Source organism: Cupriavidus gilardii, from assembly GCF_013347325.1.
Classification (GTDB): domain Bacteria; phylum Pseudomonadota; class Gammaproteobacteria; order Burkholderiales; family Burkholderiaceae; genus Cupriavidus; species Cupriavidus gilardii.
The window spans coordinates 1,796,074-1,853,744 of sequence record NZ_CP054624.1; the positions used below are offsets into that span (position 1 = coordinate 1,796,074).

The 57,671-nt window shown below is 67.6% G+C and carries 48 protein-coding genes and 1 pseudogene (2 of these 49 only partly in view); 23 read left to right on the top strand and 26 right to left on the bottom strand.

The genetic code is table 11. From position 1 onward, the window contains the following. A protein-coding gene (locus FOB47_RS08120; RefSeq protein WP_174780551.1) for a non-ribosomal peptide synthetase crosses the window boundary here: on the top strand, positions 1-1,377 show its end. The gene continues 12,087 nt to the left of window position 1, outside the view; only the last 1,377 of its 13,464 coding nucleotides appear in the window; its start codon lies beyond the left edge, outside the window; its stop codon occupies positions 1,375-1,377. On the opposite strand, the gene FOB47_RS08125 is transcribed toward FOB47_RS08120, so the two are convergent. Beyond that, entirely contained in the window at positions 1,328-1,573 is a 246-nt protein-coding gene (locus FOB47_RS08125; RefSeq protein ID WP_174780552.1) for a hypothetical protein, read from the bottom strand. The genes FOB47_RS08120 and FOB47_RS08125 overlap by 50 nt on opposite strands. Then, positions 1,570-2,778, bottom strand: coding sequence for a PepSY-associated TM helix domain-containing protein (locus tag FOB47_RS08130; protein WP_174780553.1), 1,209 nt, complete (start codon positions 2,776-2,778; stop codon positions 1,570-1,572). The genes FOB47_RS08125 and FOB47_RS08130 overlap by 4 nt, the downstream gene beginning before the upstream one ends. Positions 2,779-3,036: 258 nt before the next feature. Here FOB47_RS08130 and FOB47_RS08135 point away from each other — a divergent pair, with 258 nt between their 5' ends. Next, positions 3,037-4,125, top strand: coding sequence for a GNAT family N-acetyltransferase (locus tag FOB47_RS08135; protein WP_174780554.1), 1,089 nt, complete (start codon positions 3,037-3,039; stop codon positions 4,123-4,125). A 134-nt stretch (positions 4,126-4,259) separates the two neighbouring features. On the opposite strand, the gene FOB47_RS08140 is transcribed toward FOB47_RS08135, so the two are convergent. Then, the gene (locus tag FOB47_RS08140) at positions 4,260-5,615 is read right to left on the bottom strand and encodes a lysine N(6)-hydroxylase/L-ornithine N(5)-oxygenase family protein (protein WP_174780555.1); all 1,356 of its coding nucleotides are present in this window, start codon (positions 5,613-5,615) and stop codon (positions 4,260-4,262) included. A gap of 242 nt (positions 5,616-5,857) precedes the next feature. Between FOB47_RS08140 and FOB47_RS08145 the strand changes: the two genes are divergently transcribed. From FOB47_RS08145 to FOB47_RS08160, 4 genes are all read left to right on the top strand, one after another. Next, complete coding sequence (locus FOB47_RS08145) at positions 5,858-6,082, top strand: MbtH family protein (protein WP_053823541.1); 225 nt, start codon at positions 5,858-5,860, stop codon at positions 6,080-6,082. Further along, positions 6,079-6,846, top strand: a complete 768-nt coding sequence (locus FOB47_RS08150; RefSeq protein ID WP_053823540.1) for a thioesterase II family protein — start codon at positions 6,079-6,081, stop codon at positions 6,844-6,846. The genes FOB47_RS08145 and FOB47_RS08150 overlap by 4 nt, the downstream gene beginning before the upstream one ends. Before the next feature lie 62 nt (positions 6,847-6,908). Further along, positions 6,909-7,679, top strand: a complete 771-nt coding sequence (locus tag FOB47_RS08155) for a 4'-phosphopantetheinyl transferase family protein (protein ID WP_174780556.1) — start codon at positions 6,909-6,911, stop codon at positions 7,677-7,679. Further along, entirely contained in the window at positions 7,676-8,668 is a 993-nt protein-coding gene (locus tag FOB47_RS08160) for a TauD/TfdA family dioxygenase (protein WP_174780557.1), read from the top strand. The genes FOB47_RS08155 and FOB47_RS08160 overlap by 4 nt, the downstream gene beginning before the upstream one ends. A 164-nt stretch (positions 8,669-8,832) precedes the next feature. Here FOB47_RS08160 and FOB47_RS08165 read toward each other — a convergent pair whose 3' ends face one another. The 5 genes from FOB47_RS08165 to FOB47_RS08185 all read right to left on the bottom strand — a co-directional run bounded on the left by FOB47_RS08165 (position 8,833) and on the right by FOB47_RS08185 (position 15,922). After that, positions 8,833-10,914, bottom strand: a complete 2,082-nt coding sequence (locus FOB47_RS08165) for a 3-hydroxyacyl-CoA dehydrogenase NAD-binding domain-containing protein (protein WP_174780558.1) — start codon at positions 10,912-10,914, stop codon at positions 8,833-8,835. Positions 10,915-11,023: 109 nt separating this feature from the next. Continuing rightward, positions 11,024-12,781 carry a long-chain-fatty-acid--CoA ligase gene (locus FOB47_RS08170; protein WP_174780559.1) on the bottom strand — a complete coding sequence of 586 codons (1,758 nt, stop codon included), beginning with the start codon at positions 12,779-12,781 and terminating at the stop codon, positions 11,024-11,026. A 134-nt stretch (positions 12,782-12,915) separates the two neighbouring features. Beyond that, the gene (locus FOB47_RS08175) at positions 12,916-14,250 is read right to left on the bottom strand and encodes an MFS transporter (protein WP_174780560.1); all 1,335 of its coding nucleotides are present in this window, start codon (positions 14,248-14,250) and stop codon (positions 12,916-12,918) included. After that, positions 14,247-14,978, bottom strand: a complete 732-nt coding sequence (locus FOB47_RS08180; RefSeq protein ID WP_244959202.1) for an alpha/beta fold hydrolase — start codon at positions 14,976-14,978, stop codon at positions 14,247-14,249. Before FOB47_RS08180 ends, FOB47_RS08175 begins: the two co-directional genes overlap by 4 nt. A gap of 8 nt (positions 14,979-14,986) precedes the next feature. Beyond that, positions 14,987-15,922, bottom strand: a complete 936-nt coding sequence (locus FOB47_RS08185; protein ID WP_174780561.1) for an alpha/beta fold hydrolase — start codon at positions 15,920-15,922, stop codon at positions 14,987-14,989. 314 nt (positions 15,923-16,236) lie between these two features. On the opposite strand from FOB47_RS08185, the gene FOB47_RS08190 reads away from it, so the two are divergent. The 7 genes from FOB47_RS08190 (at position 16,237) to FOB47_RS08220 (ending at position 24,866) form a co-directional block, all read left to right on the top strand. Beyond that, the gene (locus FOB47_RS08190; RefSeq protein ID WP_174780562.1) at positions 16,237-17,421 is read left to right on the top strand and encodes an acyl-CoA dehydrogenase family protein; all 1,185 of its coding nucleotides are present in this window, start codon (positions 16,237-16,239) and stop codon (positions 17,419-17,421) included. Between the two features lie 73 nt (positions 17,422-17,494). Next, a complete protein-coding gene (locus FOB47_RS08195; RefSeq protein ID WP_174780563.1) occupies positions 17,495-18,649 on the top strand; it encodes an acyl-CoA dehydrogenase family protein in 1,155 nt (384 codons plus the stop codon). Positions 18,650-18,961: 312 nt separating this feature from the next. Continuing rightward, entirely contained in the window at positions 18,962-19,918 is a 957-nt protein-coding gene (locus tag FOB47_RS08200) for an ABC transporter permease (RefSeq protein WP_174780564.1), read from the top strand. Further along, positions 19,918-20,892 (top strand): ABC transporter permease, encoded by a 975-nt coding sequence (locus FOB47_RS08205; RefSeq protein ID WP_244959203.1) that lies wholly within the window; start codon positions 19,918-19,920, stop codon positions 20,890-20,892. The genes FOB47_RS08200 and FOB47_RS08205 overlap by 1 nt, the downstream gene beginning before the upstream one ends. Before the next feature lie 107 nt (positions 20,893-20,999). Continuing rightward, the gene (locus FOB47_RS08210) at positions 21,000-22,718 is read left to right on the top strand and encodes an ABC transporter substrate-binding protein (protein WP_174780565.1); all 1,719 of its coding nucleotides are present in this window, start codon (positions 21,000-21,002) and stop codon (positions 22,716-22,718) included. 73 nt (positions 22,719-22,791) lie between these two features. Then, positions 22,792-23,784, top strand: coding sequence for an ABC transporter ATP-binding protein (locus tag FOB47_RS08215; protein WP_174780566.1), 993 nt, complete (start codon positions 22,792-22,794; stop codon positions 23,782-23,784). A gap of 59 nt (positions 23,785-23,843) precedes the next feature. Continuing rightward, complete coding sequence (locus FOB47_RS08220) at positions 23,844-24,866, top strand: ABC transporter ATP-binding protein (RefSeq protein WP_174780956.1); 1,023 nt, start codon at positions 23,844-23,846, stop codon at positions 24,864-24,866. A gap of 105 nt (positions 24,867-24,971) precedes the next feature. On the opposite strand, the gene FOB47_RS08225 is transcribed toward FOB47_RS08220, so the two are convergent. The 4 genes from FOB47_RS08225 to FOB47_RS08240 all read right to left on the bottom strand — a co-directional run bounded on the left by FOB47_RS08225 (position 24,972) and on the right by FOB47_RS08240 (position 29,433). Beyond that, entirely contained in the window at positions 24,972-26,210 is a 1,239-nt protein-coding gene (locus FOB47_RS08225; protein ID WP_174780567.1) for a TetR/AcrR family transcriptional regulator, read from the bottom strand. Positions 26,211-26,276: 66 nt separating this feature from the next. Beyond that, positions 26,277-27,839: a class I adenylate-forming enzyme family protein gene (locus FOB47_RS08230; protein WP_174780568.1), complete on the bottom strand. Its 1,563-nt coding sequence runs from the start codon at positions 27,837-27,839 to the stop codon at positions 26,277-26,279. Positions 27,840-28,042: 203 nt separating this feature from the next. Then, on the bottom strand, positions 28,043-28,666 hold the full coding sequence (locus FOB47_RS08235; protein WP_244959204.1) for an NADPH-dependent F420 reductase: 624 nt from the start codon (positions 28,664-28,666) through the stop codon (positions 28,043-28,045). Positions 28,667-28,680: 14 nt separating this feature from the next. Further along, the gene (locus FOB47_RS08240; RefSeq protein WP_174780569.1) at positions 28,681-29,433 is read right to left on the bottom strand and encodes an SDR family oxidoreductase; all 753 of its coding nucleotides are present in this window, start codon (positions 29,431-29,433) and stop codon (positions 28,681-28,683) included. 117 nt (positions 29,434-29,550) lie between these two features. Here FOB47_RS08240 and FOB47_RS08245 point away from each other — a divergent pair, with 117 nt between their 5' ends. Then, a complete protein-coding gene (locus FOB47_RS08245; protein ID WP_053824549.1) occupies positions 29,551-30,525 on the top strand; it encodes a LysR family transcriptional regulator in 975 nt (324 codons plus the stop codon). Here FOB47_RS08245 and FOB47_RS08250 read toward each other — a convergent pair. The 7 genes from FOB47_RS08250 to cyoA form a co-directional block, all read right to left on the bottom strand. Continuing rightward, positions 30,518-31,033, bottom strand: coding sequence for a response regulator transcription factor (locus tag FOB47_RS08250; RefSeq protein ID WP_043440636.1), 516 nt, complete (start codon positions 31,031-31,033; stop codon positions 30,518-30,520). The genes FOB47_RS08245 and FOB47_RS08250 overlap by 8 nt on opposite strands. A gap of 67 nt (positions 31,034-31,100) precedes the next feature. Further along, a complete protein-coding gene (locus tag FOB47_RS08255) occupies positions 31,101-32,480 on the bottom strand; it encodes an ATP-binding protein (protein WP_174780570.1) in 1,380 nt (459 codons plus the stop codon). Positions 32,481-32,580: 100 nt separating this feature from the next. Next, positions 32,581-33,378, bottom strand: coding sequence for an SURF1 family protein (locus tag FOB47_RS08260; RefSeq protein ID WP_390884880.1), 798 nt, complete (start codon positions 33,376-33,378; stop codon positions 32,581-32,583). Then, positions 33,375-33,812, bottom strand: coding sequence for a cytochrome o ubiquinol oxidase subunit IV (gene cyoD / locus FOB47_RS08265; protein WP_174780571.1), 438 nt, complete (start codon positions 33,810-33,812; stop codon positions 33,375-33,377). The genes FOB47_RS08260 and cyoD overlap by 4 nt, the downstream gene beginning before the upstream one ends. Next, entirely contained in the window at positions 33,809-34,465 is a 657-nt protein-coding gene (cyoC, locus tag FOB47_RS08270) for a cytochrome o ubiquinol oxidase subunit III (RefSeq protein WP_006577860.1), read from the bottom strand. The genes cyoD and cyoC overlap by 4 nt, the downstream gene beginning before the upstream one ends. Then, positions 34,458-36,461 carry a cytochrome o ubiquinol oxidase subunit I gene (gene cyoB, locus FOB47_RS08275; protein WP_053823527.1) on the bottom strand — a complete coding sequence of 668 codons (2,004 nt, stop codon included), beginning with the start codon at positions 36,459-36,461 and terminating at the stop codon, positions 34,458-34,460. Before cyoB ends, cyoC begins: the two co-directional genes overlap by 8 nt. Further along, on the bottom strand, positions 36,454-37,611 hold the full coding sequence (gene cyoA, locus FOB47_RS08280) for a ubiquinol oxidase subunit II (RefSeq protein WP_174780572.1): 1,158 nt from the start codon (positions 37,609-37,611) through the stop codon (positions 36,454-36,456). Before cyoA ends, cyoB begins: the two co-directional genes overlap by 8 nt. 202 nt (positions 37,612-37,813) lie before the next feature. On the opposite strand from cyoA, the gene FOB47_RS08285 reads away from it, so the two are divergent. Both FOB47_RS08285 and FOB47_RS08290 read left to right on the top strand, forming a co-directional pair. Beyond that, positions 37,814-39,139, top strand: coding sequence for an MFS transporter (locus FOB47_RS08285; RefSeq protein ID WP_053823526.1), 1,326 nt, complete (start codon positions 37,814-37,816; stop codon positions 39,137-39,139). A 244-nt stretch (positions 39,140-39,383) separates the two neighbouring features. Then, the gene (locus FOB47_RS08290; protein ID WP_174780573.1) at positions 39,384-41,951 is read left to right on the top strand and encodes a hybrid sensor histidine kinase/response regulator; all 2,568 of its coding nucleotides are present in this window, start codon (positions 39,384-39,386) and stop codon (positions 41,949-41,951) included. Between the two features lie 65 nt (positions 41,952-42,016). Here the strand turns inward: FOB47_RS08290 and FOB47_RS08295 are convergent, their stop codons facing one another. Further along, complete coding sequence (locus FOB47_RS08295) at positions 42,017-42,265, bottom strand: hypothetical protein (protein ID WP_174780574.1); 249 nt, start codon at positions 42,263-42,265, stop codon at positions 42,017-42,019. Between the two features lie 424 nt (positions 42,266-42,689). On the opposite strand from FOB47_RS08295, the gene FOB47_RS08300 reads away from it, so the two are divergent. Both FOB47_RS08300 and aqpZ read left to right on the top strand, forming a co-directional pair. After that, the gene (locus FOB47_RS08300; RefSeq protein WP_174780575.1) at positions 42,690-43,013 is read left to right on the top strand and encodes a hypothetical protein; all 324 of its coding nucleotides are present in this window, start codon (positions 42,690-42,692) and stop codon (positions 43,011-43,013) included. A 260-nt stretch (positions 43,014-43,273) separates the two neighbouring features. After that, positions 43,274-43,972, top strand: a complete 699-nt coding sequence (gene aqpZ / locus FOB47_RS08305) for an aquaporin Z (protein WP_053823523.1) — start codon at positions 43,274-43,276, stop codon at positions 43,970-43,972. Positions 43,973-44,088: 116 nt separating this feature from the next. Here aqpZ and FOB47_RS08310 read toward each other — a convergent pair whose 3' ends face one another. After that, positions 44,089-44,814 (bottom strand): glutathione S-transferase family protein, encoded by a 726-nt coding sequence (locus tag FOB47_RS08310; protein WP_174780576.1) that lies wholly within the window; start codon positions 44,812-44,814, stop codon positions 44,089-44,091. Between the two features lie 134 nt (positions 44,815-44,948). On the opposite strand from FOB47_RS08310, the gene FOB47_RS08315 reads away from it, so the two are divergent. Beyond that, positions 44,949-45,839: a LysR substrate-binding domain-containing protein gene (locus FOB47_RS08315; protein ID WP_053823521.1), complete on the top strand. Its 891-nt coding sequence runs from the start codon at positions 44,949-44,951 to the stop codon at positions 45,837-45,839. A gap of 21 nt (positions 45,840-45,860) precedes the next feature. Here FOB47_RS08315 and FOB47_RS08320 read toward each other — a convergent pair whose 3' ends face one another. Further along, a complete protein-coding gene (locus FOB47_RS08320; RefSeq protein ID WP_053823520.1) occupies positions 45,861-46,769 on the bottom strand; it encodes a LysR family transcriptional regulator in 909 nt (302 codons plus the stop codon). 121 nt (positions 46,770-46,890) lie between these two features. On the opposite strand from FOB47_RS08320, the gene FOB47_RS08325 reads away from it, so the two are divergent. The 3 genes and pseudogenes from FOB47_RS08325 to FOB47_RS08335 all read left to right on the top strand — a co-directional run. Then, positions 46,891-48,015 (top strand): muconate/chloromuconate family cycloisomerase, encoded by a 1,125-nt coding sequence (locus FOB47_RS08325; RefSeq protein ID WP_053823519.1) that lies wholly within the window; start codon positions 46,891-46,893, stop codon positions 48,013-48,015. A 56-nt stretch (positions 48,016-48,071) separates the two neighbouring features. Then, positions 48,072-49,061, top strand: a complete 990-nt coding sequence (locus tag FOB47_RS08330) for a tripartite tricarboxylate transporter substrate binding protein (protein WP_174780577.1) — start codon at positions 48,072-48,074, stop codon at positions 49,059-49,061. Positions 49,062-49,246: 185 nt separating this feature from the next. After that, a pseudogene (locus FOB47_RS08335) lies at positions 49,247-50,419 on the top strand (methyl-accepting chemotaxis protein); the annotation flags it as partial. Positions 50,420-50,507: 88 nt separating this feature from the next. On the opposite strand, the gene FOB47_RS08340 reads toward FOB47_RS08335, so the two are convergent. Then, positions 50,508-53,375: an autotransporter family protein gene (locus tag FOB47_RS08340; RefSeq protein WP_174780578.1), complete on the bottom strand. Its 2,868-nt coding sequence runs from the start codon at positions 53,373-53,375 to the stop codon at positions 50,508-50,510. 677 nt (positions 53,376-54,052) lie between these two features. On the opposite strand from FOB47_RS08340, the gene FOB47_RS08345 reads away from it, so the two are divergent. Beyond that, a complete protein-coding gene (locus FOB47_RS08345) occupies positions 54,053-54,532 on the top strand; it encodes a DUF3597 domain-containing protein (RefSeq protein ID WP_174780579.1) in 480 nt (159 codons plus the stop codon). A 92-nt stretch (positions 54,533-54,624) separates the two neighbouring features. Here FOB47_RS08345 and FOB47_RS08350 read toward each other — a convergent pair whose 3' ends face one another. The 3 genes from FOB47_RS08350 to FOB47_RS08360 all read right to left on the bottom strand — a co-directional run. Next, the gene (locus FOB47_RS08350; RefSeq protein WP_174780580.1) at positions 54,625-56,103 is read right to left on the bottom strand and encodes a M81 family metallopeptidase; all 1,479 of its coding nucleotides are present in this window, start codon (positions 56,101-56,103) and stop codon (positions 54,625-54,627) included. A 72-nt stretch (positions 56,104-56,175) separates the two neighbouring features. After that, positions 56,176-57,462 (bottom strand): Zn-dependent hydrolase, encoded by a 1,287-nt coding sequence (locus FOB47_RS08355; protein WP_174780581.1) that lies wholly within the window; start codon positions 57,460-57,462, stop codon positions 56,176-56,178. 33 nt (positions 57,463-57,495) lie between these two features. Next, positions 57,496-57,671 carry the end of an ABC transporter ATP-binding protein gene (locus FOB47_RS08360; protein WP_174780959.1) on the bottom strand. 526 nt of this gene lie beyond the right edge of the window, so 176 of the gene's 702 nt are visible here — the last part of the coding sequence; its start codon lies beyond the right edge, outside the window; the stop codon is at positions 57,496-57,498.

The window sequence follows — 57,671 nt, forward strand, 5'->3', positions numbered from 1 at the left end:
CAAGGCCGAATCGAATACCTCGGCCGCCAGGACGAACAGGTCAAGATCCGCGGCTACCGTGTCGAGCTCGGCGAGATTGCCCATCTGCTGCGCTCGCAGCCGGGCGTCAAGGATGCCGCCGTGATCGTTCATGAGGAGCGGTTGGTGGCCTACTGCGTGCCGCAGGGCACAGACACCACGGCGCTGAAAGCCGAGCTCAAGGCGCAACTGCCCGATCACATGGTCCCGGCCCAGCTGATCGCGCTCGACCGGCTGCCGGTCACGCCCAACGGCAAGCTCGATCGCCGCGCGCTACCCGCTCCCGTCTGGGAAACGCAAGGCTACGTCGCCCCGCGCAACGAGATCGAGGCGCTGCTCGCACAAGTCTGGCAGCAAGTGCTTGGCGTCGAACAGGTCGGCATCCACGACAACTTCTTCGAGCTCGGCGGCCATTCGTTGCTCTGCCTGCAAGTGCTGACGCGGTTGCGCGCCGCGACCGGCGCGGGCCTGGCGATCGAGTTGCGCCATCTGATGGAACACCAGACCATCGCGTCGCTGTGCCAGGTGCTCGGCGGCGCCGACCCTGCGCGGCATCGGCCCGTGCCATTGAATCGCCCTTCCGGCGATGCACCGCCGCTGTTCTGCGTGCACGCGTCATTCGGCAATGTGTTCGACTACACGCCGCTGGCCCGATCGCTGGAGGGCGTCGGCACGGTCTACGGGCTGGCCTGCCCGCCGCTGGACACGTTCGGCTCCCTTGAACATCTTGCCCACCTGCACGTGATGGCGATCCGGGCGGTGCAGCCGACGGGACCCTATCGGTTGCTGGGATGGTCGCTCGGCGGCGCGCTGGGCGCGCGAATGGCGGCGATCCTGGAAGACGCCGGCGAAACGGTGGCGTTCCTTGGGCTGGTGGACACCTTGGTGCCACGCCAGGGCATAGCCACGGTCCGTCAACGCGGCTCGATCGACGAGCTTCACCAGTATCTGCTGCAACTGTTCCCGCAGTTGGCGGACAGCGCCTTCGCGGACGAACTGGCCCAGGCGCGAGCCGAGCTGCAAGGGGCAGCGCTGGTCGAGCATCTGATCCGGCGGGCCTTTGCGCTGGCCGGCGGCGTCGAGCATGCGGAGCCGGACGAGTTGTCACGGATGTTTGCCACCGCCGAACGGTTGCGTGAACTCAGCCACGACATGTCGCTGCAGCCGCTGCGGGTAGCACCAACCTGCTGGTGGGCCGGCGACCGCGGCGACGACGATATCGAACGGCTGGTGACCATGCTGGAACGACAGCCGGCGTATTCGCAGCGAGTCGCCGCGACCCATCTTGGAATCGTGCGGGCGCCCGCCTTTATCGACGCGCTGCGCGATCGGCTGGAGGCCGTGCCAGCGAACGGCTGACGCGGCGCTCGGCGGGCGAGGCGGCCGGAATCAAGGCGTACCAGAGTCCGGCCGCCGTCATCGCACCCAGCGCCAGCCACGAGACCCAGTCCCAAACCCCATCCGCGAACAGTGCGGCGGCCAGACCGACGCAACCGGCGATGGCCAGCACGATCGGCATGCCGTAGATCCAGAGAAACGTCCCGGGGGTTTTCATCGGCTGGCTCCGGTCTCGGTCATGGCGGCGACGGCGGGAGCGGCGCGATCGGCGGTGCGCTGTTCGTCTTCCATCTTCCGCAGGCGCGCATCGGTGGTACGCGTGCGGCCGACCCACAGGTAGATGCCGCTGCCGAGCAACACGATCGTGATGACATCGAGCACGGCCCACAGGATCTTCAGCGGCATCGCGCCGTAGTCGCCGAAATGCAGCGGGCCGGAGATCCGCAGCGCCGCGACGTACCAGGGCATGTCCCGCTTGGCCGCGAAGGCGCCGGTCTGCGCGTCGATCAGCACCGGCTTGATCAGCCGCGAGGTGATATGCGCGTCGCCGCGCATGAACACCGCGTAGTGATGGTTGCCGGCCAGCGGCGTCCCGGGAAAGGCGACGAAGGCGGTCGTCATGTCCGGTTCCTCGGCCTTGGCCAGCGCGATCGCGGCATCGAGCGAGGCCAGCTTCTCCGGCGGCGCGGCCACGGCGGTCGACGAGCCAGCCTTGGCCGCGAACGGCGCGACCATCGCCTTCAGTTCGGTGGCCTGCCAGAAGCTGTACGTCGGCTTGGCCAGCGTCAGCAGCACGCCTGTCAGCCCGACCACGAAGGCCCACGACAGCGTGACCATGCCCAGCACGTTATGCAAGTCCAGCCATTTGAGCCGCGTCGACCGTTCGCGGCGCACGGTGCCGAACGGCAGCTTCTTCATCAGCGGGCCATAGACGACGATGCCCGAGACGATCGAAATCACGAACAGCAGGCCCATGAAGCCAAGGAACAGCGTGCCGGCCAGACCTGCGAACAGGTCGGTATGCAGCTTCACCATGATCAGCATGAAACCGGACCGCAGCGGCGTGTCGCGCAGCAGGTCGCCGGTGCGGGCGTCGTAGGTCAGCAGTGCGCCGCCCTGGCGCGGCGCCTCGCGGGAGGACAGCGAGACGAACCAGACCGGCTCCTCGTCGTCGGCCGTGACGAAACGGACCGCCGTGCCCGGGCGCCGCTCCAGTGCGTCGGCAACGATGCGATCGACCGGGACCCGCCCCGCATCGGGCGGCAATTCCGGCGCCTCTACCCCATTGCCAAGCCAGTGGTCGATCTCATGCCCGAAGATCAGCGGCAGGCCGGTCAGGCACAGCAGCAGCAGGAAGACGGTGCAGATCAGGCTGGTCCATTTGTGGACCAGGTACCAGATGCGGAACGTGCGGATGTGCATGGTGGCTGGCGCCCGGCGGCGGTCTTTCCCTATTTGCGAATGATTCGCATTCTATATGGGTCCGCTGCAAGGAGATAGCCCGGCCACCTTGTCGTCCCTGCGCATACGGCGACCCGGCGACTTCGGCGCGCTTGCAAAGGCGCTGGGCCCCTACCTTCGCGGGGGCGACAACTCGCGCCACCGTAAATTTCCGGCCTCCCCCACCGTCTCTCCAGCACCGGTCGAACGCCTTTGCCGGCCATCACCATGGAGAACATCATGCCGATCGAACAGACGGGCAGCGAGACGGGCAGCGCGGCCCCGTTCCACGGATTCCGCTCCTTCGAGGCGCGCGGCGGCGCGCTGGAATCGTCGTGGCAAGCCGGGCGTCTGGAGGTACGCGACGCCCGCCGCAATGAACCGCTTGCCGCTTTCGCCGTCACGCACGGCCCCCGCCCGGTGCTGCGCCTCGCGGAGTCGTATGTCGAGACGGAAGCGTGCGCCGATGCCGCCATCGCCGCGCTCGAAGCAATCACGACGCAGTGGGGCGCGACTGCGGTCGACATCCATATCGAACACCAGCCGACGCGGGCGTTGCTGCATCGGCGCGGCGTGGTGCGTCCGCACGCAGATGGCGATCGTTGCGAGGCCGCGATGCTGTGGCAATACGCGCCGCTATGGCTGGGCGGCCCCCTCGAGGCGCCCTATCCGCTGCGCCATGCGATGACCGGCGAGAAACGCCATCCGGTGCGTCCGCCCAAGCCGGCGGGCACCGTCTACGCACGTTATATCCCGTGGCTGCGGCGCACCTTCACGCTGCACGTCGCCACCGTCGAGCACGACCTTGCCAGCCTGCACCGCTGGATGAACGATCCCGATGTCGCGCACTTCTGGCAGGAGCAAGGCGACGAGGAAAAGCATCGGCGCTATCTGCAAGGACTGATCGACGATCCGCACATGCTGCCGCTGATCGCGTCGATCGATGGCACGCCGTTCGGCTACTTCGAGGTCTATTGGGCCAAGGAGAACCGCATCGCGCCGTTCTACGACGCCAACGACTACGACCGCGGCTGGCATGTGCTGATCGGCGAGCCGGCATTTCGTGGCAAGGCCTTCCTGACCGCATGGTTCCCGGCAATCCAGCATTTCCAGTTCCTCGACGATCCGCGCACGCAGCGCATCGTCGGCGAACCGCGCTCCGACCATCACCGCCAGATCGCCAATCTGGACCGGGCTGGCTTCTCGAAGGTCAAGCTGTTCGACTTCCCGCACAAGCAAGCCATGCTGGTGATGCTGCTGCGCGAACGCTTCTTTGGCGAGCATCTGTACCTGCCCGCGGACCGGGACGGCCTGGAAATGGCGTCCTGATGTGTCGATCCCGCGAACGCCGATATGGGTGGTTGCCGCCACCGCAGAGGCGGGGTCCAGCGTGTTGAGAGAGCGTTGATGTCACTGGGTCCCCGCGTACGCGGGGACGACAACATAAGTCAGCGATATGCGGCCTACGCCGTGCCGACCAGCGGCCGGGACTCGATCGTCTCCGGCGCCAGCGGCACCGCCTCACGGCCCGCTTGCGTCTCGTTTGCCAACACTGCCTCGGCGATCTCGTGCGAGCGCACCGCCAGTACCGACAGCAGCGTATCGCTGAGGCCGTGGCTGTCCTCGCAGCATCCTTGCAGGAAGATCTGCGGCAGGCAGCGCGTCGAGGTCCGCAGCCGATAGTGGCGGTCGACGCGGAAGCCCTCGCCGATCAGCGAGGCCAGCGGCGCAAGCATGCGCTGGTGGGCCTGGCGCCGATAGCCGGTGGCCAGCACCACCAGATCGAACTGCTGGCGCTGCACGGCGCCATGGGTACGGTCGCGCAGCACGCAGGCAATGCCGTCCGGCTGCGGCGCAGCTGCCTCGATCTCCTTGCCGGGCAGCAGCTGGTGCTGCGGGTTGCCGACCACTCTCTGCTGATAGAGCAGCTGATAGATGCGCTCGATCAGGTCGAGGTCGACCACCGAGTAATTGGTATTGCGGTATTCCTGCAGCATCTGTTGCCGGCGCTCGCCCGGTTGCCGATAGATGAAGTCGGTGAAGCCTGGGCTGAAGATCTCGTTGACGAACGGGCTGTCGTCCGACGGCTTCAGCGCGCCGCCGCGCATCACCATCGCCACCTCGGCGGCTGGGAAGCGCTTGACCAGGTCCATGAAGACCTCGGCCGCGCTCTGCCCGCCGCCGACCACCGCAATCCGCCGCGGCGCCGTATCGTCACGGTACTCGGCGATCCTGTCCAGATAGCCGGACGAATGCACCACGCGCGCATCGTGCCAGCCGCGGAAGGCCGCGGGCACCTGCGGCTCGCCGCCCACGCCCATCACCAGGTTGCGCGTCAGCCGTTCATGGATGCGCCCGTCCACGCCGCGGGAGCGGACACGCAGGCGTTGCACCACGCCGTCGGCCGGTTCCGGCAACACGTCGATCACTTCCTCGCCATAGTGGCAGCGCTCGCCGAAGTGCGAGGCGACCCATGCCAGGTAGTCGTTGAACTCGATCCGGCTCGGGAAGAAGGTCTTCAGGTTGATGAACGCCTCGAGCCGTCCACGGCTGTGCAGATAGTTGATGAAGGTATAAGGGCTGCGCGGATTGCGCAGGGTGGCCAGATCCTTCAGGAAGGAGATCTGCATATCGGTGCCGTCCAGCAGCATGCCGCCGTGCCAGACGAAATCGGGCTTGCGTTCGATGAAGGCATAGCGCGGCGGAGGCGCGGCACGGGCGGCGGCCGCGGCACGCTCTTCCATCGCAATGGCCAGCGCCAGATTCGACGGCCCGAAGCCGATGCCGAGTAGATCGTATTCCAAAGCACTGCTTGTCATCTGATGCCCCTTGCGGTGGGAATTCGGCGACCGACGCAGCGGCCGACCCCGCGTCTCGTGCGGGGATATCCGATGTGACGATCCGCGGCCGGCGATATTTAGGTTTTCAGATCCGATCCGGCTATCCCGAACACCAGCCGGCCAGGCCCACTAAATCCGCGGCGTCCCGGTCCGTCTTGTTGTCACAGGCGTTCGCATCTGCGCCGCCAATGCCACGCATCCAGTCAGACGAGGGACACACCATGAGCTTCGACAGCGACACCCTGCTCTTCCAGGTCGTCATCAATCCGGAGGAGCAGTATTCGATCTGGCCCGATTACCGTCCGATCCCGGCGGGCTGGCGGGCCGTCGGCTTCAGCGGCCAGCGGCAGCAATGCCTGGAGTACATCGAGACCCACTGGACCGATATGCGTCCGGCGAGCCTGCGCGCCGCGATGGAAGCGCAGGGCGAGCCCGCGGCGCGATGAGCACCCTGGGGCCGGTGACGCTGTGGTGCCTGCCCAATGCGGGCGCTGGCGCGGCGGCCTATGCCGAATGGCGCCGCGCGGCGCCGGCCGGGCTGACGATCCGGCCCGTCGAACTGCCCGGCCGCGGCACCAGGATCGGGCAGCCGCTGTGCGAATCGTTCGATGCGCTGTGCGACCGGCTGGAACACGAACTGCGCCAGCAACGGCTGCTGGCTGAGTCGGCACGTCGCCGCCACGCCTTGTTCGGCCACAGCATGGGCGCCCTGCTCGCCTACGAGCTGGCGCACCGCTGGCAGGCCGAGGGCGAGCCCGCTTGCGCGCTGCTGGTCTCCGGTTGCCCCGCCCCGCGCCTGCGCGATCCCGACCGTTTCGCCGGACCGCTGGACGATGCCGCCCTGATGGATCATCTGCGCGAGCTCGACGGCACGCCGCGGGAGCTGCTCGAACACGAGGAAATGATGGCGCTGACATTGCCCGTGCTGCGCGCCGATTTCCGTGTCTGCGCGAGCTATCGGCATCGCGAGCGGCCGTTGCTGCGCTGTCCGCTGCATGCCTTCGGCGGGCGCGACGATCGCAGCGTCGGCGGGGCGGTCGCCGGCTGGGGGCACGAAACGGAGGGCGTCTTCACGCTGGACTGGTACGACGGCGGCCACTTCTTCCTGCGCGAGCACACCGGCTCGATGCTTGCGCGGATCGGCGCGCAGCTTGGCGTGCCGGTTCCAGCGGCCGCAGCGAGCGATACCGTGGAGGTCAGCGCATGCTAGCGCCGGCGCCCGTGCCCGTACCTGTGCCTGTATCCCTTCCCGCGCCGCTCGCTCGCTACGAGATGCGTGTCTGGCGGCTGGACATCGACATCCGGGCCGAGCCGGCACCCGGGGACCTCGTGGTCCTGTCGCCGCCGGAAGCGGCACGGCTGCGCGCCTATCGCCGCATCGCCGATCGGGCCCGCTTTGCCGCGGTACGCGGTGCGCTGCGGCGCTTGCTCGGCGCGTTTCTCGATCTGGCCCCGTGCGAACTGCCGCTGGAGGCAGACCCGCAGGGCAAACCGATATTGCCGCCGTCGATTCACGACGCGCCGATGTTCAACGTCTCGCACAGCGGCCGCGTCGGCTTGATCGCCATCGCAAGCGATCCTGCGATCGCGGCGGTCGGCATCGACGTCGAGCAATGCCGCCCGGTGGAGCCGCTCGCGTTGGCCGCGTCCGCCTTCTCGCCGGACGAGCAAACCATGCTGCACGGCTGTCATCCCGCGCTGCGGCTCGATCGCTTCTATGCGCTGTGGACCGCGCGGGAAGCCTTGACCAAGGCGGCCGGCACCGGGATCGGCGACGCTCGCTGGCTGCAGGTTGCGCTGCAGGGGTCGGGCGATGGCCGCTGGCGGGCGCATGGACCGCACGCAGAATTGCCGATGGCGATGGGGGCGTGGCACCCGGCAGAGGCCAGCCACGTTGTCTCGCTGCCATGCCCGGTGAACTGTGCTGACCTGCCATATCGCGCCGCCGTGGCGCTGCTCGCTCGACCGCTCTCTGCTCCCCTCTCCCGCCATGCGGGAGAGGGGAGAAACTCTGCCGAAGCTATCCCGATGAGGACCGCATGACCGATCTGTCCACGCCTGCGCTCGAGTCGCTGACCGCCGCGTCGTTGCCGCGCACGGCGGCGCTGCCCTTCACCATCGAGGCCGCCAGCCCGGGGGAACCGCTGATCGAAGCGTTGCCACGGCTGCGCGCCCGGATCGAGGAACACCTGTACACGACCGGCGGCGTGCTGTTCCGCTCGTTCGCCGTCGATGGCGCCGAGGGCTTCCGCACCTTTGCCGCCGCCTTCGGCCACCCGCTGCTCAGCTACGAGTTCGGCTCCACACCGCGCAGCAAGGTGACTGGCGGCGTCTACACGTCCACCGAATACCCCGCGCACCAGTCGATCCCGCTGCATAACGAGCAGGCCTATACGCGCGAATGGCCGATGAAGATCTGGTTCTATTGCGAACGGGCGGCGCCGCAGGGCGGCGAAACGCCGATCGCCGACAGCCGCGCGATCTACAGCGCGGTCGATGCGGGCACACGGGAGCGTTTTGCTACGCGCGGGCTCTGCTATGTGCGCAATTTCGGCAACGGCATGGATGTGCCGTGGCAGCAGGTGTTCAACACCGAAGACCGCGCCCAGGTCGAGACCTATTGCGCGCGGCATGGCATCGTCTGCGAATGGAAGGACGACGGCGAATTGCGGACGCGACAGCGGGTACAGGGGATCGCCCATCATCCGCATACCGGCGATCCGGTCTGGTTCAACCAGGCGCACCTGTTCCATCTGTCGGCGCTGGCGCCCGAGATGCGCGAGGTGCTGCTCGATACGGTCGGTGAAGAGGACCTGCCGCGCAACGTCTATTACGGCGACGGCACGCCGATTCCGGACGCCGAACTGGACGCGGTCCGCGCGGTGCTGGACGTGCACAAGGTCGTGTTCCCGTGGCGCGAGGGCGATGTGCTGATGCTGGACAATATGCTGACCGCGCACGCCCGCGAGCCGTTCAGCGGACCGCGCAAGGTCGTGGTGGCGATGGCCGAGCCGCACGGCGCGCCGGCCTAGGACGACCGCGGCCGCAGCGCCCATGGGGTCATTCGGCCAATCGCCAATGCTGGACCCGGCGCCATACGAGCCGCCGGGTCCCCGGGACGTTGCCAGGACTTCGCCGGGACGTGGCCGGGACGTGGCCGGGACCACGGCATTGCGGCCCGGACTGGCAACCACCCCTACTTCAGGTCACCGAACTTGCGCCCCTGCGCCACCAGCTCCTCGAGCAGCCGGGCCGGCTTGAAGTCGGCACCGAAGCTTTCCTCGTAGCGCCGCAGCGTCTCCAGCACCTTGTCCAGCCCGATCGTGTCCGCGTAGAACATCGGACCGCCGCGGTAGACCGGCCAGCCATAGCCGTTGACCCAGATCACGTCGATGTCCGACGCGCGGATCGCCTTGCCTTCCTCCAGGATCTTCGCGCCCTCGTTGATCATCGGATAGATGCAGCGCTCCAGGATCTCCTGCTCCGACACCACACGGCTGGTCCGCCCCTGCTTCGCCGCGAAATCGCGGATCACCTGCTCGACCACCGGTGACGGCCTGGCGTTGCGTTTCTCGTCATAGTCGTAGTACCCCGCGCCGGTCTTCTGGCCGCGCCGGTCCATTTCGCAGAGGATTTCGCGCAGCGTCGAGCTGCTCGATTTCTCCCGGACCCAGCCGAGGTCGAGGCCAGCCAGATCGCTCATCGCGAACGGTCCCATCGGGAAACCAAAGTCGTACAGCACCCGATCGACGTTCCACGGCAGCGCGCCTTCCAGCACGAGTTTCTGCGCCTCGCGCTGGCGTTGCGCCAGCATCCGGTTGCCGACGAAGCCCGGGCAGACGCCGACCAGCGCGGCGATCTTGCCGATCTTGCGGGCCAGTTCCATCGACGTCCGGATCACCGGCTTGGCGGTCTTCGCGCCGCGCACCACCTCCAGCAGCTTCATCACATTGGCCGGCGAGAAGAAATGCAGGCCGATGACCGCCTCCGGCCGCGACGTGGCGGCGGCGATCTCGTCGACGTCCAGCGCCGAGGTATTGGTCGCGAGGATCGCGCCCGGCTTGGCGATGCGGTCGAGCCGGCCGAACACGTCCTTCTTGACGTCCATGTTCTCGAACACGGCTTCGATCACCAGATCGGCGTCGGCCAGCTTTTCCATCTCCAGCGTCGGCGTCAGCAGCGCCATGCGGCGCTCGATGTCGGTGGCGGTGATGCGGCCCTTCTTGGCAGTGTTCTCATAGTTGGTCCGGATCGTGCGGACGCCGCGGTCCAGCGCCTGCTGCGAGGTCTCGACGATGGTGACCGGATAGCCGGCGTTCAGGAAGTTCATCGCGATGCCGCCGCCCATCGTGCCGGCACCGATGATGCCGACCTGCTTGACCGGCAGCAGCGGCGTATCGGCGCCGATATCGGGCAATTGCCAGACATGGCGCGAGGCGAAGAAGTAGTAGCGCTGCGCCGCCGACTGCTTGCCGTTCAGCAGCTCGACGAACATCGCGCGCTCGCGCTGGAGCCCTTCGTCGAACGGCAGTTCGACCGCCGCCTCGATGCAGCGGATGTTGTATTCCGGCGCGTCGAAGCCGCGAAAGCGCCGGGCGTTGGCCCGGCGGAACTCGGCGAAGATCTCCGGCTTGCCGCGCGCGGCGGCGATCTTGTCGTCGAGATCGCGCACCTTGCGCAGCGGCCGCCCCTCGGCCACCACCTGGCGGGCGAATGCGATGGCATCCGCGCGCAGGCTGGCGTCGTCGGCCAGCAGATCGACCAGGCCCATCTCGGCCGCGGCCGGCGCCGGCACGTGGGTGCCCGAGGTCACCATCTCCAGCGCCTTCTGCACGCCGACGATGCGCGGCAGCCGCTGGGTGCCGCCCGCACCGGGCAGCAGGCCGAGATTGACCTCCGGCAGGCCGCATTTGGCCGAGCGCGCCGCGACGCGATAGTGGCAGACCAGCGCCACTTCCAGCCCGCCGCCGAGCGCGGTGCCATGGATCGCGGCGATCACCGGCTTGGGCGCGTCCTCGATCGCTGCCTGCACTTCGGGCAGCGAGGGGCCAGCGGGCGGCTTGCCGAACTCGGTGATGTCCGCGCCCGCGATAAACGTCTTGCCGGCGCAGATCAGCACGACGGCCTTGACCGCGTCGTCGGCGACGGCCTGCTGGACGCCCGCGAGGATGCCGGCGCGAACGTTGGCCGACAGCGCGTTGACCGGCGGCGAATCGATCGTCAGCACGGCGATGCCGGCGTCCACGGTAAGGTCGGTGACCGGGTTGATGGTCGTCATCGATGTGTCTCCATTGGAATTGGATTGAAATCGGAATTGGATTCAGGACCGGCCTCGGGCCTCGGATCGGTTTGGGCACGGGACAAAGGCCGCGCGGCCCACGGCCAACTCAGCCCGCACGATCGCTGACATCGCGCGCGATCGCCAGAAAGCGATCCAGCTCGTCGCGGATGCGCTTCTTGTTGTATTTGCCGACGCTGGTCTTCGGGATGTCGCGCGTGATCGCCACCAGCTTGGGCAACATCCATTTGGTGATGCGGCCGGTGTCGACGCCGTGGGTCTTCAGGAAGTCGATCACCGCGTATTCGTCCGCCTCGAAACCGGTGCGCACGCTGACCAGCGCCATCGGCCGTTCGCCCCAGACCGGATCCGGCACGCCGACCACGGTCGCCTCCTGCACGAAGTCGGCCATCGCGATCAGGTTCTCCAGCAGCACGGTCGGCACCATCTCGGCGCCGCTGCGGATCACGTCCTTGATGCGGTCCGCGATCGTGATATAGCCGTGCGCATCGACCTTGGCCAGGTCGCCGGTATGCAGCCAGCCGCCGCGCCACAACTCGGCGCTTTTCTCCGGATCGCGGAAGTAGCGCTCGGTGGTCCACGGCGCGCGCACGACGATCTCGCCGACGGTCTGGTCGTCTTTGGGCACCGGCCGGCCGTCGTCGTCCACCACCTCGACATCGACGCCAAGGATCGGCAAACCGGCCTTGACCAGCAGCGCATCGGTCTGCTCCCGGTCCAGGTCGACCAGGTCCTTCTTGATGAAGGAGGTGACGATGGTCGGCGCGGTTTCCGTCATGCCGTAGCCCGAACTCATCCGGAACGACGGGATCAGCGCTTCGAGCTTCTTCTTCAGGCCCAGCGGCAGCGCGCCGCCGCCGACGTTGACCCGCACCAGGCTGCTGAGGTCGTATTTGTGCAGGTCCGGATATTCGAGCAGCATCGCGGCAATGGTGGCGACGATACCGACCGAGGTCACCTTCTCGCGCTCGACCAGCTCGCAGAACCCCTGCACGGTGAAGGTGCCGTGCAGCACGATCTTCTGCGCGCTGTAGACCGCGATAAAGGGCGCGCCCCAGGCGTGGATGTGGAACATCGGCGTGTTCAGCAGCGGCACCGCCGATTCGCCGAGCCGCACGCCCAGCCCGTCCTCGATATCGATCGACGGCGTGTTGGCGATCGCCATCTGTGCCATCACGTGCACCGTCATCAGATATAGCTGCCGGTGCGTGAAGGTCGCGCCCTTCGGCTGCCCGGTGGTGCCGGTGGTATAGCACAGCGTCGCGTTGACGTCCTCGTGCAGCGCTGGCCAGTCGAACTGTTCCGGCTGCCGCGCCAGCAGGTCCTCGTAATGGATCAGGCCGGCGATGCGCGTGTCGGGCAGGCCCGGCTTGTCCGACAGATAGACGAAGCGCTGCACCACGTCCTTGATATGGTCGTAGATACCCTCGACCAGCGGCAGCAGCGCGTCGTCGAAGAACAACACGCGGTCTTGCGCATGACGGATCGTGTAGACGATGTGCTCGGGCGACAGGCGGACATTGACCGGGTGCAGCGTCGCGCCGACGCCCGGCACGCCGAAGTACAGCTCCAGATGGCGGTGCGTGTTCAGCGCCATCGTGGCAATGCGGTCGCCCGGTTCGCCTGGCGTGCCAGCCACCACGCCCAGTTCCGATGACAGCGCGTTGGCCAGCTGGCAGACGCGCCGATACCACTGGTTCCAGGTAAAGCGGAAATACTCGCCGCTGAGGTGATTGCGGTAGACGACGCCGATCTGGTCGGGATACATCCGCACCGGCCGCCGCATGATGGTCGTCAACAGCAGCGGATAGTGGGTGCTGAACTCGGGATAGGTTCTCGCTTCCATCTCGTCTCCTGGGTCGTCGTTCTTGTCCTTCTGGTCTTTCCTGTCCGTCTCCCCTCTCCCGCAAGCCGGAGGGGCAGAAAACAATCGCGCAAGCGCAAGCGTCGGCGTCCGCTTTCGCACGCCGCAGCCGCCCGTCACGACGTCATCGGGTCGCCCTGGTTCGGCGGCAACGGGCCGGGCCGCCGTCGCGGGTCCTTCATCGCCAGCGCCATCGCGAAGGCCAGGCACTTGACGCCGATGGCCAGCGCGAACACCAGCCAGAAGCGCACGCCCTGCGCCAGCATGCCGCCGAGCACCGGGCCGATCGCCATCATGGCGTAGGTGCCGGTGCCCGCAACGGCCAGCAGCATCGGCCGGTCCTTGCGTGCGCCGAACTCCATCACCAGGTTGTCGGCCGAAATGAAGAAGCCGCCGAAGCCCGCGCCCAGCCCGCAGAAGGCCAGCACGAACCAGCCCAGCGAGCCGCAGCACAGCAGCAGCGCGGTAGCGGCGATCCATAACGCGATGCTGGCGAGGAACACCAGCCGATAGCCATGGCGGTCGGCCAGCCGGCCCCACAGCAGGTTGCTGGCGGTCTGCGCCAGCAGATAGGCCAGGCTCAGATAACCGAGCGTGGCGCCGGACAGGTCGATATGCTGGCCCGCATAGATCGCATAGAACGGCATCGCCATCATGCCCAGCGCCACCAGCGCGCGGGCGACGAAGAAGCGCACGAAGTCGGGCTGCGCCCGCAGCAGCGCCGGCACTTCGCGAATGCGGCGCCGGAAGCCGACCGGCAGGCGCACATCCTGCAAGGCGGGCTCGCGCATGCCGGCCAGTGCGGAGATGCCGAGGCTGGTCAGCACGAAGGCGGCCAGGAAGGTCGCCGCGTAGCCGTTGCCGAGCACGTCGTTGCCGACCAGATAGCGGCCCCCGAGCCAGGCGACCGCCGCCGCGGTCAGGCCGCCGAAGAAGTTGCGCAGCGCGCTCAGACCGCCGCGGCGATGCAGCGGAATGATCTTCGAGGTCAGGTATTGGAAGGCGACGTTCTGGACGCCGTTCAGCAGGCCGAACAGCAACAGGAAGACGGCCGCGGCCGTCAGCGCCGCCGCGCCCGACAGCCACAGCGCCGACAGCGCGAGCCCCAGCACCTGCAGCCGCACCAGCCAGCCGACGCGGTACAGCATCGGCATCACCTGTTGCCGATGCTCGATCAGCGTCGCGCCCCACAGCGACGATGCGGCCATGCCGGCGTACTGGGCCGACAGCACCAGCCCGACGGTCAGCTTCGAGCCGGACAGCAGATACAGATAGGCCGGCACGAAGGTCGGCGCGGTGACCAGCCGGAAGCCGGTCATCCCGAGCATGCCGTGCGCCAGGAAGGCCATCGCATTGCGGCGGAAATGCCGCGACACATGGTCCAGATAGCCGCGCTCGCCGTCGTCGTCCGCATCGGCGGCCTCGCGCGCCGGCGACAGGGCGGGGCTCATGCCGACTCCAGCCCCGGCCGCGTGCCGGCCGCCGGCACCCTCGCGTACTGCCGCAGCGCCTGGTCCAGCGCGACCGGCTCCAGCGACAGCAGTTCCATCACCGCCGCGAGCCACGGCGGACGTTCGCAACAGCAGACGCAGATCGGTGTGTCGAGGTCGGAATGCTGCGACGCGAGCATCGCGAAGCTCGACGCATAGCTGGGAGGACGGACGTCATTGGCCAGCTCGGCAATGGCAAAGGGATCGGGCGGCGCGGGTTGGCTCAGGTCGGGCACGGGGACATAGGGGCTGCGCGCCGCGCTGCCGCCGCCGGACAGCCCCGGCCCGTCGCGCACGATGGCGCCACGCACCTCGCCGGGGCGTGCGCCTGCCAGCAGCAGCGCGACATAGCCGCCGATACCGCGCCCGGCGACCGTGCAGGGGCCCAGATGCGCGAGCGCGATGTCGGCATCGGCCATCAGGAATTCGCAGCTGTAGCCGCCGCCGCGCGGCAGGTCGGAGTCACCGTGGCCGGTGAAGTCCAGCGCATGGATGGGGCCCGGCCAGCCGGCATATTCGGCCGGCAGCACAGCCGGCGAGCGCTCGCCAAGCCCGTGCAGCAACAGCAGCGGATGCCCGTCGCCATCCTTGAGCCGGTGCAGGGCGAGCCGCAGACGATGGTGGCGCAGGTACTGGGGCTGGGATGGGCGCAGGGATGGGCCCGGGGATTGGCGCTGGGATGAAGTCAAGGACATGGTCATGCCCCGAAGAACTGCAGGATGCGGCGCGCCGTCTCCTGCGGCCGTTCGATATGGATGAAGTGGCCGACGTCCTGCATGCGATGGACCTCGGTGGTCGCCGGGAAGAACGGCATCAGGTCGTCAGCGGTCGCGTCCCAGCCCATCGGTTCCTTCTCGGAGCCGAAAATGGCCAGCATGGGAATCGGGAACCCGGGCAGCCTGTCGGTCATCCAGCGAACACGCATCGGTCCGAAGCCGCCCACGCCGATCGCCGGGTCCAGCTTCCAGCGCCAGCCCTGCTCGTCGCGCCGCGCACCATGCGAGGCGATGTAGCACAGCCATTCGTGGCTCAGGCGGGGGTTCATCCTGGCGCGGCGCTGCGCCAGTTCCTCCAGCGTGCCGGGCCGCCGCTCGAGCTCGCCGCTGCGCCGCCGCGCATCGAGCCAGCGGGTAATGACGGGCCCGGTCAGCGAGGACTTGCGTTCGCGTACCGCGCTGTCGGCATGCGGGCTGCGGAACGGCAGGCCATCGATCGCGGCGAAACGCGTAAAGCGGTGCGGCAGCGCCTGGATCGCCTGCACCAGCAGCGAGCCGCCCTTGCTGTGGCCGACCGCCAGGCAGGGCTCCCGCGTGATCGAGTCCGCCACCGCCAGCATGTCGCGCACATCGGCAATCCAGTTGTAGAGATCGGCGTGATCGGAATCGCCGTGGCCGCGGTGATCGTACGAGACCACGCGGTAGCCCGCGTCCGCGAGCAGCGGCGCAAAGGCATCGAAGGTCCGGGCGAAGTCGAGCGCGCCATGGACCAGCAGCAGCGGCGTGGCGTCCGGCTCGCCCCACTCGTAGACGGCCAGCCGCAGGCCGCTGGCGTCGACCCAGCGGCGCCGGTCAGGCGCCCGCGCGCCCGGGAAGGTCCACACCGCTTCGTCTGTCGAGGGCTCGCTGGTCTGCATGTCTCCACCTTGGGCCGAGCAGGCGCCGTCTTGTGCCGCCAGCCTGTTTCGTGATTTTGGTATGTTTCAGGCGATGCTAGCACAAGGTCGCCGCTCCGCCATATTGCCTTCCTTGCTGCGCCGCGTGCGGCATAGCCGGTATGCGTTGTTTGCATGGTCGATACCATTTTCGTAAATGGCGTATTGACGATGTCCGACACGCGCTTGTATAACGGCCCTGCACGCGCTTCATCGCCGCATTCGGCATGAGGCGGCGCACGGTTCAAGCAAGGACGACGGCCCGCAGAGGCCGCCCACCGCGACAGGAGACCACCGTGGAAGACCTGGAGACGTTCCGGCAGCAGACGCACGCCTGGCTGCAGGACAATTGCCCGCCCGAGATGCGGCAGCCGGTGCAGGACGACGAGGACATCTGCTGGGGCGGACGCAAGTTCCGCTTCCGCTCCGAGGCGCAGCGCCAATGGCTCGAGCGGATGGCCGAGCGCGGCTGGACCGTGCCCGAATGGCCGCGCGAGTACGGTGGCGGCGGCCTGAGCCGCGAACAGGCGAAGATCCTGCGCGAGGAAATGCAGCGGCTGGGCTGCCGCGTGCCGCTGCAAAGCTTCGGCATCTCGATGCTGGGCCCGGCCCTGCTGAAGTACGGCTCCGAGGCACAGAAGCGCGAGCACCTGCCGAAGATCGCGCGCGGCGAGATCCGCTGGTGCCAGGGCTATTCCGAGCCGAACGCCGGCTCCGACCTGGCGGCGCTGCAGACGCGCGCCGAGGACCGCGGCGACCACTTCGTCGTCAACGGCCAGAAGATCTGGACTTCGTATGCGGACAAGGCCGACTGGATCTTCTGCCTGGTGCGCACCGATTTCTCGGCGCAGAAGCACACCGGCATCAGCTTCCTGCTGTTCGACATGGAGACACCCGGGGTAACGACGCGCCCGATCGTGCTGATCTCCGGCAAGTCGCCGTTCTGCGAGACCTTCTTCGACGATGTCGTGGTGCCGCGCGACCAGCTGGTCGGCGAGCTCAACGGCGGCTGGGAGATCGCCAAGTATCTGCTGACCCATGAGCGCGACATGATCAGCGCGATCGGCAGCCGCGGCTTCCGCCAGCCGCTGGGGCGCCATGCCGCCAAGGCGATCGGCACCGATCCGGCCGGCCGGCTCGACGAGCCGATGCTGCGCGCGCAGCTGGCCCGCTTCGAGATCGACGAGGCCGCATTCGGCTTCGCCGGCGAACGGGTGCGCGACCTCGCCAGACAGGGTGAGGGCATTGCCGCGTTTTCGTCGGTGCTGAAGTACTACGGCGCCGAGCTGAACAAGCGGCGCTACGAACTGCTGATGTCGATCGGCGGCAGCGATGCACTCGAATGGGAAAGCGAGCGCAGCCAGCAGGGCGCCACCGCGCGCGCCTGGTTGCGCACCAAGGCCAATTCGATCGAGGGCGGCACCAGCGAGGTCCAGCTGAACATCGTCGCCAAGCGCATCCTCGGCCTGCCCGGCGCCTGACGCCCTTCCCTCCTTCCCCCGTTCCGGCGCCGTGCGATCGCACGGCGCTCCGGCGACCTTCGCGGACATCGACATGGCCATCGTACTGAACGACACCCAGGACATGCTGCGCGACAGCGCGCTGACCTTCCTGCGCGAGAACGCGCCGATCTCCGCGTTGCGCGCGATGCGCGACAGCGGCGACCCGGTCGGCTTCTCGCGCGAGCTGTGGCAACGCTTTGCCGATCTCGGGCTCGCCGGCGTGCTGGTGCCCGAGGCGTACGGCGGCAGCGGGCTCGGCGTGGTGGAAGCCGGCGTCATCATGGAGGCGATCGGCCGCACGCTGGCGCCGTCGCCCTTCCTCTCCACCGCGGTGCTCGGCGCCTCGCTGCTGACCCACTTCGGCAACGACGCACAACGCGACGCGCTGCTGCCCGCGATCGCGGCCGGCCGGCACCTGACCGCGCTGGCGCTCGACGAAGCCGGCAAGCATCGGCCGTTCCGCCTGTCCACCCGCGCGACGGCCGATGCCGGCGGCTATCGGATCGACGGCAGCAAGCAGCTTGTCGTCGACGGCCACGTGGCCGATACGCTGATCGTCGCGGCGCGCACCGCGGACGCCCAGGCGGGACAGAGCGAGGACACACAGGGCATCACGCTGCTGCTGGTACCGCGCACCAGTCGCGGCGTGCGAATCGAACGAGTGGTATTGGCCGACGCCACGCAGGCCGCGCGCATCGTCTTCGAAGGGGTGCAGGTGCCCGCCGATGCGGTACTCGGCGACGTCGATGGCGGTGGTGCGATCCTCGAGCGCGCGCTCGACATCGGCCGTGCGGTGCTGTCGTCCGAGCTGCTCGGCATCGCGGATGAAGCGTTCGCCCGTACGCTGGCGTATCTGAAGGAGCGCCGGCAGTTCGGCAAGATCATCGGCGAGTTCCAGGCGCTGCAGCATCGCGCCGCACATCTGTTCACCGAGCTCGAGCTGACGCGCGCCATCGTGCTGCGCTGCCAGCAACGGCTCGACGAATCGGCGCCGGACGGCCCCGAGGCGCTCGCATCGGCCGCCAAGGCCAAGGCCGGCGAGACCGCGACGCTGGCGGTGCAGGAAGGCGTGCAGATGCACGGCGGCATCGGCATGACCGACGAGTTCGAGATCGGCTTCTTCATGAAGCGCGCACGCACCGCACAGGAGTGGCTGGGCGACGCCAACTTCCACGCCGACCGCTGGGCCCGGATGCGCGGCTACTAGCTGGAGCCGCGAGAGAGCACAGGGCCGCGCGGCGGCCCGCCCCCGGGAAATTCACTAGACCACCGGGGGCGCTTCCGGGTTGTCATCGCTTCGAACGATGAGTATGCTGGGATCGCGATCGGCGCAACGCCGGTCGCTGCATTGCCCCGCACAAAAACTGCATTCCGCGTGCCGAAATACCGCCAAAGGCAATGGCCTGTAGGCGGAAACAGGAGACAGCATGGCCGGAGCATCAGCAGAAATCGTGTTGCCGGTATCCCCGCCGGCATTGGCGCGCGCGGTCAGCCGCGCCGCCCGCCATGCGAGGCGCCCATGAGCGCCTACCTGATGCGCCGGCTGCTGGCGCTGCTGCCCACGCTGCTGTTCGCCAGCATCATCGTGTTCTCGATCGTGCGGCTGGTGCCAGGCGACGTGGTCGACCTGATGCTGAGCCAGAACGACATCAGCGCCGATGTGCGCAGCCGCGAGGAACTGATGCAGCTGCTGGGCCTCGATCGGCCGATGTGGCAGCAATACCTGCACTGGGCCGGCAACATCGTGCTGCACGGCGACCTCGGCGTGTCGCTGTGGCAGGGCGAGCCGGTGCTGAAGATGGTAATGGCGCGCATCCCGGTGACGCTGTCGCTCGGCGTCATCGCGCTGGTGGTGGCGCTGTCGGTGGCGCTGCCGATCGGGGTGCTCTCGGCGATCCGGCAGGACAGCGCAGCCGACTACGTGGCGCGCTCGTTCTCGATCCTGATGCTGGCGGTGCCGAGCTTCTGGCTGGGCACGATGGTGATGGTGTTTCCGTCGGTCTGGTGGGGCTGGTCGCCCGAAGTCCGCTACGTGCCCTTCCGCGAGAACCCGCTGCAGCACCTGCAGCAGATGCTGGTGCCGGCGATCGTGCTCGGCATGGCGCTGTCGGCGATCACGATGCGGATGACGCGCACGATGATGCTGGAGGTACTGCGCCAGGACTATATCCGCACCGCCTGGGCCAAGGGGCTGAACGAACGGATGGTGATCCTGCGGCATGCGCTGCGCAATGCGCTGATTCCGGTGGTGACGCTGGTGGGCCTGCAGGCGCCGCTGCTGATCGGCGGCGCGGTGATCATCGAGCAGATCTTCGCGCTGCCCGGCATGGGCCTGCTGCTGCTCGACGCGGTGCATCAACGCGACTATCCGGTGATCACCGGCGTGTTTCTGGTGGTCGGCGTGGCGGTGATGCTGATCAATCTGCTGGTGGACCTGAGCTACGGATTGTTCGATCCGAAAGTGAGGCATCGCTGATGGCACGTTCCGCGACTCCCCTGACTCCTGTCGCGCCGGTGGCCGCCGACGCCGCCGCAGCCACCGCGGCGGCGACAGCAGCAACGGCAACCCCGGCGACATCGGCAACCGCGACGGCCCGACGCTGGCCCGGCTTCGGCCTGCTGGGCCGCCTGTTCCGAGACAAGCCGCTGGGCGCCGCGGGCGCGGTGATCTGCGCGATCTTCCTGTTCTGCGGCGTCTTCGCCGACGTGCTGGCGCCGTACGGCGTCAACGAGATCAACATGCTGCATCGGCTGCAGCCACCGTCGTGGGCGCATCCGTTCGGCACCGACAACCTCGGCCGCGACATGCTGTCGCGCTGCCTGTACGGCGCGCAGCTGTCGGTGGTGATCGGCCTGTCGGCCGCGACGCTGGCCACCGCCGTGTCGGTGCTGCTCGGCATCCTGACCGGCTATCTCGGCGGCAAGTTCGACCTGGTGGTGCAGCGCTTCGTCGATGCGTGGATGAGTTTTCCCGATCTGGTGATCCTGATCGTCGTGGTGTCGGTGCTCGGCCCGGGCAGCTGGCAGATCGTGGTGACGCTGGGCCTGCTGCTCGGCATCGGCGGCTCGCGCATCGTGCGCAGTGCGGTCGTCTCGGTGCGCGAGAACATGTACGTGCACGCCGCGCAGTCGATGGGCGCGGCGACGCCGCGCATCCTGTGGCGCCACATCCTGCCGAACGTGCTGCCGCCGGTGATCGTGCTGTTCACCACGCGCGTCGGCACCGCGATCCTGGCCGAGTCGGGCCTGTCCTTCCTCGGCCTGGGCGTGCCGCCGCCGGCGCCGACCTGGGGCGGCATGCTGTCCGGCGACGGCCGCACCTTCATGTTCCAGGGCCCGTGGCTGGCGCTGGCGCCCGGCGCCTGCCTGACCGTGGTCGTCTACGCGATCAACGTCTACGGCGATGCGCTGCGCGACCTGCTCGATCCGCGCATGCGGGGCACGCGGTAGCGGCATCGCCCGGGCATGCGCCGGGCGGCAGCACAGCCTCCGGTAGTGCGGCACGTGGCAGCGCGGCACGGACCCATCCCATACAAGAACAGAGACAGGAGACAGCGATGATCGACAACGACAAGGCGGTTCGCCGCCCGGCAAAACGGGGAGCGGCGATCGCCGCCGCTGTCGCGCTGGCCCTGGCGGCCGGCAGCGCGCTCGCGCAGGCCGAGGCGCCGAAGTACGGCGGCACCGTGGAGATCGGCTCGGTCTACCCGACCATCTCCGCGCTGTCGTGGGATCTGGCCGACTGGAACTGGAAGCAGAACTACGACACCGGCCAGGTCTACGAGCAGCTGTTCGTCGCCGACCTGAGCAAGGCCAGGCGCAACGGCGGCAAGTACGCGTTCCAGGCCGATGCCTGGCTGCCGGAGGACGCGATCCGCGGCGAGCTGGCCGAATCGTGGAAATGGACCGATCCGCTGACGCTCGAAGTCAAGCTGCGCAAGGGCGTCAAGTTCCCCGCCAAGCCCGGCGTGATGGATGAGCGCGAGCTGGTCGCCGAGGACGTGGTCTTCAGCTACAGCCGGCAGGAGGCCAGCGCCAAGAAGATCCCCACCTATTTCGATCACCTGAGCAAGGTCGAGGCGCGCGACAAGCACACGGTGCTGTTCCGCTTCAAGGAATTCAACGCCGAATGGGACTACCGCTTCGGCTGGGGCTACTACTCGGGAATCATGCCCAAGGAAGTGGCCACCGCGGGCGCCGCGAACTGGAAGAACGTCAACGGCACGGGGCCCTTCACGCTGACGCAGTTCGTGCAGGGCAACGCCAGCACCTACACGAAGAATCCGCAGTACTGGGACAGCGAGCGCATCGGCAACAAGGACTACAAGCTGCCCTTCGTCGACAAAGTGGTGCTGCGCACGATCAAGGACGAAGCCACGCGCAACACGATGCTGCGTACCGGCAAGATCGACATCATGGAGGGCCTGCGCTGGACCGCCGTCGACGAGCTCAAGCGCAGCGCGCCGCAGCTGCAATGGTCGCGCTGGCTGTCGTACACCGGCCAGTATCTGGCGCTGCGGGTCGACACCAAGCCGTTCAACGATATCCGGGTCCGGCGCGCGCTGAACATGGCGGTCAACAAGCAGGAGATCGTCAAGCAGTACTACGGCGGCAACGCCGAACTGTTCGCCTATCCGCAGCATCCCGACTACGGCGGCTACTACGAGCCGCTCAGCGCGATGCCGGACAACGTCAAGGAGCTGTTCACCTACAACCCCGACAAGGCGCGCAAGCTGCTGGCCGAGGCCGGCTATCCGAAGGGCTTTACCTTCAAGGTGCAGGTCTGCGCCTGCAGCCCCGACCATATGGAGCTGCTGCCGCTGATCGCCGCCTACCTCGAACAGGTGGGCGTGCGGATCCAGATCCAGCCGATGGAGTACGGCGCCTTCCTGTCGGCGATGACGACCAAGACCAATGCGCCCGGCTACATGATGAACAACGGCCATACCAATCCGACCACGACGATTCGCAAGAGCTTCGTCAGCGGCCAGGTGTGGAACGCCTCGCAATGGAACGATCCGAAGTTCGACAAGCGCGTCGAGGAGGCCTTCGAGCTGCGCGACGTCGGCAAGCGGCAGGAGGCGCTGCGCGCGCTGACGCGCGAGATCGTTGCGCAGGCCCCATATATCTGGCTGCCGACGCAGTACGTCTATACGGCCTGGTGGCCGTGGGTCAAGAACTACGGCGGCGAGCTGCGCGCCGGCGCGGTGCGGCCCGGACCGATCTACGCGCGGCTGTGGATCGATCAGGAGATGAAGAAGAAGATGGGCTTCTGAGCCCAAGCCCGCCGACGCTCGCCGGCAGCTTTGCCCGCTGCCGGCGCCAACCTCGCACCACCAGGAGCAAGCGATGACGCAGCCGATCCTGCAGGTCCGCGACCTGACCACGCGGTTTCGTACCGATCGCGGCGTGGTCACCGCGGTCGACCAGGTCTCCTTCGACGTGGCGCCCGGAGAGACGCTCGCCATCGTCGGCGAATCGGGCTCCGGCAAGAGCGTGACCGCGCTGTCGATCCTCGGCCTGATCCCGCGTCCACCCGGTTCGATCGACCGCGGCGAGATCCTGTTCGATGGGCAGGACCTGCTCAAGCTCGATGCCGACGCGATGAGGGCGATCCGCGGCAATCGCATCGCGATGATCTTCCAGGAGCCGATGTCGTCGATGAATCCAGCGCTGACGATCGGCAAGCAGATCGCCGAGCCGATCCAGCTGCATCAGAAGCTGCCATGGAAGACCGCGCTGGGCATGGCCGCCGACCTGCTCGGCCAGGTGCAGATTCCCGAGCCGGCCAGCCGCCTGAACGCCTATCCGCATCAGTTCTCCGGAGGCATGCGGCAGCGCGCGATGATCGCGATGGCGCTGGCCTGCAAGCCGCAGCTGATCATCGCCGACGAGCCGACCACCGCGCTCGACGTCACGGTACAGGCGCAGATCCTCGATCTGCTGAAGGATCTGGCGCAGCGGCTCGGCACCGCGCTGATCCTGATCACGCACGACCTTGGCGTGGTGGCGCGCTACGCCGACCGTGTCGCGGTGATGTACGGCGGGCGCCTGGTCGAGATGGCCTCGGCCGACGATCTGTACCGCGCGCCGCGCCACCCGTACACGCGCGGGCTGATGGCCTGTGTGCCGCGCCTCGATGGCGACACCAACCAGGCGCTGGTGCCGATCGAGGGCCAGCCGCCCGACCTGACCGCCCTCGGTCCCGGCTGCGCCTTCCAGCCGCGCTGCGCGCTGGCCCAGGCGCAATGCCGCGTCACGCGCCCGCTGCTGCGGACTACCGCCGACAGCCGCGGCGTATCCGTTCATCTGAATGCCTGCCATCTGCAGGAGACGCCATGACCGCCACCGCCGCGCTCGATACGCCCGCCACGCAGGACGGCGCCTGGAACACCAGCGACATGCCACCCGCCGCGCCTGCCCCGACGCCCCGCGCTCGCACCATCGGCCGCGAGATCCTGCGCGTGCAGGATCTGAAGGTGCATTTCCCCGTCATGCGCGGCGTGGTGTTCAAGCGTCAGGTCGGCTCGGTCAGGGCCGTCGACGGCGTGTCGTTCACGCTGCGCCAAGGAGAAACGCTGTGCCTGGTCGGCGAGAGCGGCTGCGGCAAGTCGACCACCGGACTGGCGATCCTGAAGATGCTGGCGGCCAGCGGCGGACGCATCGACTACGACGGCACCGATCTCGCGCAGATGACACGCGCGCAGGAGAAGCACTTCCGCCGCAGCGTGCAGATGGTCTACCAGGACCCGTTCGGTTCGTTGAACCCGCGCATGAAGGTGCGCGACATCGTGGCCGAGCCGCTGGAGATCCATGGCATGGCCGGCGATCGCGCGGCCACGCGGGCGCGCGTCGGCGAGCTGCTGGAGATGGTCGGGCTGCTGCCGTACATGGCGGACCGCTATCCGCATGAGTTCTCCGGCGGGCAGCGCCAGCGCATCGGCATCGCGCGGGCGCTGGCACTGAAGCCCGGCGTGATCGTCTGCGACGAGCCAGTGTCGGCGCTGGACGTCTCGATCCAGGCGCAGGTGGTCAACGTCTTCATGGACCTGCAGCGGCGGCTTGGGCTGTCGTACCTGTTCATCGCGCACGACCTGGCGGTGGTGCGCCATATCAGCGACCGCATCGCGGTGATGTATCTGGGCCGCATCGTCGAGATCGCCGATCGGGACGCGCTCTATGCGCAGCCGCGCCATCCGTACACGCAGGCGCTGCTGTCGGCCGTGCCGGTGGCCAATGTCCAGGCGGAGCGGCAGCGCAAGCGCATCGTGCTGCGTGGCGAGGTCCCGAGTCCGATGCATCCGCCGTCGGGCTGCCGCTTCCATACGCGTTGCCCGGTGGCGATGGAACGCTGCAAGTCGCAGGAGCCGGCGCTGCGCGACAGCGGCGACGGGCAGATGGTGGCGTGCCATCTGTATGACTGATCTTGACGGCTGACCTCGGCGGCTGATCTTTACGGCTCGTCTTGACGGCTGGCCGGCTCGGTCGACCGAGCCGGCGGCGCCGATCTCCGCAGCACCGCCACGCCGCTACGCCGGCGACAGTATGCCCATCAGCAGCGGCCGCACGAACAGATCGGCCGCGTTGTCCGCCGAGGCATCGCGCACCCAGCGGCGCAGCTCGACCGCGGCGTTGATCATGCCGTTGATCTGCAGCGCCGCGATCGATTGGTCGAGCGGCCGGATCGAGCCGTCCTGCATGCCCTGCACCAGAAATCGCACGAAGCGCGCCGACAGCCGGTTCATCGTCAGCATCTTCTCCTTGCGCATTTCCTCGGGCAAGGCGCCATAGATGGTCAGCCGCAGCAGCGGCCCCTGGCTGGAGAACTGGTAGTGGACCAGCGCGCGCGTGACCGCGCACAGCTTGTCCCAGCCGGTACCGGGCCCGTTCTCGACCAACGTCTGCGTGCTGCGTATCACGTCGAACATCCGGTCGAAGCAGGCGCCGATCAGGTCGTCCTTGTTCTCGTTGTGGTGGTAGAACGAACCCTTGGTCAGATTGAGCCGGGCGGAGATGCGGTCGGCCGAGGCGCCGCGGTAGCCCTGCTCGTTCAGCAGTTCGGTGGCCGCGCGCAGGAAGGCCTGCTGCGTGGTCTCGGGCTGGTCCAACGACGGCAGCAGCGCGGCGGTATCGAGCGTCGGCTGCCAGCGCGCCGTGCGCGAGCCGATGCCATGCAGCAGCAGATCGATCACCGACTCGGCGACCTTCGGATAGTCCTCGGGTTCGTAGCGCTCGATCCAGACCATCGCCCCGGTCGCCAGCGACAGCAGCAGGTGGGCGCGCGCGCTCAGCACGCTGCGCTCGGCCGCGTCGACCGGCGTGCGCTCGCGCAGCAGCTGGCGGATGCGGCGGAACATGTCGTTGTACGCGCTGAACGCGACCTCGGCATGGCTGTCGGGCAGCGTGCGGATCTCGCGAAAGCTCATCAGCTCCGGACGCTCGCCGGTGGCCGTCAACGCGAGCCGAGCAAAGAACAAACGGATAAACCCTGCCACCCGCTCGCCCGGCGTCGGCAGCGCGCCAGCCTGCGCCGCGATGCCGACCATCTCGTCGATGGTCCGCAACAGGCAGGCGACCACCAGGTCTTCCTTCTTGCGGTAGTAGTAGGTGATGCTGTTGGTGCTCAGGCCGACATCCTGCGCAACGTCCGACAGCGTGGTGCCGCGCACGCCCTTGCGATTGAAGCGCACCGCGGCCGCATCGAGAATGGTCTCGCGCTTCTCGACATAGCGGCGCGTCGGGCGGGCTTCGACAGGATCCTTGAGCATGGAGGAGTGCGTGGGCGGTCGATCGGTCGGCGGATTATAGCGGGCGGCTCGGCCACCCGAACGGCCTCATGCCAACGCCCTGCCCCCGCGAAACCCATCCCGCAGCTCGCGCTTGAGCACCTTGCCGATCGCGCTGCGCGGCAGCTGCGCGCACAGTTCCAGCGCGGCGAGCCGCTGCGTCTTGCCGACCTGCGCATTGACCCATTCGCGCAGCGCCTCGGCATCGACGGCCGCACCCTCGCGCAGCACCACGAAGGCCACCGGCGTCTCGCCCCAGCTTTGCGACGGCACGCCGACCACCGCGCATTCGACCACGTCCGCATGCTGCTGCAGCACCGCCTCGAGGTCGCTCGGATAGATATTGAAGCCGCCGCTGATGATCATGTCCTTCTTGCGGTCCATCAGCGTCAGGAAACCATCCTCGTCGAAGCGGCCCACGTCGCCCGTACGGATGAAGCGCTTGCCGGTCGCGTCGTACCACTCCGCGGCGGCGGTCTTGTCGGGCTGCTTGTGATAGCCCGTCATGATGGTGTTCGAATGCCCGACCACTTCGCCGATCTGGCCCACCGGCACTTCGTTGCCGTCGTCGTCGATCAGCCGGATGTCGTGCCCTTCCATCGGCTTGCCGACCGTATGCAGCTTGTCCGGGAATTCATGCGCGGCCAGCACGCAGCTGCCGCCGCCTTCGGTCATGCCGTAGTACTCGACCAGTCCACCGGGCCAGCGACGCAGGATGTCGGCCTTCAGCGCGGCGGACAGCGGCGCGCTGGTCGAGAACTTCATCCGGAACGACGACAGGTCGTAGCGATCGAAATCCTCGCGGGCCAGCAGCCGCTGGTATTGCACCGGCACCAGCATCGCGTGGGTGACGCGATGCCGCTCGGCCAGTTCGAGATAGCGCTGCGCGTCGAATTTCGGCATCAGCACCACGGTGCCGCCGAGCGCCAGCGTCGGAATGAAGCTGACCAGCGTGGTGTTCGAATACAGCGGCGTGGCGATCAGCGTCACCGCATCGGCTCCGTAGCCGCCCGTCTCGTTGACGCGGCGGATCTGGTTCCAGCGCAGCGCGTGGTCGTGCACGATGCCCTTGGGCGCGCCCGTGGTACCGGACGAATAGATGATGTTGAAGACCTGCCCCTGGCGCAGCGGCGTCTCGCGCGGCCGGCTGCCGGCGGGCGCCAGCCAGTCGGCGAATGCGACGCCGGTCTGCGCGCCGCCCAGTCCGATGCGCGGCACCGTGGCCTCGATACCTGCGCCCTGCAATGCGTCGAGCACCGGGGCGTCGAGGAACAGCAGCTTTGCGTCGGAGTCGGCGATCATGCCGGCCAGCGCCGGCGGCGTCGACGACGGTGCGAGCGGCGCGATGGCGACGCCGGCACGCAGCCCGCCGAGGAATACCGCCGCATACTCGATCGACGCGGCGGCGCAGATCGCCAGCGCATCGCCCGGCTGCAACCCGTCGCGCTGCAGGGCCGCGGCCACGCGGTCGACCAGCCCGTCGAATTCGCGATACGACAGGCTGGTACGGTCATCGATGACCGCGGGATGCTCGGGGCGGGCGTTGGCGTGGGCACGGACGCAGTCGGCGAGATTGCCGAGCGGCTGGTCCAGCAGGGATTCGATCTGCATGGGCGCAAAGTCTCCTTGATCGGGGCCGGCCAGGCGGATTTGCCGTCGCGGCGAACGCGGCCGACCTTCTTTTCTAAATCGCTGCCGGCCATTGTAAGCGCTGCACTATCGCCCTGCAGCTATCGCTTCCACGGAGTATCGCGACCATACCGAAACAACGAATCGATAAAGCCGCGGCACTCCGGGAGGCGCGCGAGCGCCTGTTACCGCGCGTCGATCGCGACCAGGTTCAGCGCGGCCAGCGGTCCGCCGGGAAACTGGTGCTGGCGTCCGCCGGCATCGAGCGTGCCGAGATCGATGCCGAGAAAACCCAGCCGCGCGATCAGCGTGGCCACCTCGGCCTTGGCGCCGGCATCGTCGCCCGACAGGAACAGCACGCGGCGACCGCCGTCGGCCTGCGGATCGCCCGACACCAGTGCGGGCTGCAGATGATTGAACGCCTTGACGACACGGGCGCCCGGCACGAGGCCGGCAAACACCGCCGTCGACGAGATGCCATGCAGGTCCACGGGGCGAAACAGCGGCGCTTCGATCGGATTGTTGGCATCGATCACGATCCGGCCGCCGAAATGGGGCAGTCCCGCCAGTGCCGCCGGCAGCTTGGACCAATTCACGGCAACCAGCACGATGTCCTGCGCCGCGGCTTGCTCGCGCGTGCCCGCGCGAATCGATGGGCCGATCGCCCGTAGGGCGTCCTGCAGCGTGTCCGGGCCCCGGCTGTTGGCGATCACCGCTTCGATGCCGTGGCGGGCCAGCGCCTTCGCAAACGCGGTGCCGATCGCGCCGGCACCGATGATGCCGATGGTCTTGCCGATGTCGTTACGCATGACTGTCTCCTGGCTCAGGCCGTGAAGCCGCCGTCCGCGACGATATCGGCTCCGGTCACGAAAGCTGCGTCGGGCCCGGCGAGGAAGGCGACCACGCCGGCGATCTCGCCCGGCTGACCGTACCGGCCCAGGGCAATGCCGGGGCCGACGATCTCGCTGACCGGGCCGCCATCGGGATTCATGTCGGTATCGGTCGGGCCGGGATGGACCGTATTGACGGTGATGCCCTTCGGGCCGAGGTCGCGTACCAGGCTGCGGTTGAAGCCCGCAATGGCGCCCTTGGTCAGGGTATAGAGCGACGCTGTTGGAAAGGCCGCGTACCGCGTCATCGACGAGCCGATATGAATCACGCGGCCACCGGGCTTCATCTGCCGCACGGCTTCCTGGGTGGCGACGAATACGCCCGTCACGTTGACCGCGATCATCCGTTCATAGGTCTCGAACGGGATGTCCTCGATGGCGCCGCCCAGGCCCAGGCCGGCGTTGTTGACAAGAATGTCGATGCCGCCGAAGGCCTCGACCGTCCCGGTCACTGCCCGACGCACGGCGGACGGGTCGCCGGCGTCGGCGGCAATCGCGATGGCGCGGCCTCCGGCCGCCACGATGTCGTCCACGACAGCGGCGGCCTTGTCGGGTGATGCGCTGTAGGTCAGCGCGACGGCCGCGCCGTCGGCGGCGAGCCGGCGGGCAATGGCGGCGCCGATGGAGCGCGAGCCGCCGGTCACGAGGGCCGTCTTGCCGGCCAGGGGAAGAATCTGTTGCGTCATGGCTGTTTCTCCGTAGGTCAATCGAAAAGGTGTGAACGGAGTATGGGCGGCGGATTGCCCGATGTTTAGCCAGCAATGACCGGAATGATTTTCAAGTGTTCATATAAGATGAACGGCATGGAGACCCTCGCGAATCTCGAATCGTTCGTCCGCAGCGCCGAATCGGGCAGCTTTTCTGCTGCCGGCCGCCGGCTGGCGCTGACGCCGGCCGCGGTCAGCCGCAATGTGGCCATGCTGGAGCGCAATCTCGGTGTCAGGCTGTTTCAGCGCTCGACGCGCAAGCTGACGTTGACCGAGGCGGGCGAGCGCTTCCTCGCGGCCATCGGCGGCAACCTGGAGGCGCTGCAGGCGGCCATTGCCACCGTCTCCAGCGATCGAGGCGAGCCCGCCGGCGTGCTCAAGCTGAGCCTGGCGCCTTCTTTCGGCGTGACCTGGGTGATGCCGCTGCTGCCCGAATTTCTTGCCCGCTATCCCGCAATCCGGCCCGAATGGCACTTCGACAATCGTGCGGTCGACCTGATCGCCGAAGGATTCGACGCCGCCATCGGCGGAGGCTTTGAACTGGCGGCGGGGATGGTGTCCCGCACGCTGGCGCCCGCGCATGTGATCGCCGTCGCATCGCCGGCGTACTTGCGGGGGCGCACGTTGCCGACCCATCCATCGATGCTGCAATCGCTGGATGGCATCGTCATGCGATCGGGACGTACGGGGCGTACCCGCCAGTGGGTCATGCGCGATGCCGCCGGCGACGAGCAGGGAATCGAGATGCAAGAGCGGATCGTCCTCAACGATCCGGCCGCCATGCGCGAAGCTGCCTTGCAAGGACTTGGCGTGACGCTGCTGGCAGTGCCCGATGTGCTGCCGTGGCTGGAGCGCGGCGAACTGGTCCGCGTCCTGCCACAGTGGTACGCCGATGCGGGAGCGATCTCGCTGTACTACCCCACGCGCACGCTGCTGCCGGCCAAGACGCGTGTATTCGTCGACTATGTAGTGGAGGTCTTTCGCCGCGAGCGGCTGGCGGAGCGGTTTGCTGGCAGCCTCGGCGGCCTGCGCCACGAGGGCCGGGGAAGGCCGCGGCGCGGCCTTACTTGATCCGCTGCTTCTCGAGCTTGCGCGCCAGCGTGCGGCGATGCATGCCGAGCCGGCGCGCCGCCTCGGAGATATTGAAGCCCGTTGCGGCCAGCGTCTCGTGGATGTGCTCCCACTCGAGCGTCTTGATCGAGGTAGGGCGGCCGGTGACCTCGACGTCGACGTCGCCGGTGGCGCGCTCGAAGGCGGCCTCGATGTCGTCGGTAGTCGACGGCTTGGCCAGATAGTGGCAGGCGCCCAGCTTGACGGCCTCGACCGCGGTGGCGATGCTGGCGTAGCCGGTCAGCACGACAATCAGCATGTCGGCATCGTGCGCATGCAGCGCCTGCACGCAGGCCAGGCCCGAGGCCTCGCCCTTGAGCTTCAGGTCCACCACCGCATAGCCGGGCGAATGTTCCTTCAGCAGTTCGTTCATCCCTTCGAGGCTGGTCGCATGCAGGACCTGATAGCCGCGCCGTTCGAACGAGCGGCGCAGCGTGCGGGCGAAGGCGGCGTCGTCCTCGACGATCATCAGCACGCGTCCGGCCTCGTCCTGCGTCTGCGCCGGTTGGCCGGCCGCCGCGGCGCCGCGCTCGGGATCATTGGGCAGCATCTTCGGCCTCCTCTTCCAGCGTGATTGCCGCCAGCGGCAGCTTCATCGTGACCATCGCCCCGCCCTGCGGACGGTTGTGCGCGGCCACACTGCCGCCCAGCGTGCGAGCAACATTGACGACCAGGAACAGCCCCAACCCGCCGCCCGGCCGGCCCTTGCTCGACTGATAGGGCTTGCCCAGGCGCTCGAGCATCTGCGGGGCGAAACCGGGGCCTTCGTCGAGGACCGACAGCACCAGCGTATCATCCTCGCGCCGCACGTCGAAGCCGACCCAGCGCGGCGACGCCTCCAGCGCGTTGTCCAGCACGTTGCAGACCATCTGCTTGATCGCCGAGTCCGACAGGATCGGCAGGTCCGGGCCGAAGCGGTAGTCGTAGGAGAACTCGGCGACCGGCCGGGTCGCGCGCCATTCCGCAACGAGGTCGTCGACGAAGCGGCGCACCGTGGTTTCGGTCAGCGCCTCGCCGCGCGCCTCGCCCGCGGACAGCAGGATGCCGCTGACGATCGACTTGCAGCGCTGCACCTGTGTCTGCATCTCGCCGAGCTCCTGCAGCAGCTCGGGGTCCTTCGAGAACGGTTCCATGCGGCGCCAGTCGGACAGGATCACCGCCAGCGTGGCCAGCGGCGTGCCCAGTTCATGCGCGGCCCCCGAGGCCAGCAGGCCCATGCGGACGATATGTTCTTCCTCGGCGGCGCGCTGGCGCAGGTCGGCCAGATGCTCGTCGCGGGCACGCAGATTGCGCATGATCCGCGTGATGAAGACCACCAGCAGCGCCGCGTTCAACACGAAGCAGATCAGCATCCCCTGGATGTAGAGGCTGCCGAGCCCCTGCTCGTGGTCCGGCGGCAGCGCCAGCGGCTTGCCGACCAGCGCCAGGCCGGCGAAGCACGACGCGGTGACCACCACGATGACCCAGATTGACCATGCCTGCAGCAGCACCGCGCCGAGGATCACCTGCAGCAGATAAAGAAAGACGAAGGGGTTGGAGGCGCCGCCGCTCAGATACAGCAGCGCGGTCAGCATGCCGATATCGACCAGCAGCGAGACGAACAGCTGCGTCTGCGAGACCTCGGCGACGACAAAGCGCAGCCGCAGCAGACTCAGCGCGTTGAAGGCGATCAGCCCGAGCAGCACCGCCAGCATCTGGTTGACCGGCAGCGGCACGTCGAGGCCGAAATGCACGACGCTGATGGTGGCAACCTGCCCCAGCACCGCGATCCAGCGCAGCTCGATCAGCTGCTCCATGTTCTTGCGGGCGGTGGCGTCGAGCGCGCGCTCGCCGCGGCGCGCCGGGGCCGGAGCGCCGTTGGGCGCCGCCAGCGTGGCGCCGGCGGGCTTCGGCGGGGAATCGGTGGAAAGAGGCATCGTCAGGGTCGAAGCAGGATGGCAGCGGCGTTCGCAGCGTACCGCCGCGGCGCCGCGGGTCAGTGCATGCCGTGCGAACCGGCATGCCCCGCATTGTCCCTCATCGGCCGCGGCGCAGCCGCAGTTCCTCACGGCCGACGTACCAGGCGGCGCCCAGCACCATCAGCGCCAGCCCGTACCAGGTCAACGCATAGACCAGATGGCTGTTGTGGAAGGTCACCACGGTCAGCCCGCCGACCGGCCAGCGGCGCGATGCGCCCGATGCGCCAAACGCCTCCGGCGGGCCGGCATCGGCATCGATGAAGTAAGGCGCGACCCGCTCCAGTTCGCGAGCGGCGGCGATCGCCTGCACATCGCGGGAGTACCAGCGGTCGGCGGCCGGATCGTTGCGGCGCAGAAAGCCCCCGCCCGGCTGGGTGATCCGCAGCAGGCCGGTGACCGTGGTTTCACCGGTCGGCTCATCCTTGGCCCGGCTCTCGCGCGAGCGGAATTCCGGCGGCACGAAGCCGCGGTTGATCAGCACCACGGTGCCGTCGCGCATCCGCATCGGCGTCATCACCCAGAATCCGCCGCCCAGCGCGGTCGCGGCCTGCACCAGCGTCTCGCGGTCGTGCAGGAAGGTGCCGCTCACGCGTACATGCCGGTATTCGTCGGCCGCGGCACGGATCAGCGGCCATCGCTCGGGCGCCGGTGCGTCGACCGGCGGCGCATGGACGCGCGCCTCGACGCGTTCGATCAGGTCCAGCTTCCAGGCGCGGCGCTCGACCTGCCAGGTGCCCAAGGCAAACAGCCCGGCGAAAGCCAGTACCGCCAGCAGCGCCAGCACCGCGAGGGCGGCCGGGCTGCGGGGAACGGGCTTGCGATCCGGGCTGTGTTTTACAGGTCGAGGCGAGGTCAAGGCATCGATTTCATGTCGTGCGTCATCGTCGGCATCATATTCGTGTTCATGTGATACATGACCCAAAGCGAGCCGGCCAGCGTGATGACGACCAGGATGATCGTGAAGATCAGCGCCAGCATGTTCCAGCCACCTTCCGACTTGGTGTTCATGTGCAGGAAGTAGATCATGTGGACCACGATCTGCACGGCGCCGAAGCCGAGGATCACCAGCGCGGTGGTGTTCTGATTGTCGATGACCTGGCCCATCACCAGCCAGAACGGGATCGCCGTCAGGATCACCGACAGCACGAAGCCGATCACATAGCTCTTGAGGGTGCCATGCGCGGCGCCATCGTCGTGATCGTGGTGATCGTCGTGGCCATGGCCATGATCGCCGTGATGACCGTGGCCCTTGTCGGCCAGGTTCGAGAACGAATAGTCGTGGGCGCTCATACCATCACTCCCATCAGATAGACGAAGGTAAACACGCCGATCCAGACCACATCCAGAAAGTGCCAGAACAGCGACAGGCACATCAGGCGACGCTTGTTGGCCGCGATCAGGCCGTGCTTGTTCAGCTGGAACATCAGCGTGATCAGCCAGATGATGCCGAAGGTCACGTGCAGGCCGTGGGTGCCGACCAGCGTGAAGAACGACGACAGGAACGCGCTGCGCTGCGGCACCGCGCCTTCGTGGATCAGGTGCGAGAACTCGTACAGCTCCAGGCCGACGAAGGCCGCGCCCAGCAGGCCGGTGATGGCCAGCCACACCATCGTGCCCTTGAGCTTGTTGCGCTGCATCTCCAGCATCGCGAAGCCGTAGGTGATCGACGACAGCAGCAGCATCGACGTGTTCAGCGCCACCAGCGGCAGGTCGAACAGGTCGGCGCCCGACGGGCCCGCCGCATAGCTGCGGCCGAGCACGCCGTGCACGGCGAACAGGCAGGCGAAGATGAGGCAGTCGCTCATCAGGTACAGCCAGAAGCCCAGCATCGTCCCGTTCTGCGGATGATGCTCGGTCGGCAGGTAGAAGCGCAGCTCGTTGGAGCCGCCGCGGACCGGCGCGCCGCTGGCGCCGGCCGGTTGGGTTGCAATGGTGTCAAGCATGTTGTGCAAGCAGGCGGGTGCGTTCTTCCTCGGTGCGGACGACGTGCTCCGCCGGGATGTAGTAGTCACGCTGGTAGTTGAAGGTGTGGCCGATCGCGACCGCCAGCAGGGCGACGAACGCAACCGCGGCCGGCAGCCACATGTGCCAGATCAGCGCGAAGCCCAGCACCGTCGACAGGCCGGCGAGGATGATGCCCGCACCGGTGTTCTTCGGCATGTGGATCGGCAGGAAGCCCTTCTGCGGACGCTCGTAGCCGCGGTCCTTCATCTGCCACCAGGCGTCGTTGTCGTGCACTACCGGCGTGAACGCGAAGTTGTACGCGGGCGGCGGCGACGAGGTCGACCATTCCAGCGTGCGGCCATCCCACGGATCGCCGGTCACGTCGCGCAGCTGGGCACGGCGCTTGAAGCTGACCACCAGCTGGATCAGGAAGGCGGCGATGCCGATCGCGATCAGGAACGCGCCGACGGCGGCGACCTGGAACCAGATCTGCAGCGACGGATCGGTGAAGTGGCTGACGCGGCGGGTCACGCCCATCAGGCCCAGCACGTACAGCGGCATGAACGCGGCATAGAACCCGACCAGCCAGAACCAGAACGAGACCTTGCCCCAGAAATCGTCGAGCTTGAAGCCGAACGCCTTCGGGAACCAGTAGTTGATGCCGGCGAACAGGCCGAACAGCACGCCACCGATGATCACGTTGTGGAAGTGGGCGATCAGGAACAGGCTGTTATGCAGCACGAAGTCGGCGGGCGGCACGGCGAGCAGCACGCCGGTCATGCCACCGATCACGAAGGTGACCATGAAGCCCACGGTCCACAGCATCGGCACTTCGAAGCGGATGCGGCCGCGGTACATCGTGAACAGCCAGTTGAAGATCTTCGCCCCGGTCGGGATCGAGATGATCATCGTCGTGATGCCGAAGAACGAGTTGACGCTGGCGCCCGAACCCATCGTGAAGAAGTGGTGCAGCCAGACCAGGTACGACAGCACCGTGATCACGACCGTCGCGTACACCATCGACGCATAGCCGAACAGGCGCTTGCGGCAGAAGGTCGACACCACTTCCGAGAAGATACCGAACGCCGGCAGGATCAGGATGTACACCTCGGGGTGGCCCCAGATCCAGATCAGGTTCACGTACATCATCGGGTTGCCGCCGAAGTCGTTCGTGAAGAAGTTGGTGCCGACATAGCGGTCCAGCGACAGCAGCGCGAGCACGGCCGTCAGCACCGGGAAGGCGGCGACGATCAGCACGTTGGTGCACAGCGAGGTCCAGGTGAAGACCGGCATCTTCATCATCGTCATGCCCGGGGCGCGCATCTTGACGATGGTCACCAGCAGGTTGACGCCTGACAGCAAGGTACCGATCCCCGCTATCTGCAAGGCCCAGATGTAGTAGTCGACCCCCACGTCCGGACTCTGCAGGATGCCCGACAGCGGCGGATAGGCCAGCCAGCCGGTCTTGGCGAATTCGCCGACGAACAGCGACACCATCACCAGCACGGCGCCGGCGGTGGTCATCCAGAAGCTGAAGTTGTTCAGGAACGGGAAGGCCACGTCGCGCGCGCCGATCTGCAGCGGCACCACGTAGTTCATCAGGCCGGTGACCAGCGGCATCGCCACGAAGAAGATCATGATCACGCCGTGGGCGGTGAAGATCTGGTCGTAGTGATGCGGCGGCAGATAGCCCATGTTGTCGCCGAAGGCGATCGCCTGCTGCAGACGCATCATGATCGCGTCGGCGAAGCCGCGCAGCAGCATCACCAGGCCGAGCACCATGTACATGATGCCGATCTTCTTGTGGTCGATGCTGGTGAACCACTCGCGCCACAGGTAGCCCCAGGCGCGGAAATAGGTCAGCGCGCCGACGAGCGTCAGCCCGCCGAGCACGACCGCCGCGAAGGTGGCGATCAGGATGGGCTCGTGCAGCGGGATCGCCTCCCAGGAGAGACGGCCGAAAATGAGCTTGGTGAGGTCGAAACTGTCAAGCATGCTGGTCAACGCCGGCTACAGCGCGTTGTGTAAGAGGAAGCTGGGGAAGCGTCACGGCGGCGGATTCGCCGGCCGGCGCAAAGGTGGACGCGGCCGGGCCGAAGGCACCGGAGCCGTCCGGATCGGCGACCGTGCACATGCCGCCGACATAGCTGCGCACCGGCGCATCCTGCAAGCCAAGGCGCGCGCGCGTGGCGGGGTCGAGCGTGGCGACGTTGAAGGCGCCGGGCTTGCCCTGGCCGCCCTGCTCGTCGATCGCCATCATTTCGTTCATGCACATGCGGTTCGCTTCGACGCAGCGGTTCAGGATCTTGTCGTACAGGCCCTTGTCGACGCTGGCGTAGTAGCGCACCGGCTCGCGTTCGCTCGGTTGCTCCAGCTTCAGATAATCCTCGCGCGTCAGGGTCTGGCCGCTGGCCTTGGCCTTGGCGATCCACTGCTCGAAGCCCTGCTCGTCCAGGCCATGGAACTTGAAGCGCATGCCCGAGAAGCCGGCACCGCTGTAGTTTGCCGACAGGCCTTCGTATTCGCCCGGCCGGTTGATCACCGCGTGCAGCTTGGTCTCCATGCCAGGCATCGCGTAGATCTGCCCCGCCAGTGCCGGCACGAAGAACGAGTTCATCACGGTCGAGGCGGTGATCTTGAACTGGATTGGCCGGTCGACCGGCGCCGCCATTTCATTGACCGTGGCGATGCCCTGCTCCGGATAGAAGAACAGCCACTTCCAGTCCAGCGCCACCACTTCCACCGTCAACGGCTTGACGTTGGTCGGCAGCGAACGCTTGGCGTCGATCCGCTCCAGCGGCCGGTACGGGTCCAGCGCATGGGTGCTGACCCAGGTGATCGCGCCCAGCGCGATGATGATCAGCAGCGGCGCCGACCAGATCACCAGTTCCAGCACCGTGGAATGGTCCCAGTCGGGCGAGTAGGTGGCGTTCTTGTTCGAGGCCCGATACTTCCAGGCAAAGAACAGCGTCAGCGCGATCACCGGGACGATGATCAGCAGCATCAGCGCCGTGGAGATGTATATTAGGTTACGTTGCTGTACCGCAATGTCACCCGAAGGAGACAACAACACAGCATTACAACCTGTCAATAGGGTAATGGCGGGCAGCAAAATCAACCCGCGAATGGTATTAATGAGGGGCATTGCCGGCAGAGGAAATAGCGTAGCCGTCTTGGGGGAGACTGGTACTACGAATGCTTCGGGTGCGACGGGCGCAGCTGTTACAACCGAGGCGGAATGTACTCTATTCGGCAAGCGCGGAGAATTGGACATTTTGTCCCAATGGTCGCGGCGCCTGGCGGGCGCGTCCGTCCGGCGTAGCGCTATCCTGATTTAGCGAGGAAGCATGTCGAGTATCACGCACGATTCGCAAGCGCCTTTCCCTTCACTCGCCGCCAGCGACGACCGACCGCATTCGCCGGTCGCCCCAAGCGAGATCGCCACCGGCGTCGTCATCGGCCGGGCCTCCGAGTACTTCGACTTCTTTGTCTACGGCATCGCCTCGGTACTGGTGTTCCCGTCCGTGTTCTTCCCGTTCGTCGGGCGGCTGGAAGGGACGCTCTACGCCTTTACCATCTTCGCGATCGCCTTTTTCGGGCGCCCGCTCGGTACCGCGCTGTTCATGGCGATCCAGCGGCGCTGGGGCCGCGGCGTCAAGCTGACCGCGGCGCTGTTCCTGCTGGGCTGCTCGACGGTCGGCATCGCCTTCCTGCCCGGCTATGCGGCGCTCGGCGAAAACGCGATCGTGATGCTGGCGGTATTTCGCTTCCTGCAAGGCGTGGCCTTCGGCGGCTCCTGGGACGGCCTGCCGTCGCTGCTGGCGCTGAACGCGCCGCCCGACCGGCGCGGCTGGTACGCGATGCTGGGCCAGCTCGGCGCGCCGATCGGCTTCCTGGTCGCCAGCGGCCTGTTCCTGTACCTGCACGCCAACCTGGCGGCCGACGACTTCCTGGCGTGGGGCTGGCGCTACCCGTTCTACGTGGCCTTCGCCATCAACGTGGTCGCGCTGTTCGCCCGGCTGCGCCTGGTGGTGACCGAGGAGTACACCCGGTTGCTGGAGGAAGGCGAGCTCGAGCCGATCAGCACCCGGGAAATGGTGCGCGGCCAGGGCTACAACATCTTCATCGGCGCCTTCGCCGCGCTGGCCAGCTACGCGCTGTTCCACCTGGTGACGGTGTTCCCGCTGTCCTGGCTGGCGCTGCAGGCGACCCAGAGCGTCAACAGCGTGCTGAAGGTGCAGATCGCCGGCGCGCTGGTCGGCATCGTCGGCACCATCCTGTCCGGCTGGATCGCCGACCGCATCGGCCGGCGCACGACGCTGGGCTTGCTGGCGACGCTGATCGGCGTGTTCAGCCTGTTCACGCCGATGCTGCTCGGCGGCGAGGAGGCGGGGCAGGACCTGTTCATCCTGATCGGCTTCCTGCTGCTCGGCCTGTCGTATGGCCAGGCTTCGGGCACCGTGACCTCGAACTTCGAACGGCGCTTCCGCTATACCGGCGCCGCGCTGACCTCGGATTTCGCCTGGCTGTTCGGCGCGGCCTTCGCCCCGCTCGTTGCGCTGGGCCTGTCGGTCAAGTTCGGCCTGGTCGCGGTCAGCATCTACCTGCTGTCCGGCGTCGCTTGCACGGTGCTGGCGCTGCGCATCAATCGCGCGCTGGAAACACGCGACTGACGCACGGTTGAACGCCGCGCGTTGAAACCGGCGCGGCGGCTCCAGCCGCCGCGCTTCATCGTTCCGCCCCCTGCGCGACCGGCCGTTCGTGGCGGGGCGCCGCCATCCGCTGCTGCGACAGTCCACCTTCCGCGCCCCTCTATATATATAGCGGTGGGCCGCAGGACCGCCCTCCGGGGCGCCGGCATTGGCAAACGCACTCTGCGCCAGCACAATCTGGCTGTCGCCACTCTCGCTTCACACCATGCCATTCCTGGCAGAACACCACGACTGTTCCGGCTGGCACGGCGAAATGGCCGAGCGCATCCGGGCGTTCGACTGGTCCACCACCGAGCTGGGGCCGATCGAACGCTGGCAGCCCAGCCTTGGCACCGCGGTGCGGCTGCTGCTGGCTTCGCCGGTGCCGATGGTGTTGTTGTGGGGCCGACCGGGCTACATGATCTACAACGATGCCTATGCCGTGTTCGCCGGCGGCCGGCATCCCTATCTGCTCGGCTGTCCGGTCGAACTGGGCTGGCCCGAAGTCGCCGACTTCAACCGGCATGTGATGCAGACCTGCCTGGCAGGCGGCACGCTGTCCTTCCGCGACAAGGAGCTGGTGCTGCTGCGCAATGGACGCCCCGAGGACGTCTGGATGGACCTGTACTACAGCCCGGTGGCCAACGACGACGGCGTCCCCGCCGGCGTGCTCGCCGTGGTGGTCGAAACCACCGAGCGCGTCCTGACCGAACGCTGGCGGCAGGAAGCCGAGAGCGCGCTGCAACAGGCCAACGAACGGCTGCAACTGGCGCTCAATACCGGCGCGGTCCTTGGCACCTGGGTCTGGGACATCGCTTCGGACACACTGACCGGCGACGAACGCTTCGCCCGCACCTTCTCGGTCGGACTGGCTCAGGCGATGCAAGGCGTGCCACGCACGATCATCAACGCGGTGATCCACCCGGACGACATCGAGGAACTGGCCAGGCTGACCGACGAAGCGATCCGCACCGGGGCGCCGTTCCGCGCCGAATACCGGATTCGCCGCGCGCACGACAGCTACCTGTGGGTCCAGGCCAACGGCCAGTGCGAGTTCGACTCGCACGGCGAGCCCTACCGCTTCCCTGGCGTGCTGATCGACATCGACGAGCGCAAGCTGGCGGAGCAGGCGCTGCGGCAGCTGACCGAGACGCTGGAAAAGCGGGTCGCCGATGCAATCGCAGCCCGGGCGCTGGCCGAGGGGCAGTTGCGGCAGGCGCAGAAGATGGAGGCGATCGGCAACCTGACCGGCGGCATTGCGCACGACTTCAACAATGTGCTGCAGGTCATCAGCGGCAATCTGCAGATGCTCGCCGCCGAAACCGGCGACAACCCGATCGCGCAGGGCCGCATCGCCACCGCCGCCAACGCGGTGCGCCGCGGCGCCAAGCTGGCTTCGCACCTGCTGGCCTTCGCCCGCCGGCAGCCGTTGTCGCCGGCGGTGATCCACCCCGGCCGCTTGATTGCCGGGATGGCCGAGATCCTGCACCGCGCGCTGGGCGAGTCGCTCAAGGTCGAAACGCAGACCCCCGATGACCTGTGGAACGTCAAGGCGGACCGCAACCAGCTCGAGAACGCGCTGCTCAATCTGGCCATCAACGGCCGCGACGCGATGCGCGGCGGCGGCACGCTGACGATCTCTGCCGCCAATATCGTGCTCGACGGCGTGTCATCGCCCGATTCGGATGCCGATACCTGGACCGCCAACACGCCGGAGCGGCCGGAAGGTGATTATGTGGTCTTCCGCGTGGCCGACACCGGCACCGGCATGACCGCCGACGTGCTGGAGCACGCGTTCGAGCCCTTCTTCACGACCAAGGCCGATGGCCACGGCACCGGCCTCGGCCTGAGCATGGTGTTCGGCTTTGTCAAGCAGAGCGGTGGCCATATCGCGATCCAGAGCACCGTCGGCCGCGGGACCACGGTGCAGATGTTCTTTCCCCGCTGTGTCGAGGCCGAAACGCCCGAGGCAGCGGAGCAGGAGCCCGCGCCGGTCGGCGGCGGCGAGACGATCCTGGTGGTCGAAGACGATCCCGATGTACGGATCACCGCGGTCGAGATGCTGGCACAGCTCGGCTATCGCGTGCGCATTGCCCCGAATGGCGACGCCGCCTGGTCGCTGATCGACAGCGGCATCGGCATCGACCTGCTGTTCACCGACGTCATCATGCCCGGCACGATCAAGGGCGGCGAACTGGCGCGGCGCGCGGCGCAGCGGCGGCCTCCGATTCCGGTGCTGTTCGCTTCCGGATATACGCGCGACGAGATCTTCCACGTCGGCAAGCTGGACGATGGCGTGACGCTGCTGAACAAACCCTATCGGCGCGACGATCTGGCCCGCGCGGTGCGGGCCGTGCTGGACGCCCATCGGCGCACGAGCGGCCCGGCGCCAGCGCAGTTGCCGCAAGTCCGGCGCGACGGCGTGGCCGCCGCCGTATTGCTGGTCGAGGACGACATCCCCTCGCGTGAGGCGCTGCAGGAAGTGCTGCTGGGCTTCGGTCTCGATTGCGCCGCGGCGGGCTCGGCGGAGGAAGCGCTGCTGCTGGCCGATGACCGGCGCTTCGACGTGCTGCTGACCGATATCACGCTGCCGGGCATGGCCGGCGATGCGCTGGCCGTGGCGTTGCGCGCCCAACAGCCGCATATCGACGTGGTGCTGATGACCGGCTATGGCGCGGGCGCGGACCTGCAGGAGCCGATCGCCGGCGCCCGCGTGCTCGGCAAGCCGATCGATCTATCGACGTTGCGGCGGGAGCTCGGCCCGTGGATGGGGGACATCGAGGCGGTGCAGTAGCCCGGGCGTCATCGCCAGTACCGTCGCTGCCGTCGACGTCTTCCGCATCGACATCCTCCCGCCATCTAGCGCGGCGGCGGCCGCCGCTTGTACCAGGCATAGCCGGGCTCGACATCGGCCGCCCCGGGGTGTCCGACGCTATACGGATTCTCCGACACCATCGTCACGAAACCGACCGGCTCACCGGCCCGCTGCCGCGCCCGCAGCGCCTCGCAACGCGCCAGCACCGCGGCGAGCTGATCGGAGCCGTAATCCTCCGCATGCGCGGTCGGCACGCCCTGCGCGTTGTAGGTGGTCCAATAGACTTTGTACATGCGGCTCTCGCAGTGAGGAAGATCGCGGCGCCGGGGACCCTCGCAAGCCGACTCCGCATGCGAAATCTTCGGCGCCGGTGCGTGCGTTGTCATGCTGCGATGCGGTGCGGGTCAGTAGCGGCGAAAACGCGATCGAGCCAACGACACAGTGCGCGTTCGGTTTCGTCGCTGCACTATCGGAATGCACCAAGCCCCATTGCCTTGCAAGCAGGAAGCGAATGTAACGCAAGCATCCCGAAGCTAAGATCGGTCCCGTGCCTGTCGGCACGCACAAATGCGAAAAGGGCGCTTATTAGGCGCCCTTTTCAAATCCCAGCCCCGGAGTCTGAGCACTGACTGTTTGGCACCCCGCTCGCGCGGGTCGTGGCCAGGAGAAGACCTTGCCGGGGATTACTCGCCGAGTATAGCAGGACAAAAAATTCCCATGCAAGGCTTCTACCCCGCGCTCCAGCGAACGTTCTCGACGGCTCGGCTGCATGCGTACCACGATGGCGAACCGGATCCCTCGACCCTCGACGTCACTGCCCGCTACACACACAACATGGAAGTTGCCATGCGCCTGTCGCCAGCGTTGCACGTGCTCGAGGTGGCGCTGCGAAACAACATGCCCAACGCCTTTTCGGCGAAGTACGGAACCGGCGCCTGCTTGCTGACGCATTGCGACCCTTTCGACGGGGCATTGTCGGCCGCCGCATTCGCGGCATGCCGCACCAAGGTACAGCCCTGCTTCGAGCCCGAGAAAACTTGAATTGCCGCACGGATGCTCCTCACCAGCGCTTTTGCGGAAAGCTCGCATTCGAGGACATCGGCCAGCACGAGAGGACTGGCGTTGGCTCAGCCGGAGGCCCATCCCACGAGCCTCGCCAATTGTGAACGACTGCAAAGAGTGCGCTTTGAGTCATGACATCGCCGTAACCGGCTCCTAGAATCCTCCCGCACGCTGCGACCTGTCGGACGTCGCACCCGCGTGTCCGTGCGGCGCGCCATATTCAATCGGGAGAAGGAACCATGCACTTCAAGCGCCCCCTTGCCGAAGCCTTCGGCACGTTCTGGCTGGTATTCGGCGGCTGCGGCTCGGCCGTCCTGGCGGCCGCCTTTCCGCACCTGGGCATCGGCTTCGCCGGCGTCTCGCTGGCCTTCGGCCTGACCGTGCTGACCATGGCCTATGCAGTGGGACCGGTATCGGGATGCCATCTGAATCCGGCCGTGACGGTCGGCCTGGCCACCGCGGGCCGCTTCCCGTGGAAGGAGGCGCCGGTCTATATCGTGGCGCAGGTGATCGGCGGCGCGCTGGCCGCGCTGGCGCTGCTGCAGCTGATGGACGCCAAGCCCGGCTTCGACGTGACCGTCAGCGGCCTGGCCGCCAACGGCTTCGATGCCGGCTCGCCGTCGGGGTTCGGCATGATGCCGGTGTTCGCCACCGAAGTGCTGGCCACCTTTTTCTTCGTGCTGATCATCCTGGGCGCGACCGCGCAACGCGCGCACGGCGCGCTGGCGCCACTGGCGATCGGACTGTGCCTGACGCTGATCCACCTGGTGACGATTCCGGTCTCGAACACCTCGGTCAACCCGGCGCGCTCGACGGGCCCGGCGCTGATGGTCGGCGGCATGGCGCTGCATCAGCTGTGGCTGTTCTGGGTGGCGCCGATCGTCGGTGCGATCGCCGCCGGCGTGGTCGGCCGCGTGCTGTACAGCGACGACGAGTAAGCGAACACCAAGGTACTGCGGGGATGGCCGGCGACATCCCCGCCGGCCGCGCCACAAGCCTCGGCTCAGCCTCAGCCTCAGCCTCAGCCTCAAACCTCAAGCTTCAAGCTTCAGCCTCAAGCCGGCAGCCGCTGCTGGCGCGCGGCCAGGGTCTCTGCCCAGGCCTGCTCCAGTTCCACATGGCCGGCGAAGCCGCCGGCCGACTTCACCTCCGCCTGCGCCTCGATCCCATGCGCGAAACGCACCGCCGGATCGTCCTGCAGCTTCCGATAGAGCCGGTCCAGGTTCGGATAGTCGGTCCGGTTGACCACCCCGTGATAGTCCGTCCAGCGCGCGATGCCGGCGAAGTAGGCATCGGCCACCGTGCGCCGTTCGCCCAGCAGCCACGGACGGTCGCCCAGCATCGCGTCCAACTGCGCATGCGCCTTCTTGACCTTGGTCGTGCCGAATTCGCGCAGCACCGCCTTGGTGGTGTCGTCGCTGGCGTGCTCGTACAGATGCCACAGCGGCACGAAGGCGTTGAAGAACGTCGTATTCAGGTAGGCCAGCATCTGGTTGAGCCGGTCGAACTCCGGCGTGCCCTGGGCAAAACCGAGCGCGCTGTCGATGCCGCGCGCGCCGATCCAGTTCAGGATCGCCATGCTTTCGGTCACGATCGCACCGCCATCGGTGGCCAACGCCGGCGTTTCTCCCACCGGGTTGATGCGGCGGAAGGCCTCGCTGGTCACCACCTCCGGCATCTCGATCCGGGACAGCCGATACGGCTGGCCCAGCCATTCCAACGCGACGATCGAACCGAACGAGCATCCCGACGGCACACCGTAAAAAAGGATGGGGGTCATGTTGTTTCTCCCGTTGAATGACCCGGGCATCGGGTCGATGGAGAGACTATAGATTTGTGGACATTGAAGCGGTAGTCGGCAAAAATTCAACGCAATGTCCATACTGGTGGACTTTAATACGCCGCTGCCACCCCATGCTGAACCTGAACGATCTCTCGCTGTTCGTCGCCGCCGTCGAGCATGGCGGCTTTGCCTCGGCCTCGCGCCAGCTCGGCATTCCGAAGTCGACGCTGAGCAAGCGCGTCGCCGAGCTCGAACAGCGGCTCGGTGCGCGGCTGATCCACCGCAGCTCGCGCAGCTTCACGCTGACCGACGTCGGCCGCGCCTTTCACGAGCACGCCCGCGCCGCGCTGATCGAGGCCGAGGCCGCGCACGACGTGGTGCGCCAGCGCGCCGCCGAGCCGAGCGGCACGGTCCGGCTGACCACCTCGGTACCGGTCGCGCAGCAGACGTTGGCGCCGCGCCTGCCGGAACTGGCCCTCGCCTACCCGAAGCTGCATATCCAGCTCGATGTGTCGGACCGCTTCGTCGATGTCGCGCAGGAAGGCTACGACCTCGCGATCCGCAGCCATTTCGCGCCGCTGCCCGATTCGGAGCTGGTGCAGCGGCTGCTGTCGACCGAGCCGATCATTCTGGTCGCCTCGCCCCGCTATCTCGCCGCCGCCGCCGACCCACCGTCGACACCCGAGGCACTTGCCGGCCATGACGGGCTGCTGACGCGGCCGATGGCGACCAGCTGGCGGCTGAAGCGCGATGACCATACCCTGACCGTCACCCCGCGCCCGCGCATGACCGCCAACGAATCGACCGCGCTGCTCGCTGCGGCCACGGCCGGCCTCGGCATCGCCTGCCTGCCGCTGTCGGTGTGCCGCTCCGCACTGCAGCGCGGCGACATCGTGCGGGTGCTGCCGGACTGGACCGCCGGCCACGTGATGACGTCGGTCGTGATGCCGCATCGGCGCGGGCAGCTGCCGGCGGTACGGGCGGTCGTTGATTTCCTGGCCAACTGCTTTGCCGAGGAATGAACGAACGGCGAGGCCATCGCTTCAGCCCGAGACCTCGGCCTGCCGGCGCACCCACGCCACCGCCCTGCCCAGGAACGGCGACGCATCGCCCGCCCGATAGCTCATGATCACCGGGGACACGAAGCCCGGTGCGTCGATCGGGCAATAGCGGACATCGTCCCGGTGCAGCCGCTGGACCGATGACGGCACCAGCGTGATGCCCAGCCCCGCGGCGACCAGCCCCAGCGCGGTCTGCAGCTCGTTGGCTTCCTGCACCACGCGCGGCTGCAGTCCCTGCGCCCGGAACAGCGACAGCACGTGGTCCGCATAGCTGGGCCGCGGACGCGCCGGATAGAGGATCAGCCCGCGCCGCGCCAGGTCGGCAGGTGCCATCGGACCATCGCCACCGCCACCTTCGCGTTCGCCCGGGGCGGCCCGTGTCGGCAGCGCCGCCACCAGCGGCTCGGCCATCACCACCTGCTGCACGATGGCCGGATCGCTCAAGGCCAGCCGGCCGAAGCCCAGGTCGATGCGGCCTGACTTCAGCGCCTCGAGCTGCTGCACCGAGATCATTTCCGTCAAGCCGACCTCGACCTCGCTCTGGTCCGCGCGCAATTCGCGGATCAGGTCGGGCAGCACGCCATAGAGCACGGACGGCACGAAACCGATGCCGAACCAGCGCTTCTCGTTGCGGCCGATGCGCCGGGTGCCCTCGATCATCTCGTCAAGCCGCTGCGTCAGCTGCAGCGATTGTTCGAGCAGGAAGCGCCCCGCCTCCGTCAGCCGCAGGCCGCGGCCGACGCGCTCGAACAGCGGCACGCCCAGTTCATCCTCGAACTGGCGGATCTGGCGCGACAGCGGCGGCTGCGCGATATGCAGCAGCGCGGCCGCGCGCGTCACGTTGAGTTCGCGCGCGACGGTCTGGAAATAGCGCAGATGGCGCAGTTCCATGGTGGCCTCCTTGAACCGTGACCCATACCTCACAGGTATGGAATCAGACATCATCGGTCTTGGACAGCGCATTGGTCAAGCCGCATACTGGGCCACGAATCCTCAATCCAATCCCTCAGGTATGGCAACCACCATCACATCCGTCGACGCGATTCTGGTCGACCTGCCCACCATCCGCGCGCATCAGCTGGCCATGGCCACCATGCAGCAGCAGACGCTGGTCATCGTGCGGCTGCGTGCCAGCGATGGCATCGAAGGCATCGGCGAGGCCACCACGATCGGCGGCCTGTCCTACGGCGAGGAAAGTCCAGAAGGCATCAAGCTGACCATCGATACCTATCTGGCGCCGGCACTGATCGGCCAGGACGCCACCAATGTCCATGGCGCGATGGCGCGGCTGAACAAGGTCGCGCGCGGCAACCGCTTCGCCAAGTCGGCGCTGGAAACCGCGCTGCTCGACGCGCAGGGCAAGCGGCTCGGCGTTCCGCTCGCCACGCTGCTCGGCGGTACGGTGCGCGACGCGCTGCCGGTGCTGTGGACGCTGGCCAGCGGCGATACCGCGCGCGATATCGAGGAGGCCGAGCGCCTGCTGGCCGAGCGCCGCCACGACACCTTCAAGCTCAAGATCGGCCGCCGCGCCGTACGCGACGACGTCGCCCATGTCGCGGCGATCAAGCGTGCGCTGGGCGACCGTGCACGCGTGACGGTCGACGTCAACCAGGCCTGGAGCGAGGCCGACGCGGCCACCGGCATCGCGATGCTGGAAGCGGCTGGCATCGACCTGATCGAGCAGCCGATCGCACGGGAGAACCGCGTCGGGCTTGCCCGGCTGGCGGCGCGCTTCGTCGTGCCGATCATGGCCGACGAAGCGGTGACCGGGCCGGAGGACGCGATGGAACTGGCGCGCCTGGGTGCTGCCGACGTGTTCGCACTGAAGATCGCCAAGTCGGGCGGCATCTTCGGCATGCTGCGCACCGCCGCGGTCGGCGATGCGGCCGGCATCGCGCTCTATGGCGGCACCATGCTCGAAGGCAGCGTCGGCACCATCGCCGCAGCGCACGGATTCTGCACGCTGCCGCAACTGGCCTGGGGCACCGAGCTGTTCGGGCCGCTGCTGGTCAAGGACGACGTGGTGGTCGAACGCCCCGCCTATCGGGATTTCGCGCTGCACCTGCCCGACGGTCCGGGGCTGGGTCTGGCGCTGGACGAGGACAAGCTCGCGCATTACCGGCGCGATCGCGCATGACACCGACATAGCCGCGCCTACCCATTCAATACGAACTTCACGAAGGAACGGAGACAATGAAGTCGCTCAACTCGCTCAAGCCGCTCACGCTGGCCACCGTGGTCCTCGGCCTTGCCGTCGCCCTTGCCACGCCTGCCGCGCACGCAGCCTACCCGGAACGTCCGATCCGCTGGATCGTCCCCTTCCCCGCCGCCGGCGCGATGGACAATATCGCCCGCACGCTCGGAGAGGAGATGTCGCAAACGCTGGGGCAATCGATCGTCGTCGAGAACCGCCCCGGGGCCGGCGGCAATATCGGCGCCGAACTGGTCGCGCGCTCGCCTGCCGACGGCTACACGATGCTGATCGTCGCCAACGGCATGGCGGTCAATCCGGCGCTGTACCGCAAGCTGAGCTACGACCCGATCAAGGATTTCGCGCCGGTCTCGCTGCTGGCCGTGGTGCCGAACGTGCTGGTCGCCAACAAGGCCAAGACCAGCGCGAAGACCGTGCCCGAGGTGATCGCCAGCGCGAAGAGCCAGCCGGGCAAGTACACGTACGCGTCGGCGGGCAACGGCACCTCGATCCACCTGGCTGGCGAGCTGTTCACGTCGATGGCGGGCGTCGAGCTGCTGCACGTGCCCTACAAGGGCAGCGGGCCCGCCGTCACCGATCTGCTCGGCGGACAGGTCGATTACATGTTCGACAGCATCACGTCCGCCAAGCCGCATATCGATGCCGGCAAGCTGACCGCCATCGCGGTCACCACCAGCAAGCGCTCCGCCGCGCTGCCCAACGTGCCGACGGTGGCCGAAGCCGGCCTGCCGGGCTACGAGCTGTCGCCATGGTTCGCCGCCTTCGTGCCGGCCGGCACGCCGCCCGCGGTGGTCGAGACGCTGAACCGGGCGATGGTCGAGGCGCTGCGCAAGCCCGCGGTGCAGAAGCGCCTGGCCGCGATCGGCGCCGAGCCGATCGGCAGCACGCCGGCCGAGCTGAAGCAGCATCTGGCGAAAGAGACCGACAAATGGGGCAAGCTGATTCGGACGCGGGGGATCCGCGCGGACTGAGCGAGGAGCCGCTCCGTTCGTTCTGCTCTCCCGCCCCAGCGAGAGAGCAGAACCGATTGCACGCCGTCGCGCGACGTCCGCTACTGCCGTAAGACTGCACTGCTCACTTCCCTCTCCTCAAGTTTTTCTACCAACTGCCGTTGTCTGACATCGACCCCCGAAGCAATCGTCAGCGAACGGGCGGCAAGATCACGAAGCTGAAGCAGGAGGGGCTGACCGACGAAGCGAACACCGTGCTGGAGAAGGAATTCGTGCCGGCCGGCGACGCCTATCTGGGTGAAATCCAGAAGCTGCTCGACATCCAGCGCGCCAGCATCGACGCGACCGCGCGCGACATCAACGCGGTCTACCAGACCGCGCGCAACCGGCTGATCGGGCTGGGCGTGCTGGTGCTCGCCATCGGCATCGCCTTCGCGGTCTGGCTGACGCGCGGCATCACGCGTCCGCTGCATCGTGCGGTCCATATCGCGCGGACCGTCGCCGCGGGCGACCTCAGCGCCCGCATCGACGTCGACAGCAAGGACGAGACCGGCCAGCTGCTGCAGGCGCTGGCCGAGATGAACGGCAATCTGCTGCGCATCGTCAACGAGGTTCGCCTCGGCACCGAAGCCATCGCCACCGGCACGAGCCAGATCTCCGTGGGCAATACCGACCTGTCGCAGCGCACCGAGGAACAGGCCGCGTCGCTGCAGGAAACCGCCTCGAGCATGGAGCAGCTGACCAGCATCGTCCGCCAGAACGCCGACAACGCCAAGCAGGCCAGCCGCCTCGCGGTCGATGCCTCGGACATCGCCGTCAAGGGCGGCACCGTGGTCGGTCAGGTGGTCGACACGATGGACGAGATCCACGGTGCCTCGAAGAAGGTCACCGACATCATCGCGGTGATCGAGAGCATCGCCTTCCAGACCAATATCCTGGCGCTGAACGCCGCGGTGGAAGCCGCACGCGCCGGCGAGCAGGGCCGCGGCTTCGCGGTGGTCGCCGGCGAAGTGCGCAGCCTCGCGCAGCGCAGCGCCACCGCCGCCAAGGAAATCAAGTCGCTGATCGACGATTCTGCCGAGCGCGTCGAAAAGGGATCGCAGCTGGTGTCGGAAGCCGGTCAGACCATGGAAGAGATCGTCGGCGCGGTCAAGCGCGTCACCGACATCATGGGCGAGATCAGCGCCGCGTCGGCCGAACAGAGCGCCGGCATCGAGCAGGTGAACCAGGCTGTCACGCAGATGGACACGGTGACGCAGCAGAACGCCGCGCTGGTCGAGCAGGCCGCCGCCGCGGCCGGCTCGCTGGAAGAGCAGGCGCAACGCCTGAAGCAGGCCGTGTCGACGTTCCGCCTCGGTACGGCGCAACTGGCGGCTTGATTCGCCGCAACGACCGATGAAACGGGCCGCGAAATGCGGCCCGTTTTCACTTCTCCGCGCCGGCGATGCGCGCCGCAGGCGGCGTCTGCTACCAGCGCCAGCGCATCCCCAGATTCCCGAAGATCGAATCGCGCTGATTGCCGTCCAGATTGGTCGTATAGCCGACCGTCGCATACAGCGCGCTGTGCTTGCCGAGGTTGGCCGCGACGCCTGCACCGATCTGCCCCGCGGTACCGCGCACGCTGGTGCCGATGGTGGTCGCGCCGAAATGCGCCTCGTCGCTGCCGCCGAAGGACCGCAGCAGATTGACGCGCAGCCACGGTTGCCACTGCACGCCGCGCGAATCGAACGACGTTTCCAGTCGCGCGCCGATTCGGCCGAGCCAGCCGCTGGTGCCCTGGAACGACACGGTCGAGATGCCATCGTCGAGCGAATCGACCCACACCCGCTGCCAGATCAGCTGCGCCTGCGGCTCCAGCGTCCAGCGGGCCGATAGCGCCAACGGAATACCGGCTTCGAACGAGGCGGCCAATGCCTTGCCATCGGTCTCGGCGCCGATGCCGCGGTGCGAGAGCGGATCGATCGTCAGCCGGCTGCCCTGGACCACCGCGTCGGTGTACCAGCCGCTGGGGCCCACATGGGTCCAGTAGCCCCCCACGCTATAGGAATCGACGGTGATCCGGCCGGCGCTGTAGTCCGAGAATCCCAACGCATTGCCGCTGACATCGCCGCGCGCCCGCGCATAGCCGAAGTAGGCGCCGTAGTGGTTGCGATGGCCGTCCGCGGAGGCATCGGCATAGAGGTCATGGCCGACCTGCAGTCCGACCATGTTGCCGTCGAAGCGGGACCGCGCATCGCCGCCCTGCCGCTGCTCGTTATGACCGCCCCACACGCGTCCCCAAGCGGCAGCGACCCTGCCTTTTTGGGACAGCAGCGATTGCCGACCTTGCCTGTCATGGAACGTGCCGAGCTGCTCGATGCCGAGCTGCCGCACGACGGCGGGAAGCTCCGCATAGACCGGCACTTCCATCCGGTACAACGGGGTCGGTGCAGCCCCTGCCGGCGGTGCCGGCGGGAGAGCCGGCGTGCCGGGCGCCGCCTGCGGTTGCGGCGGAGGCGGCGGGGGCGGCGGCGGTTCCGGCTGGCCAGGCGCAGGCGCAGGCGCCGGTGCGGGCGCGGGGGCGGGTGCCGGTGCTGGCTGGGGAGGCAAGCTCGAACGCAGATACCAGTTGTCCGCAGTGCCTGCGCTGGCGCCGCCCCTGAACAGATAGTAGGTATAGGCGCCCGCGCTCAGCGAGCCGCCGGCCAGCGCGAAACTGCCGGCACTGGTGGTGCCGCCATTGGTCGCGACCACGACCGGAATGCCATCGCCGGTGGTCAAGCCACCGAGGCCGCCGACATTGGTGACGCCGATCGTCGTCGTGCCGGTGCCGGTGCCTTGCGAGATCGCCAGTGCGTCCGACGGCGATCCGTCGCCGCCGAGCGCCGTCTGCACCAGCAGCCGTCCGTCGTTGCCGGTGTAGTTGCCCGCAATGGTCAGGCGGTCGCTGGTGCTGTTGCCCCCGCCGGTCAGATCGATGGTCCCTGCGTTGGTGACGTTGACCAGCCCGCCGGTATTGGCGCTCGAGATTGTGCTTGCGCCGATGCCGCCGGCCAGAATGCGGCTGCCTGCATCGATGGTCAGCGCGCCTGCGCTGCCGCCGCCGTCGCCGAGCGTCAGCGCCGGATCGATCGTCAAGGCGCTGGCGTTGGTCAGCGCCAGCGTCTCGAAATTGCGCAGCCGTCCTGCGCCGGTCAGCACCGTATTGTCGAGCGTCAGGCTGTCCTCCCCGCGGCCGCCATCGATCGCATTGAGGTTGGCCAGATTGGCGTCGCGCAAATTGCGCAGGATCGCGGTATCGGTACCGCCGCCAAGCGATACCTGGCCGCCGATGGTGCCGCCGCCGTCCCAGGTAAATTGGTCGGTGCCGGCGCCGGTGAAATAGCCCTGCCCGATCGTGCCGCCGGTCACCGTCGCAACGTTGTTGCCGTTGCCGAAATCGATCACGCCGCCGACGCTGCCGCCCGACATGATCAGCGTATCGTTGTTGCCCCAGGCGATGATGTCGCGATCGACGGTGCCGCCCGACATCCGCATCACGTTATTGCCGATATTCAGGTCGATCAGCCCGATGCGGCCACCGGTCATCGTCGCGAAGTCGCCGTTCGAAAAGACATCGACGATATGGCCGTCGGACATCGTGAAATTGTCGAGCGCCCCGCCCTGATCGAGCGAATCGATCTGGCCGCCCGACATCGTGAAATTGTCGACGCCGTCGGCGCTCCGGATGGCGCCGCGCACCGTGCCGCCGCGCATCTCGAAATTGTCCGCACCGTTGTTGGTCTGCACCGCGGTGCCGACACCGGCGATATTGCCGGTATTGACGATCGACACGCCGACATTCGGTGCGCCGCCGGCGGTGGCGATCGCGGTGCCCGCCGTCGCCGTGATATCGCCGCTATTGACGATGGTCGCCGCCCCGCCCAGTTCGATGCCGCGCGTCGATCCGGTGATCGTTCCCGCGTTGTCGATGGTCGCAGGCCCGCCCGTCGTGACGACGGCGCGGCCGTCCCGGCTCGCGATGGCCGCGCCCGCGGCGTTGTTCAACGTGGAATTGGCACCGAGCGATACGCCGATAGCGGCGGCGCCAGTGGTGGCGATGCTGCCCTGGTTCGCTACGCGGCTTTGCCCGCCCACCGCCACGGCAGTGGCGTCGCCAACCGCAATGCCGGCGCCTGTCAGGACATTGACGGTGACATCGGTACTGCCTGGCGCCGCGGCGACCGGTATTACAGCCGGATTGGGAACACTGGTACTGCATGTCGCGGTCTGGCCGGTGACCGGATTGGCGACATCGCAGGCCGCCAGCGCGGCCTCGGGCCGCATCATCGTCAACAGGCACAGTACCGGTGTCACGCCCTGCGTCCGTAGCAAAGTCCGGACGACAGCCGCAATCCGCCGTGGTTGCATTGATTCCCCTTCTGCGCGAGTCAGCTTATCAATCACATGCCACGCGAATTATTAGGCGACCAAACAGATTGACGCCAGCAAGTCGCCTTTCCAATTTTCTTGATCGGAATTCGATAATATTTAATTCGGATTACCACGCACTGTGTCATTTACGTCCCGGATTCCGGACGTTCTGGCACGCGAATCGTTCGACGTGGTGTTTTGCGATATCGAAATGCCCGGAGGCAATGGGCCGGAATTGATTGCGGAACTCCGCCGGCGTGATAACCCATTGCGATCGGCATCAACGCATCGGCCCAGACGCTGTGTCGCGCCGGCATGGTGGAGCGGCTGGACGAGATGGTCAGCGCCGCCGGGGCGCCGCGGCCGGCCTTGACCAAACTCGGGCAGGGCTATCTGTGGTCGCCGCTGAAGCCGCTGCAGTCGTTCGTAACGGACACTATCGACACTCCACTCTCGACCGCATGCGCCTGTAGCGGCGGCACACGGCTTGTCAAAACTACTCGCCCGAACAAGGCCGCCGGCCGGTGCCAGTTGGCGCCGTGCCGTGGCGCGGATCCTGCGTGAGCGGTTGCGCAGCCGCGTTGGCTGCACCGCAGCACATCGCAACCGGAGGATCTGCAATGAGTATCTTTGGCGAAATCCTGAACAGGCTGCGCGGCAAGGCGCGGCCCGAGCCTTCCACACAGGCGTCCACGCAGGCGCAGCAGCCGCAAACCGGCGCTTCGAGCCAGACGCAGAGCGCCGCTCCGCCGGCGACGGCACCAGTGACGGCGGGCACGGGCACGGGCGAGGCGGCGGCCGGCGGCGGAACGGCCACCACGGCGTCACAGGCGCCGCTGTCGGAGGTCGATGTGGAGAAGATCCTCGACGACCTGGCCCAGCAGAGCGGCCAGAAGCTGAACTGGCGCACGTCGATCGTCGACACGATGAAGGCGCTGGGGCTGGACAGCAGCCTCGAGCATCGCAAGGAACTTGCGCGCGAGCTGCAGTACAGCGGCGACATGAACGACTCGGCCGCGATGAATACGTGGCTGCACAAGCGCGTGATGCAGGAACTGGCGCGGAACGGCGGCAAGCTGCCGCCGGAGTTGCGGGACTGACGGTTCGGCTGGAAGCGAGGGAGCGCGATCCCCTCCTTCTTCTACCTCGTCGCCCCCGCGGTCCGCGGGGACGGCGGGATACGCTGTGGGCTCTACCGCCAGTTCGTCTGCGGATCGAGCGGATAAACCGGCCGCGCCACGCGCTGGAACGGAAAGCGCTCGTAGCGCGAGCTGGTCACGCCTTCGCCGTCGCACTCGACGACGGCGCGGGCGATCGGCACGAACACCGGCCGGCAGTACATCCGCGATTTCAGCAGCAGGAAGCGCGCGCGATGCGGGTCCACGCCGATATGCGTGAAGATGCCGAAGTCCCAATGCTCCTGCGGCGTTTCGACGATCACGACCTGCGCGGCGCCGATATCGAGCAGCGCGCTGCGTCCCATGCGGATGCGCTGGCCGGTATAGGTGGGGCCGCTGATCACGTATTCGCCGTCGCCAAGCGCGGCGACCTTGCCGGTCAGCGGCTTCGATTGCGGATAGACGCCGAGCTGGGTCAGCGCGACCTTGTCGCCGACCGGCAGCGTCACCGTGGCGCCGACGCCGGCGGCAATCAGCGCCGCCACCGCCTCCGGATCGCAGACCGGCCCGACCGCGATGCCGCTCAGGCCTTGCGCCAACGCTTCGTGCAGCACGGCCATGTTGTCGCAAGTGCCGCCGGACATGCAGTTGTCGCCGTGATCGAGCAATAGCACCGGGCCCTCGCCCGGCGCATCGGCGAGTTCGGCGGCGCGCGCAATCGACTGCGCCAGCGGCTCGCTGTCGTAGACGAAGCCGGCGCGGTCGTCCCAGATCTGCTGGGCAATGCGTTGCGCGACCGCGTCTGCGGCGGCGGCATCGCCGTCGCCGACCACGATCACGCTCAGGCAAGGCGCCGCGATATCGGCCAGGCCGAAGCCGGCCAGCACCGAGACCGCCAGCATTCCCTGCGCTTCCGCCTCCTTGGCCAGCGCCACCGCGCGCTGCATCGCGCCCTGGTCGGTGCGGCTGCACAGCGTATGGGTCAGCAGCGGCAGGCGGCGCCAGGCCACCACGGGCCTGGTGCGGCCCGCGATATGGTCGAGCAGCAGCCGGCCCGCGTGCTCGCCGGTCTCGTACATGTCGACGTGCGGATAGGTCTTGAAGCTGACCGCCACGTCGACGTGGTCGATCAGCTTCTGCGTGATATTGCCGTGCAGGTCCAGCGCGACCGCGATCGGCGCGTCGGGCAGCACGGCCCGCAGCCGTTCGAGCAGGTCCCCTTCGCCGTCGTCGCTGTTCTCGGCCACCATCGCGCCGTGCAGATCCAGCATCACCGCATCGCAGCCCGGCGCGGCCGCGACGATCGCGTCGCACAGCGCGGTATAGGCTTGCGCCGCGACGCGGCCGCTGGGGTTGGCGCCGGCGATCACCGGCACGACGATCTCGGCGCCCGCCGCTTCGGCCAGCGCGATGAACGCGCCGGCCGCGGTGCGCGTGCCGCGCGCGGCGCGATAACCGTCCTCGCCATAGCGCGGGTCGAACGATGCCAGCGGCGTGGGCACCGGCGAGAAGGTATTGGTCTCGTGATTGAGGCGGGCGATCAGGATTTTCATCGCGTGGGGTCCGGTCGGTGCGGTATAGGTCGGAGGCCGATGTCGGGCAGCGGAAGCAGCGGGGCAGCGCCCTCAGCGCCGGCGCGCGGCGTCAAGCATCGCGTGCAGCAGCACATTGGCGCCCGCTTCCAGATGCTCGGGGCGCGCGTCCTCGATCTCGTTGTGGCTGATGCCATCCTTGCATGGCACGAAGATCATCGCGGTCGGCGCGACGCGGGCCAGATACACGGCATCGTGGCCGGCGCCGCTGACCACGTCCATCGCCGACAGCCCCTGCTGCGCGGCGCCGTCGCGCACGGCCTCTACCAGCCGCGGTTCGAAGGGCTGCGGCGGAAAGTAGACCACCTGCCTGACGTCGATGTCGATGCCCGAACGTTCGGACAGCGCAGCGCAGGCCCGATGCAGGGCCGCGTCCATCGCCGACAGCACGGTGTCATCGGCTGCGCGCAGGTCGACCGTCATCGTCACGCGGCCAGGGATCACGTTGCGCGAATCGGGATGGACCGACAGACAGCCGACCGTGCCGCGCCCGTGCGGCGGGTGATCCAGCGCGATGCGATTGACGATGCCGACCAGTTCGGACGCCGCCAGCAGCGCGTCGCGCCGCAGCGCCATCGGCGTCGGCCCGGCGTGCGCCTCCATGCCGGTCAGCACCACGTCGTACCAGCGTTGTCCGAGCGCGCCGGTGACGACGCCGATCACCGTGTCGTTCGCCTCGAGCACCGGCCCCTGTTCGATATGGGCCTCGAAATAGGCGCCGACGGCGCGGCCGCCGACCGGCTCGCTGCCGGCATAGCCGATCTCGCGCAGCGCGTCGCCGACGCGAATGCCATCGCGATCCGTTTGCGCCAGCACGTGGTCGAGCGCGAATTCGCCGATGAAGGCCCCGGAGCCCATCATCACCGGCACGAAGCGCGAGCCCTCTTCGTTTGTCCATACCGCGACCTCGAGCGGCGCCTCGGTGACGATGCCGGCGTCGGCGAGCGTGCGCAACACCTCGAGGCCGGCCAGCACGCCATAGTTGCCGTCGAACTTGCCGCCTGTCGGCTGCGTATCGATATGGCTGCCGGTCATCACCGGCGGCAGTGTGTCGTCGCGGCCAGCCCGGCGTGCAAAGATATTGCCGATCGCATCGACGCGTACCGTGCAGCCGATCGCCTTGGCCTCGGCGACGAAGAAGTCGCGGCCCTGGCGATCGAGATCGGTCAGCGCGAGCCGGCAGACGCCGCCCTTGGGCGTCGCGCCGATCCGCGCGAGCCGCATCAGCGCGTCCCACAGCCGGGCGCCGTCGACCCGCAGCGCCGCGGTGCCGGCCGGTGCGGTCCCGGCCCGGGTGTCGTTGGTGGTGTCTTCTGCCATGTTCGTCGACTCTCGTCTGCTACGTCGTTCCATTCAGGCCGCCAGGCCCACACCGAGATAGCGGTCCTTGACCGCGTCGTCGGCGATGAATTGCGCATTGGTGCCGGTATAGACCACTGCACCCTGCTCGATGATCACGTGCCGATCGGCCAGTTGCGTGCAGACTTCCAGGTTCTGCTCGACCAGCAGGATCGGCACGCCGGCCGCCT

Bases quoted from the DNA above. Each gene is read 5' to 3' on its own strand.
- FOB47_RS08125 (WP_174780552.1), bottom strand. From the start codon at position 1,573: ATGAAAACCCCCGGGACGTTTCTCTGGATCTACGGCATGCCGATCGTG.
- FOB47_RS08130 (WP_174780553.1), bottom strand. From the start codon at position 2,778: ATGCACATCCGCACGTTCCGCATCTGGTACCTGGTCCACAAATGGACC.
- FOB47_RS08135 (WP_174780554.1), top strand. From the start codon at position 3,037: ATGCCGATCGAACAGACGGGCAGCGAGACGGGCAGCGCGGCCCCGTTC.
- FOB47_RS08140 (WP_174780555.1), bottom strand. From the start codon at position 5,615: ATGACAAGCAGTGCTTTGGAATACGATCTACTCGGCATCGGCTTCGGG.
- FOB47_RS08145 (WP_053823541.1), top strand. From the start codon at position 5,858: ATGAGCTTCGACAGCGACACCCTGCTCTTCCAGGTCGTCATCAATCCG.
- FOB47_RS08150 (WP_053823540.1), top strand. From the start codon at position 6,079: ATGAGCACCCTGGGGCCGGTGACGCTGTGGTGCCTGCCCAATGCGGGC.
- FOB47_RS08155 (WP_174780556.1), top strand. From the start codon at position 6,909: ATGCGTGTCTGGCGGCTGGACATCGACATCCGGGCCGAGCCGGCACCC.
- FOB47_RS08160 (WP_174780557.1), top strand. From the start codon at position 7,676: ATGACCGATCTGTCCACGCCTGCGCTCGAGTCGCTGACCGCCGCGTCG.
- FOB47_RS08165 (WP_174780558.1), bottom strand. From the start codon at position 10,914: ATGACGACCATCAACCCGGTCACCGACCTTACCGTGGACGCCGGCATC.
- FOB47_RS08170 (WP_174780559.1), bottom strand. From the start codon at position 12,781: ATGGAAGCGAGAACCTATCCCGAGTTCAGCACCCACTATCCGCTGCTG.
- FOB47_RS08175 (WP_174780560.1), bottom strand. From the start codon at position 14,250: ATGAGCCCCGCCCTGTCGCCGGCGCGCGAGGCCGCCGATGCGGACGAC.
- FOB47_RS08185 (WP_174780561.1), bottom strand. From the start codon at position 15,922: ATGCAGACCAGCGAGCCCTCGACAGACGAAGCGGTGTGGACCTTCCCG.
- FOB47_RS08195 (WP_174780563.1), top strand. From the start codon at position 17,495: ATGGCCATCGTACTGAACGACACCCAGGACATGCTGCGCGACAGCGCG.
- FOB47_RS08200 (WP_174780564.1), top strand. From the start codon at position 18,962: ATGAGCGCCTACCTGATGCGCCGGCTGCTGGCGCTGCTGCCCACGCTG.
- FOB47_RS08205 (WP_244959203.1), top strand. From the start codon at position 19,918: ATGGCACGTTCCGCGACTCCCCTGACTCCTGTCGCGCCGGTGGCCGCC.
- FOB47_RS08210 (WP_174780565.1), top strand. From the start codon at position 21,000: ATGATCGACAACGACAAGGCGGTTCGCCGCCCGGCAAAACGGGGAGCG.
- FOB47_RS08215 (WP_174780566.1), top strand. From the start codon at position 22,792: ATGACGCAGCCGATCCTGCAGGTCCGCGACCTGACCACGCGGTTTCGT.
- FOB47_RS08220 (WP_174780956.1), top strand. From the start codon at position 23,844: ATGCCACCCGCCGCGCCTGCCCCGACGCCCCGCGCTCGCACCATCGGC.
- FOB47_RS08225 (WP_174780567.1), bottom strand. From the start codon at position 26,210: ATGCTCAAGGATCCTGTCGAAGCCCGCCCGACGCGCCGCTATGTCGAG.
- FOB47_RS08230 (WP_174780568.1), bottom strand. From the start codon at position 27,839: ATGCAGATCGAATCCCTGCTGGACCAGCCGCTCGGCAATCTCGCCGAC.
- FOB47_RS08235 (WP_244959204.1), bottom strand. From the start codon at position 28,666: ATGCGTAACGACATCGGCAAGACCATCGGCATCATCGGTGCCGGCGCG.
- FOB47_RS08240 (WP_174780569.1), bottom strand. From the start codon at position 29,433: ATGACGCAACAGATTCTTCCCCTGGCCGGCAAGACGGCCCTCGTGACC.
- FOB47_RS08245 (WP_053824549.1), top strand. From the start codon at position 29,551: ATGGAGACCCTCGCGAATCTCGAATCGTTCGTCCGCAGCGCCGAATCG.
- FOB47_RS08250 (WP_043440636.1), bottom strand. From the start codon at position 31,033: ATGATCGTCGAGGACGACGCCGCCTTCGCCCGCACGCTGCGCCGCTCG.
- FOB47_RS08255 (WP_174780570.1), bottom strand. From the start codon at position 32,480: ATGCCTCTTTCCACCGATTCCCCGCCGAAGCCCGCCGGCGCCACGCTG.
- cyoD (WP_174780571.1), bottom strand. From the start codon at position 33,812: ATGAGCGCCCACGACTATTCGTTCTCGAACCTGGCCGACAAGGGCCAC.
- cyoC (WP_006577860.1), bottom strand. From the start codon at position 34,465: ATGCTTGACACCATTGCAACCCAACCGGCCGGCGCCAGCGGCGCGCCG.
- cyoB (WP_053823527.1), bottom strand. From the start codon at position 36,461: ATGCTTGACAGTTTCGACCTCACCAAGCTCATTTTCGGCCGTCTCTCC.
- cyoA (WP_174780572.1), bottom strand. From the start codon at position 37,611: ATGCCCCTCATTAATACCATTCGCGGGTTGATTTTGCTGCCCGCCATT.
- FOB47_RS08285 (WP_053823526.1), top strand. From the start codon at position 37,814: ATGTCGAGTATCACGCACGATTCGCAAGCGCCTTTCCCTTCACTCGCC.
- FOB47_RS08290 (WP_174780573.1), top strand. From the start codon at position 39,384: ATGCCATTCCTGGCAGAACACCACGACTGTTCCGGCTGGCACGGCGAA.
- FOB47_RS08295 (WP_174780574.1), bottom strand. From the start codon at position 42,265: ATGTACAAAGTCTATTGGACCACCTACAACGCGCAGGGCGTGCCGACC.
- FOB47_RS08300 (WP_174780575.1), top strand. From the start codon at position 42,690: ATGCAAGGCTTCTACCCCGCGCTCCAGCGAACGTTCTCGACGGCTCGG.
- aqpZ (WP_053823523.1), top strand. From the start codon at position 43,274: ATGCACTTCAAGCGCCCCCTTGCCGAAGCCTTCGGCACGTTCTGGCTG.
- FOB47_RS08310 (WP_174780576.1), bottom strand. From the start codon at position 44,814: ATGACCCCCATCCTTTTTTACGGTGTGCCGTCGGGATGCTCGTTCGGT.
- FOB47_RS08315 (WP_053823521.1), top strand. From the start codon at position 44,949: ATGCTGAACCTGAACGATCTCTCGCTGTTCGTCGCCGCCGTCGAGCAT.
- FOB47_RS08320 (WP_053823520.1), bottom strand. From the start codon at position 46,769: ATGGAACTGCGCCATCTGCGCTATTTCCAGACCGTCGCGCGCGAACTC.
- FOB47_RS08325 (WP_053823519.1), top strand. From the start codon at position 46,891: ATGGCAACCACCATCACATCCGTCGACGCGATTCTGGTCGACCTGCCC.
- FOB47_RS08330 (WP_174780577.1), top strand. From the start codon at position 48,072: ATGAAGTCGCTCAACTCGCTCAAGCCGCTCACGCTGGCCACCGTGGTC.
- FOB47_RS08345 (WP_174780579.1), top strand. From the start codon at position 54,053: ATGAGTATCTTTGGCGAAATCCTGAACAGGCTGCGCGGCAAGGCGCGG.
- FOB47_RS08350 (WP_174780580.1), bottom strand. From the start codon at position 56,103: ATGAAAATCCTGATCGCCCGCCTCAATCACGAGACCAATACCTTCTCG.
- FOB47_RS08355 (WP_174780581.1), bottom strand. From the start codon at position 57,462: ATGGCAGAAGACACCACCAACGACACCCGGGCCGGGACCGCACCGGCC.